Annotated in this window: 63 protein-coding genes and 1 tRNA gene (2 of these 64 cut by a window edge); 45 read left to right on the forward strand and 19 right to left on the reverse strand. The window is 42.7% G+C overall.

All coding sequences use genetic code 11. From position 1 onward, the window contains the following. The 8 genes from mrdA to C6Y39_RS10360 all read right to left on the reverse strand — a co-directional run. Positions 1-1,904 carry the 5' portion of a penicillin-binding protein 2 gene (gene mrdA / locus C6Y39_RS10325; protein ID WP_105931165.1) on the reverse strand. Its footprint begins 13 nt before the window's first position, so only the first 1,904 of its 1,917 coding nucleotides appear in the window; its start codon is at positions 1,902-1,904; its stop codon lies beyond the left edge, outside the window. A gap of 30 nt (positions 1,905-1,934) precedes the next feature. Next, positions 1,935-2,405 (reverse strand): 23S rRNA (pseudouridine(1915)-N(3))-methyltransferase RlmH, encoded by a 471-nt coding sequence (gene rlmH, locus C6Y39_RS10330; protein WP_105931166.1) that lies wholly within the window; start codon positions 2,403-2,405, stop codon positions 1,935-1,937. A 126-nt stretch (positions 2,406-2,531) separates the two neighbouring features. Further along, positions 2,532-2,849, reverse strand: coding sequence for a ribosome silencing factor (gene rsfS / locus C6Y39_RS10335; RefSeq protein ID WP_105931167.1), 318 nt, complete (start codon positions 2,847-2,849; stop codon positions 2,532-2,534). 17 nt (positions 2,850-2,866) lie between these two features. Beyond that, positions 2,867-3,559 (reverse strand): nicotinate (nicotinamide) nucleotide adenylyltransferase, encoded by a 693-nt coding sequence (gene nadD / locus C6Y39_RS10340; protein ID WP_240618863.1) that lies wholly within the window; start codon positions 3,557-3,559, stop codon positions 2,867-2,869. A 12-nt stretch (positions 3,560-3,571) separates the two neighbouring features. Next, on the reverse strand, positions 3,572-4,600 hold the full coding sequence (holA, locus tag C6Y39_RS10345) for a DNA polymerase III subunit delta (protein ID WP_105931169.1): 1,029 nt from the start codon (positions 4,598-4,600) through the stop codon (positions 3,572-3,574). Between the two features lie 2 nt (positions 4,601-4,602). After that, positions 4,603-5,136, reverse strand: a complete 534-nt coding sequence (locus C6Y39_RS10350) for an LPS-assembly lipoprotein LptE (RefSeq protein ID WP_105931170.1) — start codon at positions 5,134-5,136, stop codon at positions 4,603-4,605. 11 nt (positions 5,137-5,147) lie between these two features. Continuing rightward, a complete protein-coding gene (gene leuS, locus C6Y39_RS10355) occupies positions 5,148-7,751 on the reverse strand; it encodes a leucine--tRNA ligase (RefSeq protein WP_105931171.1) in 2,604 nt (867 codons plus the stop codon). Between the two features lie 279 nt (positions 7,752-8,030). Beyond that, positions 8,031-8,612, reverse strand: coding sequence for a hypothetical protein (locus C6Y39_RS10360; RefSeq protein ID WP_105931172.1), 582 nt, complete (start codon positions 8,610-8,612; stop codon positions 8,031-8,033). A 264-nt stretch (positions 8,613-8,876) separates the two neighbouring features. Here C6Y39_RS10360 and C6Y39_RS10365 point away from each other — a divergent pair, with 264 nt between their 5' ends. The 3 genes from C6Y39_RS10365 (at position 8,877) to C6Y39_RS10375 (ending at position 13,121) form a co-directional block, all read left to right on the forward strand. Then, positions 8,877-11,273, forward strand: coding sequence for a Lon protease family protein (locus tag C6Y39_RS10365; RefSeq protein WP_105931173.1), 2,397 nt, complete (start codon positions 8,877-8,879; stop codon positions 11,271-11,273). Between the two features lie 130 nt (positions 11,274-11,403). Then, positions 11,404-12,210 carry an alpha/beta fold hydrolase gene (locus C6Y39_RS10370; RefSeq protein ID WP_105931174.1) on the forward strand — a complete coding sequence of 269 codons (807 nt, stop codon included), beginning with the start codon at positions 11,404-11,406 and terminating at the stop codon, positions 12,208-12,210. Then, positions 12,207-13,121 carry a GGDEF domain-containing protein gene (locus C6Y39_RS10375; RefSeq protein ID WP_167390645.1) on the forward strand — a complete coding sequence of 305 codons (915 nt, stop codon included), beginning with the start codon at positions 12,207-12,209 and terminating at the stop codon, positions 13,119-13,121. The genes C6Y39_RS10370 and C6Y39_RS10375 overlap by 4 nt, the downstream gene beginning before the upstream one ends. 121 nt (positions 13,122-13,242) lie before the next feature. Here the strand turns inward: C6Y39_RS10375 and C6Y39_RS10380 are convergent, their stop codons facing one another. Then, entirely contained in the window at positions 13,243-14,019 is a 777-nt protein-coding gene (locus C6Y39_RS10380; protein WP_105931176.1) for a 3-hydroxyacyl-CoA dehydrogenase, read from the reverse strand. A gap of 112 nt (positions 14,020-14,131) precedes the next feature. Then, the gene (yhbY, locus tag C6Y39_RS10385) at positions 14,132-14,425 is read right to left on the reverse strand and encodes a ribosome assembly RNA-binding protein YhbY (RefSeq protein WP_105931177.1); all 294 of its coding nucleotides are present in this window, start codon (positions 14,423-14,425) and stop codon (positions 14,132-14,134) included. A gap of 95 nt (positions 14,426-14,520) precedes the next feature. On the opposite strand from yhbY, the gene rlmE reads away from it, so the two are divergent. The 9 genes from rlmE to C6Y39_RS10430 all read left to right on the forward strand — a co-directional run bounded on the left by rlmE (position 14,521) and on the right by C6Y39_RS10430 (position 23,800). After that, positions 14,521-15,150 carry a 23S rRNA (uridine(2552)-2'-O)-methyltransferase RlmE gene (gene rlmE, locus C6Y39_RS10390; RefSeq protein WP_105931178.1) on the forward strand — a complete coding sequence of 210 codons (630 nt, stop codon included), beginning with the start codon at positions 14,521-14,523 and terminating at the stop codon, positions 15,148-15,150. Positions 15,151-15,251: 101 nt separating this feature from the next. Next, positions 15,252-17,198 (forward strand): ATP-dependent zinc metalloprotease FtsH, encoded by a 1,947-nt coding sequence (gene ftsH / locus C6Y39_RS10395; RefSeq protein WP_105931179.1) that lies wholly within the window; start codon positions 15,252-15,254, stop codon positions 17,196-17,198. 187 nt (positions 17,199-17,385) lie between these two features. Further along, entirely contained in the window at positions 17,386-18,210 is an 825-nt protein-coding gene (gene folP / locus C6Y39_RS10400) for a dihydropteroate synthase (RefSeq protein WP_105931180.1), read from the forward strand. A gap of 9 nt (positions 18,211-18,219) precedes the next feature. After that, on the forward strand, positions 18,220-19,563 hold the full coding sequence (glmM, locus tag C6Y39_RS10405; protein WP_105931181.1) for a phosphoglucosamine mutase: 1,344 nt from the start codon (positions 18,220-18,222) through the stop codon (positions 19,561-19,563). A 95-nt stretch (positions 19,564-19,658) separates the two neighbouring features. After that, a complete protein-coding gene (gene tpiA, locus C6Y39_RS10410; RefSeq protein WP_105931182.1) occupies positions 19,659-20,402 on the forward strand; it encodes a triose-phosphate isomerase in 744 nt (247 codons plus the stop codon). Between the two features lie 10 nt (positions 20,403-20,412). Further along, positions 20,413-20,826 (forward strand): preprotein translocase subunit SecG, encoded by a 414-nt coding sequence (gene secG, locus C6Y39_RS10415; RefSeq protein WP_105931183.1) that lies wholly within the window; start codon positions 20,413-20,415, stop codon positions 20,824-20,826. Between the two features lie 11 nt (positions 20,827-20,837). After that, positions 20,838-20,923: transfer RNA gene (locus C6Y39_RS10420), tRNA-Leu, on the forward strand. Positions 20,924-21,151: 228 nt separating this feature from the next. Beyond that, a complete protein-coding gene (locus C6Y39_RS10425) occupies positions 21,152-23,446 on the forward strand; it encodes a GGDEF domain-containing protein (protein WP_105931184.1) in 2,295 nt (764 codons plus the stop codon). Between the two features lie 195 nt (positions 23,447-23,641). Then, positions 23,642-23,800 (forward strand): YqaE/Pmp3 family membrane protein, encoded by a 159-nt coding sequence (locus C6Y39_RS10430; protein ID WP_014949371.1) that lies wholly within the window; start codon positions 23,642-23,644, stop codon positions 23,798-23,800. 123 nt (positions 23,801-23,923) lie between these two features. On the opposite strand, the gene C6Y39_RS10435 is transcribed toward C6Y39_RS10430, so the two are convergent. The 3 genes from C6Y39_RS10435 to C6Y39_RS10445 form a co-directional block, all read right to left on the reverse strand. After that, positions 23,924-24,379, reverse strand: a complete 456-nt coding sequence (locus C6Y39_RS10435) for a hemerythrin domain-containing protein (protein WP_105931185.1) — start codon at positions 24,377-24,379, stop codon at positions 23,924-23,926. Between the two features lie 244 nt (positions 24,380-24,623). After that, positions 24,624-25,967: an NADP-specific glutamate dehydrogenase gene (gene gdhA / locus C6Y39_RS10440; protein WP_105931186.1), complete on the reverse strand. Its 1,344-nt coding sequence runs from the start codon at positions 25,965-25,967 to the stop codon at positions 24,624-24,626. A 7-nt stretch (positions 25,968-25,974) separates the two neighbouring features. Next, positions 25,975-27,603: a diacylglycerol kinase family protein gene (locus tag C6Y39_RS10445; protein ID WP_105931187.1), complete on the reverse strand. Its 1,629-nt coding sequence runs from the start codon at positions 27,601-27,603 to the stop codon at positions 25,975-25,977. Between the two features lie 149 nt (positions 27,604-27,752). Here C6Y39_RS10445 and C6Y39_RS10450 point away from each other — a divergent pair, with 149 nt between their 5' ends. Then, positions 27,753-28,283 (forward strand): DUF2878 domain-containing protein, encoded by a 531-nt coding sequence (locus C6Y39_RS10450; RefSeq protein WP_105931188.1) that lies wholly within the window; start codon positions 27,753-27,755, stop codon positions 28,281-28,283. 19 nt (positions 28,284-28,302) lie between these two features. Further along, on the forward strand, positions 28,303-29,007 hold the full coding sequence (locus tag C6Y39_RS10455) for an SDR family NAD(P)-dependent oxidoreductase (protein ID WP_105931189.1): 705 nt from the start codon (positions 28,303-28,305) through the stop codon (positions 29,005-29,007). A gap of 86 nt (positions 29,008-29,093) precedes the next feature. Here the strand turns inward: C6Y39_RS10455 and C6Y39_RS10460 are convergent, their stop codons facing one another. Beyond that, a complete protein-coding gene (locus C6Y39_RS10460) occupies positions 29,094-29,924 on the reverse strand; it encodes an HAD family hydrolase (protein ID WP_105931190.1) in 831 nt (276 codons plus the stop codon). A gap of 175 nt (positions 29,925-30,099) precedes the next feature. Beyond that, positions 30,100-30,690: a hypothetical protein gene (locus C6Y39_RS10465; RefSeq protein ID WP_105931191.1), complete on the reverse strand. Its 591-nt coding sequence runs from the start codon at positions 30,688-30,690 to the stop codon at positions 30,100-30,102. 520 nt (positions 30,691-31,210) lie between these two features. Between C6Y39_RS10465 and C6Y39_RS10470 the strand changes: the two genes are divergently transcribed. From C6Y39_RS10470 to C6Y39_RS10490, 5 genes are all read left to right on the forward strand, one after another. Further along, complete coding sequence (locus tag C6Y39_RS10470) at positions 31,211-32,263, forward strand: DNA topoisomerase IB (RefSeq protein ID WP_240618864.1); 1,053 nt, start codon at positions 31,211-31,213, stop codon at positions 32,261-32,263. 459 nt (positions 32,264-32,722) lie between these two features. Next, positions 32,723-34,237, forward strand: a complete 1,515-nt coding sequence (gene putP / locus C6Y39_RS10475) for a sodium/proline symporter PutP (protein WP_105931467.1) — start codon at positions 32,723-32,725, stop codon at positions 34,235-34,237. Positions 34,238-34,253: 16 nt separating this feature from the next. After that, positions 34,254-35,363, forward strand: coding sequence for a glutamate 5-kinase (proB, locus tag C6Y39_RS10480; RefSeq protein ID WP_105931193.1), 1,110 nt, complete (start codon positions 34,254-34,256; stop codon positions 35,361-35,363). Then, positions 35,360-36,607, forward strand: coding sequence for a glutamate-5-semialdehyde dehydrogenase (locus C6Y39_RS10485; protein WP_105931194.1), 1,248 nt, complete (start codon positions 35,360-35,362; stop codon positions 36,605-36,607). The genes proB and C6Y39_RS10485 overlap by 4 nt, the downstream gene beginning before the upstream one ends. A gap of 128 nt (positions 36,608-36,735) precedes the next feature. Beyond that, entirely contained in the window at positions 36,736-37,686 is a 951-nt protein-coding gene (locus C6Y39_RS10490) for a mechanosensitive ion channel family protein (protein ID WP_105931195.1), read from the forward strand. Positions 37,687-37,742: 56 nt separating this feature from the next. Here C6Y39_RS10490 and C6Y39_RS10495 read toward each other — a convergent pair whose 3' ends face one another. Further along, the gene (locus C6Y39_RS10495) at positions 37,743-38,297 is read right to left on the reverse strand and encodes an HNH endonuclease (protein ID WP_105931196.1); all 555 of its coding nucleotides are present in this window, start codon (positions 38,295-38,297) and stop codon (positions 37,743-37,745) included. A gap of 338 nt (positions 38,298-38,635) precedes the next feature. Between C6Y39_RS10495 and pnp the strand changes: the two genes are divergently transcribed. The 5 genes from pnp (at position 38,636) to C6Y39_RS10520 (ending at position 43,658) form a co-directional block, all read left to right on the forward strand. Further along, positions 38,636-40,747 (forward strand): polyribonucleotide nucleotidyltransferase, encoded by a 2,112-nt coding sequence (gene pnp, locus C6Y39_RS10500; RefSeq protein ID WP_105931197.1) that lies wholly within the window; start codon positions 38,636-38,638, stop codon positions 40,745-40,747. Positions 40,748-40,909: 162 nt separating this feature from the next. Next, positions 40,910-41,203, forward strand: a complete 294-nt coding sequence (locus C6Y39_RS10505; RefSeq protein ID WP_105931198.1) for a DUF1244 domain-containing protein — start codon at positions 40,910-40,912, stop codon at positions 41,201-41,203. 256 nt (positions 41,204-41,459) lie between these two features. After that, a complete protein-coding gene (locus C6Y39_RS10510) occupies positions 41,460-42,821 on the forward strand; it encodes a hypothetical protein (RefSeq protein ID WP_105931199.1) in 1,362 nt (453 codons plus the stop codon). A 78-nt stretch (positions 42,822-42,899) separates the two neighbouring features. Beyond that, positions 42,900-43,163 carry a hypothetical protein gene (locus C6Y39_RS10515; protein WP_205664188.1) on the forward strand — a complete coding sequence of 88 codons (264 nt, stop codon included), beginning with the start codon at positions 42,900-42,902 and terminating at the stop codon, positions 43,161-43,163. Positions 43,164-43,406: 243 nt separating this feature from the next. Then, the gene (locus C6Y39_RS10520) at positions 43,407-43,658 is read left to right on the forward strand and encodes a mechanosensitive ion channel family protein (RefSeq protein WP_105931200.1); all 252 of its coding nucleotides are present in this window, start codon (positions 43,407-43,409) and stop codon (positions 43,656-43,658) included. Positions 43,659-44,014: 356 nt separating this feature from the next. Here the strand turns inward: C6Y39_RS10520 and C6Y39_RS10525 are convergent, their stop codons facing one another. The 3 genes from C6Y39_RS10525 to C6Y39_RS10535 all read right to left on the reverse strand — a co-directional run bounded on the left by C6Y39_RS10525 (position 44,015) and on the right by C6Y39_RS10535 (position 45,708). Further along, entirely contained in the window at positions 44,015-44,323 is a 309-nt protein-coding gene (locus tag C6Y39_RS10525; protein ID WP_105931201.1) for a type II toxin-antitoxin system RelE/ParE family toxin, read from the reverse strand. 6 nt (positions 44,324-44,329) lie between these two features. Next, positions 44,330-44,572 (reverse strand): type II toxin-antitoxin system Phd/YefM family antitoxin, encoded by a 243-nt coding sequence (locus C6Y39_RS10530; protein WP_105931202.1) that lies wholly within the window; start codon positions 44,570-44,572, stop codon positions 44,330-44,332. Positions 44,573-44,730: 158 nt separating this feature from the next. Continuing rightward, the gene (locus C6Y39_RS10535; protein WP_105931203.1) at positions 44,731-45,708 is read right to left on the reverse strand and encodes a transposase; all 978 of its coding nucleotides are present in this window, start codon (positions 45,706-45,708) and stop codon (positions 44,731-44,733) included. Between the two features lie 266 nt (positions 45,709-45,974). On the opposite strand from C6Y39_RS10535, the gene C6Y39_RS10540 reads away from it, so the two are divergent. The 21 genes from C6Y39_RS10540 to C6Y39_RS10635 all read left to right on the forward strand — a co-directional run. Continuing rightward, positions 45,975-47,006, forward strand: coding sequence for a serine hydrolase domain-containing protein (locus C6Y39_RS10540; protein WP_105931204.1), 1,032 nt, complete (start codon positions 45,975-45,977; stop codon positions 47,004-47,006). 139 nt (positions 47,007-47,145) lie between these two features. After that, the gene (locus C6Y39_RS10545) at positions 47,146-47,505 is read left to right on the forward strand and encodes a hypothetical protein (RefSeq protein WP_105931205.1); all 360 of its coding nucleotides are present in this window, start codon (positions 47,146-47,148) and stop codon (positions 47,503-47,505) included. Between the two features lie 90 nt (positions 47,506-47,595). Further along, entirely contained in the window at positions 47,596-47,766 is a 171-nt protein-coding gene (locus C6Y39_RS18755; RefSeq protein WP_167390646.1) for a hypothetical protein, read from the forward strand. Between the two features lie 298 nt (positions 47,767-48,064). Continuing rightward, on the forward strand, positions 48,065-48,445 hold the full coding sequence (locus C6Y39_RS10550) for a VOC family protein (RefSeq protein ID WP_105931206.1): 381 nt from the start codon (positions 48,065-48,067) through the stop codon (positions 48,443-48,445). A gap of 108 nt (positions 48,446-48,553) precedes the next feature. Next, positions 48,554-48,991, forward strand: coding sequence for a GNAT family N-acetyltransferase (locus tag C6Y39_RS10555; protein ID WP_105931468.1), 438 nt, complete (start codon positions 48,554-48,556; stop codon positions 48,989-48,991). 147 nt (positions 48,992-49,138) lie between these two features. Continuing rightward, entirely contained in the window at positions 49,139-49,675 is a 537-nt protein-coding gene (locus tag C6Y39_RS10560; RefSeq protein WP_105931207.1) for a GNAT family N-acetyltransferase, read from the forward strand. An 8-nt stretch (positions 49,676-49,683) separates the two neighbouring features. After that, complete coding sequence (locus tag C6Y39_RS10565; RefSeq protein WP_105931208.1) at positions 49,684-50,133, forward strand: MBOAT family O-acyltransferase; 450 nt, start codon at positions 49,684-49,686, stop codon at positions 50,131-50,133. Positions 50,134-50,165: 32 nt separating this feature from the next. Next, a complete protein-coding gene (locus C6Y39_RS10570) occupies positions 50,166-50,756 on the forward strand; it encodes a GNAT family N-acetyltransferase (RefSeq protein ID WP_105931469.1) in 591 nt (196 codons plus the stop codon). A 60-nt stretch (positions 50,757-50,816) separates the two neighbouring features. Then, complete coding sequence (locus C6Y39_RS10575) at positions 50,817-51,053, forward strand: hypothetical protein (protein ID WP_105931209.1); 237 nt, start codon at positions 50,817-50,819, stop codon at positions 51,051-51,053. A 103-nt stretch (positions 51,054-51,156) separates the two neighbouring features. Then, positions 51,157-51,534 carry a hypothetical protein gene (locus C6Y39_RS10580; protein ID WP_105931210.1) on the forward strand — a complete coding sequence of 126 codons (378 nt, stop codon included), beginning with the start codon at positions 51,157-51,159 and terminating at the stop codon, positions 51,532-51,534. A gap of 54 nt (positions 51,535-51,588) precedes the next feature. After that, the gene (locus tag C6Y39_RS10585) at positions 51,589-51,780 is read left to right on the forward strand and encodes a YHS domain-containing protein (RefSeq protein ID WP_105931211.1); all 192 of its coding nucleotides are present in this window, start codon (positions 51,589-51,591) and stop codon (positions 51,778-51,780) included. Between the two features lie 182 nt (positions 51,781-51,962). After that, positions 51,963-52,817, forward strand: a complete 855-nt coding sequence (locus C6Y39_RS10590) for a DUF1444 family protein (protein ID WP_105931212.1) — start codon at positions 51,963-51,965, stop codon at positions 52,815-52,817. Between the two features lie 67 nt (positions 52,818-52,884). After that, positions 52,885-53,379 (forward strand): P-loop NTPase family protein, encoded by a 495-nt coding sequence (locus C6Y39_RS10595; RefSeq protein ID WP_105931213.1) that lies wholly within the window; start codon positions 52,885-52,887, stop codon positions 53,377-53,379. A 71-nt stretch (positions 53,380-53,450) separates the two neighbouring features. Beyond that, positions 53,451-54,050 (forward strand): DUF998 domain-containing protein, encoded by a 600-nt coding sequence (locus C6Y39_RS10600; RefSeq protein ID WP_105931214.1) that lies wholly within the window; start codon positions 53,451-53,453, stop codon positions 54,048-54,050. A 330-nt stretch (positions 54,051-54,380) separates the two neighbouring features. Beyond that, positions 54,381-54,839, forward strand: coding sequence for a hypothetical protein (locus C6Y39_RS10605; protein ID WP_105931215.1), 459 nt, complete (start codon positions 54,381-54,383; stop codon positions 54,837-54,839). Between the two features lie 22 nt (positions 54,840-54,861). Next, positions 54,862-55,179: a hypothetical protein gene (locus C6Y39_RS10610; RefSeq protein ID WP_105931216.1), complete on the forward strand. Its 318-nt coding sequence runs from the start codon at positions 54,862-54,864 to the stop codon at positions 55,177-55,179. A gap of 34 nt (positions 55,180-55,213) precedes the next feature. After that, complete coding sequence (locus tag C6Y39_RS10615) at positions 55,214-55,618, forward strand: MAPEG family protein (protein WP_105931217.1); 405 nt, start codon at positions 55,214-55,216, stop codon at positions 55,616-55,618. A gap of 101 nt (positions 55,619-55,719) precedes the next feature. Further along, positions 55,720-55,944 (forward strand): hypothetical protein, encoded by a 225-nt coding sequence (locus C6Y39_RS10620; RefSeq protein ID WP_105931218.1) that lies wholly within the window; start codon positions 55,720-55,722, stop codon positions 55,942-55,944. Positions 55,945-55,964: 20 nt separating this feature from the next. Next, complete coding sequence (locus C6Y39_RS10625; protein WP_105931219.1) at positions 55,965-56,222, forward strand: type III secretion system chaperone family protein; 258 nt, start codon at positions 55,965-55,967, stop codon at positions 56,220-56,222. 77 nt (positions 56,223-56,299) lie between these two features. Further along, positions 56,300-57,349 (forward strand): DUF2157 domain-containing protein, encoded by a 1,050-nt coding sequence (locus tag C6Y39_RS10630; protein WP_105931220.1) that lies wholly within the window; start codon positions 56,300-56,302, stop codon positions 57,347-57,349. A gap of 95 nt (positions 57,350-57,444) precedes the next feature. Continuing rightward, on the forward strand, positions 57,445-57,671 hold the 5' end (the start) of the coding sequence (locus C6Y39_RS10635) for a DUF4328 domain-containing protein (protein ID WP_240618865.1). It continues 487 nt past the right edge of the window; 227 of the gene's 714 nt are visible here — the first part of the coding sequence; the start codon lies at positions 57,445-57,447; its stop codon lies beyond the right edge, outside the window.

Genomic DNA, 57,671 nt, shown 5'->3' on the forward strand with positions numbered 1-57,671 from the left:
CCTAACATTAAATCATTTTGTGCGGTTTCTTCATTTTGAGTGTCGAAGATACGGTCTCGAAAATAAAAGTCCATTATTTGACGGGCTACCGGTGCCGCATTTTTACTTCCGCCACCTACATTTTCCAGTACCACAGTCACAGATATTTCAGGGTCTTCAAACGGCGCGAAACCAACGTACATTGCATTGTCTCTTAGTCGCTCGTCTATTTTAGACGCGTCGTATTTTTCGTTTTGTCCCACAGTAAATAGCTGGGCCGTCCCGGTTTTTCCCGCTGAGTCGTATGGTGTATCGGCAAAGGCATGTCTAGCGCCGCCTTCTTCACCACTTACCACGTCTCGCATTGCGTTTAATACCACATCCAGATTGTCGCGGTTTTTAATCTCGATAGGACGAAGCGATTTGAGGGGAATAAGGTCAACCGACGTATCGGAATTCATATATCCTCTTATTAATTGAGGAATATAACGTTCGCCAGCGTTTATCAATGCGTTGACGGACGTGTTTAGTTGGATCGGGGTGGTAGTCCAGTAGCTTTGTCCTATACCAACAGGAATGGTATCACCGATATACCATGGTTGGTTAAAGCGCGCTCGCTTCCATCCACGGCTGGGCATGTTAGCGTCTGACTCTTCGTACAAGTCAATTCCGGTGAAATCGCCGAAACCAAATTCATACATGGCCTCACTGATTTTATCGATACCAAGTTTGTAGGCCAGTTCGTAGTAATAGGTATCACACGACACTTCTATCGCTTTCGATACGTCAACTTTACCGTGCCCCCATCTGCGCCAGTCACGCCACACGTGTGATACGTTAGGTAGCTTGTAGCGACCTGTGTCAGTGATGGTGTAATCTTTTGTGATCACACCTTCTTCCAAGCCTACAAAGCCGAGATGTGGCTTTATCGTTGATGCTGGAGGGTATTGTCCTTGAGTGGCGCGATTTATAAGGGGGCGGTCGGGGGAATTTAAAAGCGCAGAATAGTTTTTACTGCTGATACCGTGGACGAATAAGTTCGGATCGTAACTGGGGTTCGAATAAAGGGCGAGTACACCGCCGGTTTTGATGTCAGTTACCACGACCGCGCCGCGCATGCCGTCGATAATACGCTGCGCTTCTAACTGAAGTTCTAAATCGAGATTCAGCACGATATCTTTGCCAGGTGTTGGCGGTTCTACACTTAGGACGCGAATAATGCGCCCCTGATTATTCACCTCTACCTGCTGATAACCCACCTCTCCATGCAGTAATTCTTCGTGATACTTTTCTATGCCCAGCTTGCCAATGTCATGCGTAGCCGCGTAGTTATCTTCTTGGCCAGCTTCAACCAATTTTTGTAAGTCTCGCTTGTTAATACGCGCAACGTAACCTAGTGCATGGGTGAGCGTTTCTTTATAAGGGTAGTGACGGGCCAAACGGGCTTCAATTTGTACACCGGGGAATTTGTGTTTGCTCGCCGAAAATAACGCAACTTCTTCTTCCGTAAGCTGTGTACGCAACGCCACAGGTTTGAATCGACGAGTACCTTTCAGCGTTGACTGAAAGCGCTCCAATTCATCGTTTGTTATTCCCATTAGAGCGGTTAAATCGGCAAGTGTTTTGTCGATATCTTCGACGTCTTCAGGGATAACTTCTAAACTAAAAACAGGGCGATTTTCTGCTAGAAGAACACCATTACGGTCGTAAATTAGCCCTCGGTTTGGCGCGATAGGCAGAACTTTTATCCTATTGCCGTTTGAGCGGGTTTGATAATCTTCGAACTGAGTAACTTGCAGGGAATATAAGTTATTTAGCACTATTCCTAACATTGCGACCACGATGATAAATGCTATGGTAGCGCGACGAGCGAATAAGTTTGCTTCAGCAGAGTGGTCGCGTATTGCCTGGCGTTTTCGTTGCATTGACTTCCTTTGCATTAGCGGAACAACACCTTATTCACGGTGATAAGGGTGGTTTTGCGTCACCGACCAAGCACGATATAAGCTCTCTGTTAGGATAATCCTGACAAGAGGGTGTGGAAGGGTTAAAGCCGACAACGACCATTTTTGTTCTGACGCGGAAATACACTCTGGAGCAAGCCCTTCAGGCCCACCGATAAGGAGACTAACGTCCCTCCCGTCCATTTTCCAGTTATCGAGTTGCTTAGCGAGTGTCGGTGTATCCCAAGGTTTACCTGTAACTTCTAACGTTACAATGCGGTTACCTTTTGGAATGGCGGCAAGCATAAGCTCGCCTTCTTTTTCTAAGATGCGTTTAATGTCGGCGTTTTTCCCCCGTTTGCCCGCAGGGATTTCGGTAAAAGAAACCGGCATATCACTAGGAAAACGGCGTATGAATTCATCAACACCCGTATTAACCCAGTTCGGCATCTTTGTTCCAACGGCGACAATCTGTATACGCACTTAACTTTACCTTACCTTACCTTACTTCAGGATTTACTGTTTCACTTACGCAATAAAGGCCATACACAACTAAGTATGGCCTTTACCGACCGTGCTACTGCTTGCGACAAGCGGCAGGTTAAACCGCTATGACCACAGTTTTTCTAACTGATAGAAATCACGAGTTTCGTCTTGCATAACGTGCAAAATAACATCGCCAAAGTCGACAAGTACCCATTCGCCAGTCTCTTTACCTTCCACACTTCCGGGAGCGTGGCCGGCATTTTTTGCTTCTACCATTACATTTTCTGCAATAGAAGAAACATGGCGCTTCGAATTACCAGAACAAATGATCATTGTGTCTGTAATGCTAGATTTGCCGCGAACGTCTAATTCAATAACATCACGGCCTTTCATATCGTCAATTTTGTCTTTAACAAACTGTTTGAGCTGTTGACTCTCCAAGAGTTTTCCTCACTTACTTAACTTTTATATAACTGATGTTCGTTGATGTACTTAAGTACATCCTCTTCTAGCCATCCGTTGATAGAGGAACGATTTAATACATCGGCCTTCGCAGGCTTTGCTATACCAGATAGCACATCTCGAATTTCAGTTGATGAAACACTATAAAGTGGTGTGTCGATTAATAACACGTGACCAGCAGGCTTTTCGTGTATAACACGTTTTTCGCGAGTCACATGACAATCTAACCACGTTTGTACTGCGGGGGGAGGCGAAAATATTTCATCGTCTCTACGCATTACCACTAAGTGACAATAATCGAGCAGGTGTTCCCACTCGTACCATTTATCTAGATTATACAGCGAATCTGCGCCAATGAAAAAACAGATTGTGTCAGCGCTTTTTTCCTTTAAGGCGCGCAGCGTTTTTACCGTGTAAGATGGCGATGGTAAAGACAACTCGATCAATTCTGGAATAAGTCTTTCATTGGTTTGAGCGCACAGTTCAATCATTTTAACCCGGTGAGTCTCTGACACACCAACGGACTTATGGGGCGCAAGCTTGCAGGGCATCAGATGTACATGCGTAATCCCAATTTCATCCGCAGCTTTTAAGGCAGCAAATATATGGCCTTTATGTGGAGGATTAAACGTTCCGCCAAGAATGGCTTTCACAGTGGACGTAACTCGGGGGTGTGTTGTCTCGCGCACTACATATTGCCTTTATGCTTGAAGCAGTGGAATGTTGCGTAAGTCCATCCCCATGAACATCATGCAAAGATGACACATTTCAACGTATGGGCGAGCAACCACATTTTGCTTAAACGCATGGTCTGATTTCGTGAGCGCTTTTTGAATATCTTCTAGCTGAGCAAGGCTAAGCCGATTTAAAGCACTTTGGTAAAAACCCTGTCTGTTACGCCATATACCAAACTTTTGCCATTGAATAGGTGTACCGCTTTGCTGCGCTAGCTTCAACTTCCACAGCTGTTCCCATTCTCTGATGAGCGCCCAGATAATAATGTTGGGCTCTAGACCTTCACTTTCTAACCGATAAAGCATCTTTACACAGCGCGTGCTATCACCGCTTAGCATTACGTCAACCAGCTGAAATACGCTAAAGCGTGACTGGTCTACCATGGCTTTTTCGATCTGCTCTTCAGTGATTGACTGCTGAGGATAGAGCAGGGCAAGTTTGTCAACTTCCTGTTTGGCAGCCAGCATATTTCCTTCGCAGAAATCGGCAATCATTTTAGCGCCAGACGCTGATACTGTGAGGTTGTGCGACTTTAGCTGCTGGTTTAGCCACGCATTAAGCTGATTGCCTTCAAGGGGATAGCATAAGACTGACGCACCCATATCGTCCAAAACTTTGAACCATTTGCCGCGCTGTACGTCTTTGCCAATTTTAGGGCCGTGTACCAGTAACAAGATATCCGGGTTTAGCGACCCAGCAACCTCTTGCAGCATTTTACTGCCCTCAGAGCCTGGCTTACCAGTAGGTAATTCTAATTCAATGAACTGCTGGCTTGAAAAAAGCGACATACTTTGTGTCGCTTCTATAAGTTGGTTCCAGTTAAAGCCGGTTTCTGCGACCAGCACTGTGCGTTCTTCAAAACCATTGGCTTTGGCTTTAGCACGAATTTGCTCAATAACTTCAAATTTTTGCTGGGGTTCATCGCCGAACACTAAATAGGTTGGACGAAGTGTTTTTGCTATATCTTGGCTAAATTGATTTGGATAGATTTGCATGCTTATGGCTGATTCGTTGATAAAGCCGGCGCTGCAGTGGCTTGGCTCGAGAGACGTCTAATCATGATGTCTGCTGCCTCGTCGCGCATTTCACTTAACATCAAATCAAGCTCTCGTGATTTCGCAAGTACTTGGTCAGGATCGTCCTGGTAATCTCTTACCACCTCAAATTGGGCCAAAACGGCTTCTTTTCCGGGAAACTGAACGCGATAGCGAACAACGTAGATAAGCTCGTATTCTGCCACTTGCCCAGAAGGGTAGACAGAAAGAAGTTGCCGTTCTAGCTTTTCAGGAAGGAGGTATATGTTGATATTTTGACTTGATGATGCAGAGTCGCTCACATCGACACGATTTAACCCGTAAACATTTAAACGTTTGTTGAGAGCACGCGCCAACGGCGCGTGTGCTCTAGCACTTTCAATGACAACTGTGTTGACGTCATCTGGCAGGCTAGGGCTACTTCTTAAGTGAAAGCCACAGCCTGTTACCAGTACCATACTCATTACAACTGCTGCGAATTGTAAGTGCTTTTTCATAGTATGCAGACCTAGTTAGCTACAATATTCACAAGCTTGCCAGGAACAACAATTACCTTGCGAATGGTTTTACCTTCGATGAATTGTTGAACGTTTGGCTGCACTTTAGCAGAAGCTTCAATGGTCTCTTTGGTTGCATCAGCGGCTATCGTCATTTTAGCGCGAACCTTGCCATTAACCTGAACAATGATAAGTTTTTCATCTTCAACCAGCGCATCTTTGTCAGCTTTCGGCCATGGAGCTAAATCGATATCTTCGCTATGACCCAATACCTTCCATAGCTCGTGAGCAATGTGTGGCGTAATTGGGTTAAGAAGCAACAAGATTGATTCACAAGCTTCGCGCATAATAGCGATGTCCTGTGCGTTTTCTTGTGGCGCTTTTTGAAGGTGATTTAGCAATTCCATTACGGCTGCAACCGCAGTATTAAAGGTTTGACGACGACCTAAGTCATCAGACACTTTCTCAATGGTCTTGTGCACTTCGCGGCGAAGGGCCTGCTGATCTTTCGACAGTGCCTTAACGTCAATAGCTTCAGGCGTTCCTTTTTCAACGTGTTCGGTTACCAGTTTCCATACACGACGCAAGAAACGATTGGCACCTTCAACTCCAGAGTCTACCCATTCAAGCGTTTGTTCAGGTGGCGCGGCAAACATGGTAAACAAACGCACAGTATCGGCACCATACTGGTCGATAACTTCTTGTGGGTCGATACCGTTGTTCTTCGATTTAGACATTTTAGTCATGCCGCCGTGAATAACTTCTTCACCGTCAGCGGTAAGCCATGCTTTAACAATACGGCCTTTGTCGTCTTTTTCTGTGCTTACTTCGGTAGGCGAGAACCAGGTTTTCTTACCGGACGCGTCTTCACGGTAGTAAGAGTCGGCTAGCACCATGCCTTGACATAATAAGCGCTTGAACGGTTCGTCAGAATTCACGAGACCTTCATCACGAAGAAGCTTGTGGAAGAAGCGAGAGTAAAGCAAATGTAAAATAGCGTGCTCGATACCGCCAATATACTGGTCTACTGGTAGCCAGTAGTTAGCAGAAGTGGGGTCCAGCATAGCGTCATTGCTTGTAGCACTCGAATAGCGTGCGTAATACCACGACGACTCCATAAAGGTATCGAAGGTATCGGTTTCACGCAACGCAGGTTCGCCGTTATAAGTGGTTTTCGCCCACTCAGGATCTGCTTTAATTGGCGACGTCACGCCGTTCATTTCCACATCTTCTGGCAGAACGACAGGCAATTGGTCTTCAGGTACAGGAACTGACTCGCCATTTTCCAAATTGAGCATTGGAATAGGTGCGCCCCAGTAACGTTGACGGCTTACGCCCCAATCTCTAAGACGATAATTTACCTTACGCTTACCACAGCCCTTGCTCTCTAACTCGTCAGCAATGCCGTTAAATGCAGCGTCGAATTCAAGACCGTTGAACCTATCTGAGTTGATCAAACAGCCTTTTTCGGTATAGGCAGACGCCGATAAATCGCACTTATCTTCATCACCTGCATTTGGCGCAATAACTTGTTGAATTGGAAGGCCGTATTTAGTCGCAAATTCCCAATCGCGCTGGTCGTGACCTGGAACTGCCATAACGGCACCAGAACCGTAGTCCATCAATACAAAGTTAGCTACCCAAATTGGAAGCTTCTCGCCCGTTAATGGGTGTACTACTTCAAACCCTGTGGGGAAGCCTTTCTTCTCCATTGTTGCTAATTCAGCTTCAGCAACTTTTGTGTTTTTGCATTCGTCGATGAAGGCCGCTAAATCTGGGTTAGATTTTGCTGCGAACTCGGCAAGTGGATGCTGCGCTGCTACCGCAACGTAGGTCACACCGTAGAAAGTGTCTGGCCGTGTAGTGTATACCGTTAAATCGGCAATATCGTTAACCGCTGACGCTAAATCGAAGGTAATTTCAACACCTTCAGAGCGACCAATCCAGTTAGCTTGCATTGCACGAACTTGGTCTGGCCATTCTTCAAGCTGTTCCAAGTCTTGTAACAGCTCTTCAGCGTAATCAGTAATCTTGATAAACCACTGTGGAATTTCTTTTTGCTCAACAAGCGCACCTGAACGCCATCCGCGGCCATCGATTACCTGCTCATTAGCCAAAACAGTTTGGTCAACAGGGTCCCAGTTCACAGTAGAGTTTTTCTTGTACACAAGACCTTTTTCATAAAGGCGCGTGAAGAACCACTGTTCCCAACGGTAGTAATCTGATTTACATGTCGTTACTTCGCGGTCCCAGTCGTAGCCAAAACCTAACGAGCGAAGCTGGTTTTTCATGTAATCAATATTTGAGTAGGTCCATTTAGCCGGTGCGGTATTGTTATTAATCGCAGCGTTTTCAGCCGGAAGACCGAAAGCGTCCCAACCCATAGGCTGCAATACATTTTTACCCTGCATGCGCTGAAAACGGCTAATTACATCACCGATGGTGTAGTTGCGCACGTGACCCATATGAAGTCGGCCACTTGGATATGGGAACATAGACAAACAGTAGAACTTTTCTTTTTCTACGTCGTCATTTGCTTTAAAAGATTGGTTATCTTCCCAGTATTGCTGAACGCGTTGTTCAATGTCTTTCGGGTTGTACTGATTATCGGCCATGAAACTTAGGCTTCCGCATTAAAAGTTAAAACGTTTATGGGTCGGTGTGAGGCGAACTTGTTGCAAATACTCTGATGGGTAATTTCGCAATATTGCCGGCTAACCGAGCGTGGGATATTCCCACATTACACATATATAGCCCAATAGAATAACCCAGCGCTAAGCTATGCCTCAATAGCTTAACACCGAACTAGGCGAATTTTATTGTCGCTTGCTTGAAAAGTGAGCATTAATTAATAAGTTAGTATGTAACCGGCGAAGTAAACTGCTATTTTTTCACTAATTCGTATCACTAAATGTAGTCAATGCATTAAGTTGCTGCGCCTGCACCTTATCAACTAAATTAACCAAATTAGCTGCATCCTCATTTGACGCCTTTTTTCCGTCAAAATGGATGTTACCCGACGCGTGATAGGTAAGGGTAACTTTTGTTTTGGGCGTGTTTCCCTCTATGGTGCTAAATTCCCACGTCAACGCACCTGTTACCCCCATTTCTTGAAGCGGTCCGAAACCACCGGTCATTATTACTTTTTTTTGAGGCTCAACGTAGCTTATGAGCATATGCACAGCGCTTGCATTATCGTTGGTCTCGCAGAAACAACCGCCAGCTTGCTCATCAATTCTCAGGGAGCCTTTCCACCACGTATGATCTTTAGGCCACCACATATCAACATGTTCAATAAAGTTAGAATAAACCACTTCGATAGGGGCATGGCTTTCACTGACGTTGGTAATTGAAAAACCCGAGTTGTCCGCGTAATTGACGTTTGCGATGCTCTTAGGCGAAAAAGCGGCACCAATGAGCAGTGTTAAAAGAGGAGCAAAGCGAACCTGCGATGTTAAAGTTGTTATTTTTGTCATTCTGAATACTCTGATTATCTGTTGCTTGTTTTCGCTTTTGTGTTGCTACTGCAGCACATTAATATTACCCGATAAGAGTAAAGCGACTCTTAGCAGAGCATGCGTGGTAAGTGGCATACCACCAAAAACAAAATATACCATATCTACATAAAGCTGGTTGTTTGTTGTGCAATTGGCGGTGCAAAGGTGCTTTATTACGGATAAGCGTTTGACACTAATGTTAATTAGGGTTTCACTTAAGTAAAGTAACGAATATAGAACAAGATGTCTGTAGACAGTAAACCATTTGCGTTAGATGTAGACGCGTTATCACCTACCATTAACCGCCGCGCGATTAATAGTGCCCTAAAAGATGAGGAAGCGCTTAATGCCACCTTTATTGGACAAGAGCGTGCCCGTGAAGCGCTAACTTTTGGGTTAGGCATTAATACAAAGGGCTATAACCTTTATGTTATGGGTGAGCCTGCGACCGGGCGTTTTACCCTAGTAAAAGACTACATAGAGCGCCAAGTATCTCAACTTTCTGCACCTGATGACTGGTGCTATATCAATAATTTTGAGGAAGAGCGTGAACCTGTAGCGCTAAAATTTCCTCCTGGTGGCGGCAAAGCGTTTCACAAAGACATGGCTGCACTTATCGATGATGTCTTAGACTCATTGCCCATTGCATTTGACAACCCGGGTTATCAACGTCGTCGCGCGTCGATATCAAGAGAGTTTGAACAAAAATATGATGCTGCGATTGACGCCGTAGAGCGTTACGCACAAGCAAACGACGTTGCGCTTTATGAAGAAGGCGGTTCAATCACCTTTTCACCTATCGTAAACGGTAAGCCTATAAGCGATACCGAGTTTGCCACGTTAACAGATGAGCAAAGAGAAGGCTTTTACACGCTTATCGACGAGCTAGAAAACAGATTAAGTGAAAGCTTATTGAGCTTGCCAACGTGGAAGCGCGAAAACTCGGAGCGTTTGCGTGAGCTCGATAAAAAGACTGCAGAGCAGGGCATTAAGCCGCTACTAAAAGTGCTTGAACATAAATACGCGTCTGAACTCGGGGTGATGAAGTACCTCAAACAGCTCAAAGCGGCCCTGGTCAACGCCGTTTTAGTCATTCACAGTGAAGAGCAGAAGGACGAGAAAAGCGACGATTTTGACAAAAAGATCTTTTTAGAAGAGCAGTTTCTACCCAACGTTTTGGTGTCGAATAAACTTGACGATGCGGCCCCTGTTATTTATGAGCCAAACCCCACGTACCAAAACCTGTTTGGTAAAATCGAGTACACCAATATTCATGGCAGTGTATTTACTAACTATCGAATGATTCAGCCTGGTGCTATGCACCGAGCAAACGGCGGCTATCTATTACTAGATGTAGACCAGCTCATTGAACAGCCTTTCGTATGGGATACTTTGAAGCTCGCCATCAAATCTCAACGTTTACGCATGGATTTACCTCAGCAAGACGTGGGTATGGTGAATAATATTACGCTCAACCCACAGCCCATCGACCTAAATGTGAAAATCGTTTTGTTAGGCTCCCGCGATTTATATTACACGCTGCAAGATTATGATGACGAGTTTGATGAACTGTTCAGAGTGTTGGTAGATTTTGACTTGGAGATTCCGGTCACAAGGCAAGCGCTTTTCGATTTCGTGGGTAAAGTACGTGCCCATCTCATACACCTTGGGCTTAAAGGTATCACAGCTAACGCCATGTGTAGGCTTGTAGAATACTCGCTAAGAATGGCAGAGCACAAAGAAAAGCTTTCAGCCCATTTCGCGGAAGTGATCGAACTGGTTAACGAAGCATACTATTTTTGCCAGAAATCTAATGCGGATACGCTAGAGCTTGATCACCTAAAGACAGCGCTGAGTGCGAAAAAGCGTCGTACTGGCCGCGTAAGTCAAACCCTTCTAAACGATATTAAAGAAGGGCACGTGCTCATTGCCACTGAAGGTAAAGCGGTAGGTAAGGTTAATGGCCTGACGGTGTTAGACATTGGCGATACAGCATTTGGTACACCTGCTCGCATTACGTCTACTGTTTTTGCGGGGGCTAGTGGTGTGGTTGATATTGAGCGGGAAGTAGAGCTTGGACAACCTATACATTCCAAAGGCGTTATGTTGCTCAACGGTTATTTAGGCAACAAGTATGCGCAGCATTTCCCGCTAACGCTCTCAGCGAATATCGCGCTGGAGCAGTCATACGGACACATTGACGGCGACAGCGCATCTCTCGGTGAGCTGGTTGCCCTTATCTCAGCGCTTACCGAAATACCATGCCTACAAACCTTGGCCATTACAGGTTCGATTAACCAATATGGCGAAGTGCAAGCGGTTGGCGGTGTAAACGAAAAAATAGAAGGCTTTTTTGACTTGTGCCAACACCGAGGTTTAACCGGTACTCAGGGCGTAATCATCCCTAAATCAAATGCGATTAATCTGGTGTTAGATGCCACGGTTATCGATGCGGTGAAAAAGGGGCTATTTCATATTTATACAGTTGAAACCGTGGACGATGCGCTTACTATTTTGATGGAGCAGGAAGCGGGTAAAATCAGCAGCAAAGGACGCTACCCGAAAAACTCTATCAACTATCACGCTGTGAACCGTTTATACAATATCGCGCTTATCGTGAACGGTGGTGATGGAGAATAAATGAAATATTAACCTTTCCTTTCAGGTAATCGTGCTACGTTTACAACAACTAGAAGTATAACGGCGACCATAGTTGTCGCCTTGTTCGCGATACTTATTTCGCAAACGTAAAAGATTTTGAGGCGATACTATGCAACCTTCTCATAATGTAGAGGCGAGAAATAATGTCACGATTCATGGTTCTGGCGATAAGGTAATTATGCTGGCTCATGGTTTTGGCTGTGATCAGAAAATGTGGCGTCACCTGCTGCCGTATCTCGATAAGCAATATAAAGTCATTCTATTCGATTATGTGGGGTGCGGTTCTTCTGACTATTCAGCTTATAACAAACAGCGTTATTCAACGCTGAAAGGTTACGCGCAAGACGTGCTAGATATCTGCGAGGAACTTAGCTTAGAAGATGTAATCTTTGTTGGTCACTCTGTAAGCAGCATGATTGGCATGCATGCGGCCATTCAGTCTCCTCATATTTTTTCAAAGCTTGCTATGATATGCCCCTCTCCCTGTTTTCTTAATTTTCCTCCTGAATATGAAGGTGGTTTCGACAAGGAAGATTTAGAAGAATTAATTAATTTAATGGACAAAAACTATGTAGGGTGGGCGAACTACTTGGCACCTCTCGTGATGGGGCAAGACAACGATGCAGCACTAACGCAAGAGCTTGAAACCAGTTTCTGCTCCACTGATCCAAAGTATGCAAAACCCTTTGCTAAAGCTACGTTTTTTGCTGACGACAGGGCTATGCTTTCTAAGCTTTCCCTTCCCACACTCATCGTACAAAGCAAACACGACAATTTAGCTTCCACCGCTGTGGGAGAGTATATGAATCAAATAATTCCAAACTCTCAGCTAAAAATTGTTGATGCACACGGACATTGTTTGCATATGACGAATCCCGCCATTGTATCTTCAATCGTAAGGGAGTTTGTCAGTTGAATGAGTGGGTAGGGGAAGATTTTCCCTGTTTATTAATAAAGTCAGATATTGAAACTACTAATATTATCTGGTTGAACCCATTTGCGTACGATTACCTTGGTTTGAAAAAGCCCGTTGAGGCGAAAATTGCCAATATTGTGTCTAAAGCCAGCTTAATTTTTTATGAAAGCTATATAAAACCCATCATTCTCGCTAACGGAAAGTACTTAGAAGTTCAAATTACATTGATTTCTGAAGGGGGAAGGCGTGTTCCCGCAGTGGCGAATTTAACGTTGTCAGACAACATTGTGTACTGGGCCATTTATGTAGCCAAAGAGCGAGATAAACTATACCAGGAATTACTAGAAGCAAGAGATCTGCTTGAAAAAAAGACGGAAGAACTCACAGCGGTCAGTCGCAAAGACTCGCTTACGCCACTGCTGAATCGACGAGCAGCGAAAGACGACATAAACGTATTAATAACCCAATCATCCCGCGCTTTTTTCCCCTTATCATTTTTGCTCCTAGATATCGATTTTTTTAAAGATATTAATGACACCTTCGGGCACGATGAGGGAGATAAGGTTTTGGTAGCGCTTTCCAACCTGCTCCTTAAACAAGTGCGTGAAACGGATGTGGTCGCTAGATGGGGTGGAGAAGAGTTTTTGATTGTTCTATATAACGCGAATATTGAATCCATCAAGTCTTTCAGCGACAGGCTACACAATGCAATCGAGACCATTGTACTTCCAAATGGTAATCCATTAACTGTAAGCATTGGTGGTGCGGTACTAGAGCAAGATGAACTGAAAGAGTCAGACGTTATTGCCGCGCAACTATTAAAAGCCGATAAAGCACTATATTCAGCAAAAGACAATCAAAGAGCGCACACGCGGATATTTGATAAAGAAAAAGGTTTTATAAGGCTCTAAACGTCTTTTAGCGCGTCGAAAAATGGCACGACCTTAAAACGTCTTTAATTTTTTGTTCTCTTTCTGGCAGTGAAATGAAAAAAGGGAGCAACGCGCTCCCTAATTGATATTGAGCTTACATTTATTTAGGCGGCATACGCAAACCGCCATCCAAGCGGATTGTTTCACCATTTAAATAGCTGTTATTTGCCATATGTATAACCAACTTAGCAAACTCTTCGGGCAGTCCTAATCGCTTAGGGAATTGCACGTTGGCAGATAGCGCATCTTGCACTTTTTCAGGCATGGCAAGCAGCATAGGTGTGCCCATTACGCCGGGCGCTATTGTGTTTACTCTTATACCTAATGGCGCTAAATCTCGGGCCATTGGGAGCGTTAACCCGATAATGCCGCCTTTACTGGCAGCATAAGCCGTTTGACCTATTTGACCTTCGTAGCCAGCAACTGATGCTGTATTTACAATAAGACCGCGTTCACCTTCATCATTAATCGGTGGTTGTTTTGCCATGGTAGCGGCGACCAAGCGCGAAACGTTGAAGCTTCCCACTAAATTGATGTCTATTGTTTTTTGAAAATCACCAAGGGGAGCAGGATTGCCTTCTTTATCAAGTAAACGTTTAGCGGGGGCAATACCAGCGCAATTGACGACGAGCGAGATAGCGCCGAACGTTTCCGTTGTAGCGTCGATAGCTGATTGAACCGATGCTTCATCGCGTACGTCTACTTTGTTGAAAATGGTGTTGTCTTTACCTAATTCTTCAACGCGTTGTGCGCCAACTTCGTCATTAAGATCGAAAAGGCTAACATTCGCACCAGCGTCTCGAAGGGCGATAGCGGTGGCGTGGCCAAGTCCGGAGCAACCGCCGGTAACAATGGCAGTGAGATTATTTAGCGTCATAATTTTCCCTTAATCCGTATTTTCACTATTATTAATGCGATGTTAACGGGAAGTAAGAGAAAAGACTATGGTGCCGATGTGGATCGGCACCTTTAATTCAGCTATTTTGCAGCTACCTTGGCAACTGAATTTTACAGTCTTCACTTTGACGGTAGATAATTAGCGTGTGGCCGATTACTTGAAGCTTAACTGAGTTGGTTTCACGAACAATGGCGTCCATGATAAGCGCTTTTTCTTCGCGGTCATCGGTAGGCACCTTAACTTTAATTAATTCGTGGTGATTAAGGGCGTTGTCAATTTCTGCAACCACCCCTTCGGTAAGGCCGTTTGCGCCTAGCTGCACAACAGGTTTTAGCGGGTGTGCAAGGCCTTTAAGAAATTGTTTCTGTTTGTTTGAAAGTTTCATGTATTAATAATTCTTACAATTAATCTGTTAGTTTATGCTTGAAATAACGTATTCTAACGCCATCTTCTCTACAATCCTAATGACATTGTATTGGAATGACAAAAAAGAAACACTCCGCCAGCAGTAAACGCTGGCTCACAGAACACGTTAACGACCATTATGTGCAAAAAGCGCAGAAGGAAGGTTGGCGATCGCGAGCTATCTACAAATTGGAAGAAATCCATAAAAAAGATAAGCTTATCAAACCAGGAATGACGCTTGTAGATCTCGGCGCAGCCCCAGGTGGCTGGTCGCAGTTGGCAGCTCAGCTTGTTGGCGACAATGGTCAAGTTATCGCATGCGATATTTTGCCCATGGACCCCATCGTTGGCGTCGACTTTTTACAAGGAGATTTCAGAGAGGACGCTGTTCTCGACGCACTATTGAACAGAATCGGTGGGAAGACCGTAGATATAGTGTTGTCTGATATGGCACCGAATCTGGCAGGAAATGCGTCTGTTGATCAATCGCGCTCTATGTACCTTTGCGAACTAGCGCTCGATATGTGTCATCAGGTTTTAAAGCCCGGCGGTTCGTTTGTCATAAAGGTGTTCCAAGGGGAAGGGTTTGTTGAGTTCATGAACGCGCTCAAACAATCTTTCACCACCATTAAGACACGTAAGCCAGACTCGTCCAGATCACGGTCTCGTGAGGTGTATTTGGTGGCTTGTGGGTATAAAGTGTAGTACGCTTTGGGTTAAGCGGTTTTCGTTGCGAGTTGTGTCGTTTATTCAATAAACAACTTGTTGGATATACAAGCAATTCGGGTTTATAGAGGTTATTAGCATTGAGCGATATGGCAAAAAATTTAATCTTATGGTTAGTCATCGCCGTTGTTTTGATGTCGGTTTTCCAGAGCTTTTCACCGAGTGAATCGTCTCGTTCGCAAACTGACTATACAACGTTTTTGAGAGAAGCAGAGCAGGGAAATATTCGTGAAGTTCGCATTAATAATAGTGGCGAAATTCGCGGTACTAAGCGTTCAGGCGAAACTTTCCAAACTTTCGTACCTTACTTCGATGACAAGTTGGTCTCTGACTTAGTCAAGAATGACGTAAGGGTTTATGGCGAGCCACCAGAAGAGCAGTCTCTTCTTACATCAATTTTTATTTCATGGTTCCCCATGCTTTTGCTTATCGGTGTGTGGATATTCTTCATGCGTCAGATGCAAGGTGGCGGCGGCCGTGGTGCCATGTCTTTTGGGAAAAGCAAAGCCCGCTTACTTGGTGAAGACCAAATTAAGACAACGTTTGCTGACGTAGCTGGCTGTGACGAAGCGAAAGAAGATGTATCTGAACTGGTAGATTTCTTACGTGACCCGTCTAAGTTCCAAAAACTAGGTGGTAAAATTCCGAAGGGCGTATTAATGGTAGGTCCTCCGGGTACGGGTAAAACTTTGCTTGCCAAAGCTATTGCAGGCGAGGCAAAAGTACCGTTCTTTACTATCTCTGGTTCTGATTTCGTCGAAATGTTTGTAGGTGTTGGTGCTTCACGTGTTCGCGACATGTTTGAGCAAGCGAAAAAAGCGGCGCCATGTATCATCTTTATCGATGAAATTGACGCGGTAGGTCGCCAGCGTGGTGCCGGTTTAGGTGGTGGTCACGACGAGCGTGAACAAACGCTTAACCAAATGCTTGTTGAAATGGATGGCTTTGAAGGTCACGAAGGTATCATTGTTATCGCTGCGACAAACCGTCCTGACGTACTAGACCCTGCGCTTCTTCGTCCGGGTCGTTTCGACCGTCAAGTAGTGGTAGGTCTTCCAGATATTCGTGGTCGTGAGCAAATCCTTAAAGTTCACATCCGCAAAGTGCCAGTGGCTGACAACGTAGAACCATCAGTTATTGCTCGTGGTACGCCAGGTTTCTCAGGTGCTGATCTTGCTAACCTAGTAAATGAGGCTGCGCTGTTTGCTGCACGCGGTAACAAGCGCCTTGTTTCAATGGAAGAGTTTGAAAAAGCGAAAGACAAAATCATGATGGGCTCTGAGCGTAAATCGATGGTGATGTCTGAGTCTGAAAAAGAAATGACAGCTTATCATGAAGCAGGTCACGCCATTGTTGGTCGTTTAGTGCCAGAGCATGATCCGGTTTACAAAGTGTCTATCATTCCACGTGGTCGTGCATTAGGTGTGACTATGTACTTGCCTGAACAAGACCGCGTAAGCCACTCTAAACAGCATCTAGAGAGCATGATTTCTAGTCTGTTTGGAGGAAGGATTGCGGAAGCAGTTATTTATGGCGACGACAAGGTTACAACCGGGGCATCTAACGACATCGAGCGCGCTACTGAAATTGCTCGTAAGATGGTAACCCAGTGGGGTCTATCAAGTAAGATGGGTCCAATGCTTTACGCTGAAGATGAAGGTGAAGTATTCTTGGGTAAATCTATGTCGAAGGCAACGAATATGTCTGACGACACGGCGCGTGCTATCGATGCGGAAATTAAGTCATTGATTGACCGCAACTATGAGCGTGCTCAGAAGATCCTTGAAGACAACATCGATATCTTGCATTCAATGAAAGACGCACTAATGAAGTACGAAACCATTGATGCGAAGCAAATTGATGACCTAATGAACCGTACCGACGTTCGTCCTCCAGCAGATTGGGACGACAGCAAGCCATCTGGCGGTGATAAGCCAAGTGGCGGTGCACCGGTACGCGAAGGTGAAATTAAAAACGACGGCGTAGACAAACCGTCAGTGGGCAAGCCGGGCGATATCCCAAGCTAAGTCCTTATTAATATTGAAATAAAAACGCCAGTATATCTGGCGTTTTTTATTGGCGCGGGCCTATCATCGCCTAGATGTTTTATAGTTATAACTTTCACTTGAGTCGTATTAGTAGGCTATAAAGGCATTTATGTCAGTTTGCTCTAATACTTCTGGTAAAGTAAAAAAATAATATCGCAGGTAATCCATGCAGTTTGGAAACAAATTTATCGATCTCTCAAAGCCCCAAGTAATGGGTATTTTAAATGTCACGCCCGATTCATTTTCTGATGGCGGAAAACATGCAGATGTTAATCAGGCCCTGGAATACGCACTTCAAATGGTCGATGAAGGCGCGAGCTTCATTGATATAGGTGGCGAGTCTACGCGGCCCGGTGCGCCAGAGGTATCTTTACAGGAAGAGTTAGATCGCACTATTCCCGTCATTGAAGCGGTAGCGAAAAATGCAAATTGTGTAATTTCTATCGATACGAGTAAGGCCGAGGTGATGCGAGAGGCCGTCAGTGTCGGAGCTGGATTAATTAATGACGTTAGGGCCCTACAAGAGCCAGGTGCATTAGAGGCTGCATCACAAGCTGGCGTACCAGTTTGTCTTATGCATATGCAAGGTCAACCTCGCACCATGCAAAACAACCCTTCATATGATGATGTGGTTGAAGACGTTGCCCAGTTTTTATTAGAACGAGCGAAAGCGTGTAAAGCATCAGGAATCGCGCAAGAAAAAATATTATTCGACCCCGGCTATGGGTTTGGAAAGTCGCTAGAACACAATTATTCGTTGGTGAAGCATTTGCCCAAGTTGATGAACCTTGGTTATCCAGTGCTTGTGGGTATGTCTAGAAAGTCAATGATTGGTAATTTACTCAATAGAAAAGTGGATGAGCGCTTGGCGGGAAGCATAAGCCTCGCTACAATTGTCGCACAAATGGGCGCACAGATTATTCGGGTTCACGACGTTAAAGAAACAGCGGATGCTGTCAATATTGTGAAAATGCTGAATACCATAAAATAAGGAATAATAATGACGCAGCGCAAATATTTTGGAACAGATGGCATTCGCGGAAAGGTTGGCGAGAGCAACATTAATCCTGAATTTGTAATCAAGTTAGGCTGGGCAGCCGGAAAGGTTTTGGCAGGTCGCGGTACAAACAAGGTTCTTATCGGTAAAGATACGCGTATCTCGGGATACATGCTTGAGTCTTCATTAGAAGCTGGCTTGTCAGCAGCGGGTATTGATATCGGTTTGCTCGGGCCCATGCCAACACCAGCTATTGCGTATCTAACCAAAACATTTCGTTCTGAAGCCGGTATTGTGATTAGTGCGTCGCACAATCCATTCTATGATAACGGTATTAAGTTCTTCTCTGCACAGGGCTTCAAACTTGACGATGACATAGAACTGGCTATTGAGCACATGCTTGAGCAACCCATGACCTGTGTTGCGTCAGATAAACTTGGTAAAGCAACAAGAATTAACGACGCCGCGGGTCGTTATATTGAGTTTTGCAAGGGGACATTCCCATCTGAGCTTTCTCTTACTGGTCTAAAAATTGTGGTTGATTGTGCTCATGGCGCTACCTATCACATTGCACCTAATGTGCTACGGGAACTAGGTGCTACGGTTATTGAGCTAGGTACTGCGCCAAATGGTTTGAATATTAATGACGGCGTTGGTGCAACATCAATGAACGCTATCGTTGAAAAGGTTAAAGAAACCGGAGCAGACCTAGGCTTTGCGCTAGACGGTGATGGTGATCGATTAATGATGGTCGACCATTTAGGGAATGTCCTGGATGGCGATCAGATTGTTTATATTATTGCTCGTGACGCGCTTAAAAACGGCAAAATGCAGGGCGGCGTTGTTGGCACGCTAATGAGTAACCTTGGCCTTGAAAACGCGTTGTCTAAGCTAGGTGTTCCTTTCGCGCGAAGTAATGTAGGCGATCGATACGTAATGGAGCTTTTACAGCAAAAAGGCTGGTCTATTGGCGGTGAAAACTCAGGGCACGTATTGAACCTTAATATGAGTTCTACAGGCGATGGTATCGTAGCGGGTTTACAAGTCCTTGCGGCGATGCTTCGTTCTCACATGGACCTGCACGATTTGGCAAGTGGCTTCGACATGTACCCCCAGACTCTCATTAACGTTCGCTATGTTAATCAAGACGTGGATTACCTCGCGCACAATGAAGTACAAAATGCTAAACAAGAAGCTGAATCGGCATTGGGTAAAACGGGCAGGGTACTGTTACGAAAAAGCGGCACTGAGCCTCTTATTCGTGTAATGGTAGAGTCTAACGACGAATCCCAATCACAAAAATGGGCAGAGCATATTGCCGAAACTGTTCGTAAACTCGCCAATTAGTTGGCGTAGCTGGAAATTTTGCTTTTTGTGCTTGTATCTTTTTAATTAAATAGTTAATATCACGCCCGCTTTAAGACAGGGCTAAGGTCTACGTTGTGAGTGATAATGTAAGAAAGCCGTTCGTGGCTGGCAATTGGAAAATGAATGGGAATTTGGCGCTGGTCGCTGAGTTCAATCAGAAATTAGCGGGTTTAAAAGCAAAAGCTGAAGTGGTTGTATGTGCACCTTCACTGCTTTTACATGCGTTTGAGACGGATTCATTTTCAATTGGTACTCAGAATGTTAGTCACCTTGATAATGGTGCTCATACTGGTGAGCTTTCGGTAGACCTTCTCAAGGAAGCTGGCTGTAGTTATGCTATAGTTGGGCACTCAGAAAGGCGCGAAGACCAAGGTGAGTCAAGCGAACTTGTTGCTCTTAAGGCTAAAAAATGTGTCGCTGCTGGTATTGTCCCTATTATTTGTGTGGGCGAGCCTCTTGATGTAAGAGAAGCCGGTGAGGTTGAAGCATTTGTAGGCGAGCAGCTTGACGCTCTGGTAGACAAAATGTCTATAGAGGAGCTAAGCAAAACCGTTATCGCTTATGAGCCAATTTGGGCTATCGGAACGGGTAAAACGGCAAGCCCAGAACAAGCACAAGAAGTACATGAATTTATTCGCACTTACTTCTCGAAAGTAGATGCGACTCTGGCTCAGAGCCTTCGTATTTTATACGGTGGTAGTGTGAAGCCAGATAACGCTGAGACATTATTTGCTCAAAAAGATGTAGATGGTGGCTTAATCGGCGGGGCCAGTTTAAAAGCTGAAGATTTTATTTCAATTTGCCAAGCGGCAAACTGACGAGGTATTTATGATTTACGAAGTGCTTTTAGTAGCATACCTAATTGTTGCTCTTTTATTGATTGGATTCGTTTTAATCCAGCAGGGTAAAGGTGCGGACATGGGCGCTTCATTCGGTTCAGGTGGCTCGAATACAGTATTTGGTTCGTCAGGTTCTGGTAACTTCATGACACGTACTACTGGTATTTTGGCAGGTTTGTTTTTCTTTATCAGCTTAACGCTAGGTGCAATTACTGCAAATCGCGAAAGTGCTGATGATGAGTGGAACAACCTTGAAGTTCCTGCTGCTGTAGAGCAGGAAGTTGAGCGTCCGGCTGACCAAGACGTTCCTGTTATTGAAGACGCGGTGCAAAATGACGTACCTGCTATCGAGACTGACGGAACTGACGTACCAGCGGCTGACGACAGCGAAGGTTCAAACTAAGTAAAGTTTTTGCGGAAGTGGTGGAATTGGTAGACACGCCATCTTGAGGGGGTGGTGAGCATAGCTCGTGCGGGTTCAAGTCCCGCTTTCCGCACCAAATATAAGAAAGCCAGCAGATTGCTGGCTTTTTTTATTTCAAAAATTGACGTTGATTTAAGATTTTGCGAATCTTTTAAAGCGTTCAATAGTGCAATTGTAACAAAGCGTTAAATTCCAAAATATACAGCGTGTTACCCCTGTTACTCGTTCTATTCTTCAGCTATTCTCTTAGCTTATGGTCGCGTTTATTGCCACCTAATTACCGTTGCAACCATGGGGCACTCTAGTGCAAAAAACACTTAGTCAGAGTTTATTTCAAACCTTATTCATAGGAATTGTTATAGCATCGCTTCTGATTGTTGGCGCCGTTTGGCGTTCTGCCAGTACACTTGTTGTGGAAAATATTGACCACGATGTCTCCCTAGCAGAAAAAGTCTTCGACAAGGTTGTTGCAGACAGGCAAGCTGTTATCTTAAGTGTTTCCAAAGTGCTGTCACGCTCATTTGATTTTAGGCGTGCGGTGGGCACCGAAAATATTCCCTCTATCGAGGCCGCGTTTAGAAGTTACGCTGAAAGACTTAATACCGACATTATTGCCCTGGTAAGCTTAGACCATAAGGTTGTGGCTTCACATACCCCTCTCTTTGAGGTCGGTCAAAGTCTTGAGAGCAGTGTAGCTCTTGTGGTAAACCAGAAAGAAAGTGGTTTGTTTGTTGTAAATGACTATTTAGTTCAACTCAGTCTTATACGTGTTGAAATACCTACACTTAGGTACTACATGCTGATAGGCGTTGAATTTGACGATGCGCTTTTACAAGAGCTTAAGCAACTTGTAGATGCCGAAATTATTATTTCAAAAACCGAATCAAACGAAATTCTCACCACTACTTTAAGTACGAGTGAAGCGCAGAGAGTTTTAGCTCAAAAACGCGATCCATCATGGGTAGATGTAACGTTTAATGACGAGCTTACTTATTTTACTCGCCGTGTAAACATTGGTGCTACCGATAGACTTCCTGTTAACATTACTCTTGCGGTTGATACCACCTCAGCATTCAATGCGTTTTCCAGAATTCAGATTACTATTTTAGTGTTTTGCTTGGCAGCAATGGTTATTGCATTGGCGTTTTCTCTCGTACTGGCGAAAAACGTGACCAAGCCAGTGTCTAATCTAGTGAAAGCGGTCAACAGAGTAGCGTCTGGCTCTTATGGCTCGACACTTGATGAGCCATCGAAATTAAGAGAAATCACCGAGCTTGCCAACGCTGTTGATAGCATGCAAGCAAACATAAAAAATCGTGAGTTAGATATCCGTTACCAAGCTGAGCATGATGTGCTCACTGGTCTTTTTAACCGAAATTACGTTGAGAACTACTTCGAGTCTGAAATTAAAGAGAAGCGTGCCTTACAAGTTGTCGCCATTACCGTCATCGGTTTTCGTACTATCAACGATCTGTACGGCTATTCTAACGGCGACAATACATTAAAAGCATTAGCGCAGAGATTACAGCGTTGGCCTGGTATATCAGCCCGCTTAGCGGGCGGAGAAGTGCTATACATCTCGCATGAATCGCTTAATGATGAACAGCTCGAGACACTTAAGCACATTCTAGAGCAACCGGTTGAAAGTAACTTGATAGCGATTCCTTTAAAAGTGGCAATGGCAGTTTTAGAGTGCCCGCAAGACGCATTCACGTCAGAAGAGTTGTTCAGGAAAATGAATATCGTTACGGACGAAGCGATTCATAGCGATAAGTGGTGCGTTCGTTATCGTGCTGAATTAGAGGATAAATATAATCGTAGGTTAGCCATTACCACAGAGCTCAAGCGTGCGCTGGCAAGTCAGCAGAACGAGCTGTCTATGGTATATCAGCCTAAAATTGATTTAGTAACGATGAAAGTGTGCAGCATGGAAGCGCTCATTCGCTGGAATAGCAGTGCGTTGGGCTTCGTTCCTCCGGATGAGTTTATTACTATCGCTGAACAGGCAGGCCTAATCGAGCAAGTTACCTCGTGGGTAATGAAGCAAACTATTTCAGATTTGGCCTATTTTCGGGAAAAAGGGTACGACTTTACTGTGGCAATGAACTTGTCTACCCAAGATATTCAAAATAAGGTGCTGCTAAGCAACTTGGTATCCCTGCTCACTGAAAAAGGCCTTTCACCAGATGCCCTCGAACTTGAAATTACGGAAAGCGATTTGGTGGCAGATGCATCGTTAGCGATAGAGAATTTGAATGAGTTGACGGCGCGAGGGTTTCACTTCGCTATAGATGATTTCGGTACTGGTTATTCTTCACTCGCGTATTTGAAGAACCTGCCTGTAAAGACTATCAAAATAGATAAGAGCTTTATTCTTTCTCTTGCCAGCGACGAAAATGATCAGCAAATTGTTCATACGGTGCTTAGCTTAGCCGCTGTCTTTAATTTGAAAGTCGTTGCAGAAGGCGTGGAAGATCTCGCCTCTCTCACAATTCTTAAGGATTGGGGGTGCGACGTTGCCCAAGGATATTATATAAGTAGACCGCTTAAGCTAGCTGATTTAGAAGAGTGGCTTCAAAATACACCTTTCGGCGAATAGCTATTTTATTAAATAAAATTTATTGTTTTTGTTGAAATTATAAAAGCTATGGCGCTTTCGCATTCGAGATGGCATTGTAAATGCAATGAAACATAGCGAAGCGTGTAAAACCCTCTTTGGGAGCTAATTCCACGGCAAGACGTGAGCTTTTTACCCATTGAGTTGTGAAATTACTTCAATAACAAGGAATTTATTATGGATATCATTCGTATACTACTGTCGATTTTGTTACCACCGCTAGGCGTGTTTTTACAAGTGGGTATTGGCGCACATTTTTGGATAAATATTCTTTTAACGATTTTAGGTTACTTCCCAGGCGTGATCCACGCTGTTTACATCATTGCTAAGAAGTAACTTCAAAGACATCGTTTCGAACGACGAACCTTATCTTTGAAACAAAAAAAGCCAGCTTATATAAGCTGGCTTTTTAATAGAAAACACGTAACTGAAACCGCTTGTTTCCGTTCTCCATTGTGGTTAGACCGTAAGTTTTTCGGCATCCAGCTCTTTATTCATCTCTTCTCTGTATTCTTTTGCCAACTTTGTTTTTTGGCTGTCGTTTAGCACTTTTCCTGCAACTTGGAAAAACTCTTGCTCTTCATCAGCTAAATGATGCTCAACTTTTTCCTGCAAGTTTTTTAAATGGCGTAACCATGCTGGTGAACTCATATCTGTTTCATCAAGTTTCTCTAGAAGCTCATCGATTTCGTGGTGTTCTGCAATACCATGGCGAGTCAAATCAACTGTGGCATCTTTTTCTAGAAGGTGGGTGTAGAAATGACGCTCTTCTGCAATGGCGTGACTTTCCAACTGCGTTTTAAGCTCTAAATAATATTCTCTGCGTGCAGCTGTGTTACCACTTGTTTCTGCAAGAATTTTCAATAATAAACGCTGTTTTTCATGATCTTGACGCAATGCTTCAAAAATTTTCATGGATATATCCCCAAATAGTTAATTACTACTTTCAGTAATGCTATTTCTATTCCATGTGTTCAAGCTTCGTTAGATTATGATTTTTAATAGATTTTTTGTTCGACAGAAACAATGTCACGACGTTTAGCTATTTAGAGCGCAATTTTTACAAAAACTTTTCCGATAAATTCACGTTGTACACGCCCATACATGGCCGCTAAAACTGCGTAATGAGTAGCGTAATTCCAGCGACCTAAGTATTGAGTTAGACGCCTTGCGCGACCATTGCGTCTGCGAGTCGGCGAAAGGCGGCAATATTTGCACCTTTCATGTAGTTAATGAAGTCACCTTCCGTTTTGCCTTCAGAAACACATCGTTCGTGAATGCTAGTCATAATGGAGTAGAGCTGCTCGTCGAGTACGTCAGCCTCACGTTGGTTAAACATGGCATTTTGCCCCATTTCCAAGCCAGACAAGGCAACGCCACCGGCATTAGAGGCTTTACCAGGGACATACGTTATTTTTTCTTCAATAAAAAGGGCCTGAGCTTTATTCGTACACGGCATATTTGCACCCTCTAGCACCATGCTGCAGCCATTGTCTAGCAATGCTCTAGCATCGTCTTCGGTAAGCTCATTTTGCGTAGCGCAGGGTAGGGCAACATCACACGCAATGTGCCATGGTTTTTTATTATCTATCCAATCTCCCATGTCATTTTCAGCCATGTCTTTAAGTATATTATTACGAGATGCGTGGTTCTCAATTGCCCACTTAATGGCTGTATGGTTCAATCCCTTTTCGTTGTGCAATAAACCACGACTATTAGAAAGCGTGACTACTTTTCCGCCTTTCTCCGTGGCTTTTAACGCAGCGTGCAGCGCAACGTTGCCTGCGCCGGAAACAGCAATTGTTTTACCGTCAATGTACGTATCTTGATGTTTGCAAACGGCCTCTAGAAAATAGATAAGACCAAAGCCTGTAGCTTCGGTGCGAACGTAGCTTCCACCAAACTCTAAGCCCTTTCCAGTTAATACGCCTTCAAACCTGTTATTGAGTCTTCGGTACTCGCCATATAAATAACCAATCTCTCGCGCACCTACGTTGATGTCGCCAGCAGGTACGTCAGTGTTAGCACCAATATGCCTTTGTAGCTCACGCATAAAAGATTGACAGAAAAGCATAATGTCTCTGTCCGTCCGCCCTTTAGGGTTAAAGTCAGAACCACCTTTACCTCCACCCATCGGAAGGCCTGTGAGTGCGTTCTTAAAACACTGCTCAAACGCTAAGAATTTTAGTACGGAGAGATTTACGGTTGGGTGGAAACGCAAGCCACCTTTATACGGGCCCATTGCTGAATTGTGCTGCACTCGCCATCCTTGATTAACCTCAATCTCGCCCTTGCTGTTCATCCAAGAAACCGTGAAATAAATAACGCGCTCGGGTAAGCATATTCGCCTAACGATATCGAATGCTTTGTAGTCATCATGAGCATTTGAAATAGGAACTATGTCTTCAAGTACTTCATGTACCGCTTGAAGATATTCACTTTCACCCTCGAATTTTTCTTTAAGAAATGAATATATTTCGTCGAAGTTGCTTTGATGTGCCATTAACTATTTAATCCTTTTGTTCACGGTTTACTAATACAGTAAGGCTATGAGGGAGTGTTTTTATGACGAGAGATTGGTCTTCATAAATTTCACCATCTACTGCGTAAGCGGTGGGTTTATCGAACGTCAATGTGAGACTGGACGCTTGTTTGTGACGTATAGAGTCTGACTGTTTTTTTGATTCTACCGGGCTAAAAACCAATTCCGCTAACGATTGAAATTGTTTGTCAGAAGAGGTTTGTGGCAACAGCCAAGTTATATCTAATTTACCGTCCGTTATATCGGGTTGTTCTGCACCTTGGGCTAACGCTGTTGTCATTGGGGCTGCATTGGCGATAACGAAACTTGGAGTTTGAAAGCGCTCAGCCTCGTCGTCTTCAAATGCCACGTCAAACGTCATGCTTTCATTATTTGAAATCGCATTCCATAGCCCTTTTAAATAAGCAAACTGTCCGCCCACATTCTTTTCTTCTCTATCTGCTGCGGAAATCATCTTCTCTTCAAATCCCACAGCCGCGACTAAGAGCATGACTTTGTCGTTACACGTGGCGGTGTCTATTTTTAACGTAGCCCCATCAATAATGATATCGCAGGCTGTACTGATGGGCATGACTTTGCTGATATAACCATGAAGAACTTGGCTCAGCGCATTTGCTGTTCCAAAAGGGATTATTCCCATGGTCACGTTAGTATTGATTAAGGCTGAAGCCACCTCTGTAAGAGTACCGTCTCCGCCGCAAGCAACAATGATGTCTGTGCCTTCATCTCTCGCTTCTTTAGCCAGCATTTTTCCGTCAACTTCGGGCGTTGTTTCTTTAACAGTTACTTTAAACTTTTCATTCAGACGAGATAGCACGTCTTCTTTATATTGCGACCACTTTCCGCCACCTGCGACAGGATTAACAATCAGCGTTAGCGTTTTTTCTAAAGAGAGTAAACCACCATCTCTTACTTGCTGAAGTGAGGCGAGTTGGCGCTTATTAAGGCGTGCGGTTTGGCGTATTTTGTTTATTTGTTTAAGCGCATCATCAACACTAAGATTAGGATCTTTCGCTAACAAATAGGCTGCAACAACCAATACTGAACGACCTCGACCAAGAGCACAGTGAACCACCACGTTTTTATCTTCAGAAATTTGTTGGTTGAGCCAATTAATGGCAAGCACCAATTGTTCTGAGGTTGGGCTGGTATGGTCGAGTACCGGTATATTCAGATATCGATAATCTTCTTGATACGCGGTCCAATCAAGACCGTCGAATTCAGCCGTAACGTCAAGAATAGCGTCAATTTTATTTTCATTTAGCAGTGCTACATGCTTATTGGACATGCGACACCCTAAAAAGAGGTGTGGCTCAATTTTTTGAAGCGGGGGGACTTTATCGTTTCTGCGTGCATACTCGTTGTAAAGCCATGACCCCAAAAGAAAAGGTACAAAAATCCACCGTATATAAAATGGAATAGAGCCATCTTCACGCTTTCTAAACAGACTTGGATAGTTAAGCAAATAAGCACTGCTCACTGCGATAAGTGAAAATGCAGTCCATCCAAACAATAATTTCAAAAGAACACTGGGAACAAATACCGTTAAAACTAACGATAAAATTGCGCCTAGCACGTAATACTTTACCATTTTCACAATTAACACATCCTTTGTTGTTAAAAAAAGCGAACAGTGTATGCATCTATACTTTCACTCTTATGTTTTCGTTTACTTTTACTGTTGCTAGATGAACTTAGAATTAAATGACTACGTATGCTTTTGTAGTGAATCTATGAGCGTTAGTAATGAAAAATAGTGCAGTATTTAAAGTAATAAACTTTGCGTGGTTTCAGGGAATTTGGTGGCTAGTGATTCTATTTCAGAACCAAGCCGTCATACCCGTGCTTGCTCTAATTGTTTTGTGGTTCTTTCTTTCTCCCAAGCGCTTAGAAGATGCAAAACTTATGGGAGCCATATTCTTGTTGGGCACTTTTGTTGATGCAGCGCTGACGCAGAGCGGGCTGTTTATTTTTGACGAGTCTGAAGCATTGATAGCGTTTTGGCCCATTCCGATTTGGTTAAGTCTGCTCTGGGCGGCTTTTGCAGGGACCATCTATCACAGCATGATGGTTTTTAAGGGGCGATTATTACTGGCATCAATTGGTGGCGCTGTTTTTGCACCACTTAGCTACATAGCTGGCGCAAAGTTTGGAGCGGTAGAGCTTGGCGTTGATCTTCTACTTGCTTACATTTTCATAGCACTAGTATGGAGTGTGGTATTCCCTCTGTGCTTCTATTTATCCAACCGTTTCGAGGCAACCCAAGTCGAAACGTAAATGCAAGGAGTGTATTGGTATGACGAAAAATGTATTGGTAACTGGTGGTAATCGTGGCATCGGTTTTGAAATAGTAAAAGGAATGTTGTCGAAAGGTTACAAAGTGCTAATGGGGTGCCGTGATGAGGAATCAGGGCTTGAAGCGAAGAAGCAACTTGTGGGTGGAGATTTGCACGTTATCGAAATGCCGCTAGATAATGAAACAGCCATCGTCGATGCTTTTGTGCGCGCCGAGGCAGTGTTTGGACCAATAGATATTCTAATAAATAATGCAGGCGTATTAGATGATACTCCATGGCAAGAGGTAACCGCAGAGTCGCTAGCAAAATCAATGCAAGTCAATGTTTATGCTCCGCTAACGCTCATTCAACAAACCCTACCTCAAATGATTGAACGCGGTTTCGGACGGATCATTAACGTAAGCTCTAGCTATGGAAGCTTTGCAGAGGAACTAAAAGGGCCTTTTAGCTATGCCATTTCGAAAGCAGCCGTTAACGCACTAACGGTAAAGATGGCAGCGGCGGTTGACGAGGCAGCAAACGGCGAGCCTTTAGACGTCACCGTAAACAGTATGACGCCAGGCTGGGTCCACACCAGAATGGGAGGGAGTGATGCGCCTAAAACACCTGAAGAGGGGGCTGACACGGCAATTTGGTTAGCTACAATGGAAAAGGGTGGCCCTCACGGTCAGTTCTTAAAAGACAGAAAACCCATAGATTGGTAAAACGTTTATTTACGTGAATGCGGTATAACTAACCATTAAGGCTACGTAACGTAGCCTTTGCTAATGAGGTGCTAGAGAGTGCTGTGCTAGAGCGAAAAACGCTCTCGAAGGAAACGAGCAATTCCATCTTCATCGTGATGACCGATAACAGACGTTGCAGCTTCTTTAATATAAGGTTTCGCATTAGCGGGCGCGTAAGCCTCGTCAGCCAATTCAAACATGCTTAAATCATTGTCACTATCGCCGAAACAAATCACATTACTTGCACCCAACTGCTTTCGCAAAAGTTCGACTGCACTTCCTTTGCTTGCCAACTTATGATGAACGTCCATCCAGCGGTATTCGTCGCCTTCGATGGCAGGTCCGGAGTATGCAATTAGCTCATCGTGATTATTTAACTGCTGATAAATATCGTAAACGAGTGTCGCATCGCCAATCATACTGATATTTGTGATGTGCGCCGCTGGGGGGAGCTCTTCGATAGGCGCCAGTCTGGCTTTCGTTCTGGAGAAGTACTTGTCTATCAAGTTTCGCTCAATCAGATGTTTTGGCGTTGAATAATAAATAATATGTTCGTGCTCAGGGCTTTCCAAATTTACCGTATTGATAAACGGTGTGATGTTGTTTTTAACCGCATATTCGACGATAAGGTTTACTTCGCTTGGCGCAAGAAGGTTCTCTAAAGTTAACGCGTTACCGGTTGGATCCCAAATTGCGACCCCGTTATTGTAAATATGAGGTAGTACGAACGACTGGCCTTCCAGTACAAATTGCGCTGAATGCATAGTACGTCCAGTAGCGACGGTAAACGCAATGTCCTTTTCGCTAAGTAAACCCAGCGTTTCTCTGGTAAATGTCGAGATTTGGGAAGACTTATTTAAAAGAGTCCCGTCCAAGTCAAAAAAAATTAAGTCCATACAATCAGTACTCGGTGTCTTTAAACGATAAGGAATACAAAATGCGAAAGGGCAATACACTTGTCACTATGTGCATTGCCTCTCAGAATTGTTTGCTGAACACGTTCGCTTTTGCGTTGTGTACACTATCATACTCTAACTATCTGCCCCTGCTTATTACAGGTATTTTAACTTTTTATCGAATAGACTCGACGACTTTGTCTGAATGTTGACGAAGCAACGAAGACAATTTAGAAGCAGACTGAGATTTCTTTAAGTTGATAACAAGTGCTACTTTACCATATCGCACAGCATGCCTAACGGTTTGAATTACCTCGTTTCTATCTGGTCTTAGACCCATTAGTCCTGCGATAAATAAGCCGATGAATAAGCCTGGGCTAATTAACGCAATATAGGTAAATAAAGGATTTTGCTTCGTGAGAGCAGGGCCGAATTGCGTGAGTAGAAACGCAGCAATTAGGCCCACCGCTAGCCCAACAAAACCCAGCAGTAAGTGTGACGACCACATTCTTTTCCCAATTGATTCACTGTTGCGTTCCAGTTTTTCGCTCATGCGCGGATCTTTTGCCTCAACAATTTCTATCTGAGCGCTTTCTATTGATGTTTGACCTTTAACCACATCAATCGCTTCCCTCGCTTTTTCTTTTGAAGGAAAAATAGCGGCAACCTGAAGCTCTTTATCAGAGACGATCTTGGCCCTTAAATTTTCGGTTCCGTTATCGTCATTCTTCTTTATATTCGTGTTCTTTGAGTTTTCGATAGTCATCTTAATTCCTCTCAGTCAGTTTTAGAGCTCACCAAACTTAAGTTAGTGACGCTCAACATCTTAACTTCTACATTCAATTTTGTGCCCGGTAATCCATTCAAGCACATGAATTCATACGATTATTGAGGATAAGTATTCAAGTAGTATTCCGGGTGGTGTTTAAATATGCTTTCCATCAAGGTTAAAACCTAGAATGCTGAAGCTATCACTATGAATTAACGAAGGTTTTCATGAATATTACAAGGTTGTTAGACAAGCTTGAGGCATATCTTTTTAGTACATATTTCAATTTAGACTATTGTCATCAAGGGGGCGCGCACTATAAATATTGCGGTAGTGTGACAATCTTACACGGCGCTGAAAAAGGTTACACAGCCAAGAATCTTTGGATAACGGTGAAGTAACCTGACAACGCTAGGTGATCATTTCTTTCTTTTTAACTGTAATTTTATTCAGTCAGAAAAATAACACGCATGTTTGAAGGGTGTTGTAAATCTCAACAAAGAATATGGAGAATGCTTTGACAGCACGGACGAAGGGCTACTGCAATGTTTATTCGGATGATTGCCACTTATCCATCAAGCGAATTGCCTGTGGGAATAAACGTTTCTACTACCGTTACGCGAGTGGACGAAAAGTGTCGAGCGAACGGGTAATAAAGAGAATTAAAAAGCTCGTAATTCCACCTAACTGGCGAGATACCTTTATTAGTCGCGACAGTAAAGCCAGCGTGCAGGCGACAGGCTATGACGAGAAAGGACGAAAGCAATACATCTACCATGAGAAATGGCACGAGCAACAACAGGTAGAGAAATTTAAAAGGTTAGTTGCTTTTGGGAATGCTCTACCTAAGTTTCGCAAATATTGCCAAACTTTGGTTGAAAAACCCTCATGGACGCTAGAGAGAGCATGTGCACTAGTGTGTTTGCTACTTGACTATACAGGAGCGAGAGTGGGAAATGCTCAGTACAGCAAAGAGAACAACACATACGGTTTAACCACACTGAGGCGAAAACACATTCAGGCCCAATGCGATGACAGTGTAGAGTTGGCTTATGTAGGGAAACATGGCAAACCGCGTACGTTAAAAGTGAACGATCCAGAACTGGCTTCACTTATTTGTGATTGCGCTCAACAGCAGGGTTACTGTTTGTTCCGCTACCAGGGGCCAAATAATCAATGGAGCGATGTATCCAGCGAAGATGTAAATGCTTTTATTCATCGTGAATTGGGTGAGCAATTTAGTTGTAAAGACTTCAGAACCTGGGCATCCAGTCGCTTTGCGCTTACAGTTATGCCTGACGTTCACGAGCAGGTGGCAAATTCTCGAACTAAAAAATGGGAAAGTACTTTAAGTAAAACCGTTTCTGCAGAGCTTGGAAATACCCCCGCTGTTTGCAGAAAATATTATATTCATCCGAAGCTATTTAGTGTGTATTCCGCCCCAGAATCCTTCAACAAACTTATCGAAAAGCTAAATGCGCTTAACAATGAAGATTGTGTGCAGCTTGATCACTTACTGCCTGTAGAAAAGCTTCTTTTGCATGTTATTTCTACTGATAACGTTCAGTAATGGGTTTTAAGTGAAAATGTTTCAGTAAGAAGTAAAGTGGGCCAAATTAGGTCATATCGCTGCAAAGTTATATTGTTTCATGATTGATTTGGATTTTGTATATATCTGAAAAATAGGGAATATATAAATAAATTGAATGCGGTTTTATTGTGAAACATTATTTGCCTCCTAAACGAGCTAAGAGCGTGTTAAATCTATTTGTTTAAAAATCAAACTTGAAATTTTTTTTCAAATCCTTATATTATTAGAACTCTAATGATTATTGTTCGATTTAATTTTGCTTCTAAATTGCAGAGGCTAGTTAATCTTTAAGGGCGAGCAGCATTGTGCAAGTCTCGCCTTTTGTATTTATGAGGCTGCGAGAGAGTGCTGACGAATAAGCACCTCTTTATTGCTTTAGCAGCAGGACAAAAAATCATTCTAGAATTTTTGATAGTAATAGAGGAAACATTAGACGTTATGCCAATGGAAAGTTACCTATCGCTGGCTGTGTATTTTTTAGCGATGTTGGGAATAGGATTGTTTGCCTATCGCCAGTCAACCAGTGATATTTCTGGCTATATTCTAGGAGGCCGGCAAGTAAGCCCTCAAGTAACTGCACTTTCAGCTGGTGCGTCTGACATGTCGGGTTGGATGTTAATGGGTTTGCCAGGGGCAATGTACCTAACAGGGTTCGACGCTGTTTATATAGCGATTGGGCTAGTTGCAGGTGCTTTGGCAAATTATTTATTAGTCGCGCCAAAGCTTCGCGTATATACAGAAGTGGCAGACGATTCGTTGACTGTCCCCGAGTTTTTCGCAAAGCGATTTAATACGCCTAATTCAAGCTTGCGTATTGTATCTGCAGTCATCATTGTTTTGTTTTTCACGCTGTACACATCAGCCGGGTTGGTCGCAGGGGGCAAGCTTTTTGAAAGCGCGTTTTCTGTAGATTATCAGTTAGGCTTATTTATAACACTGGGTGTAGTGGTTTCTTACACCTTATTGGGCGGCTTTTTAGCAGTAAGTCTGACTGACTTTGTTCAAGGCTGCATTATGTTTGTCGCATTGGTGCTAGTACCTATTGTGGCGTTTAGCGAATTCGATAGCGTTTCGCAGATGACAGGCGCGGCTTATCAATCTGTACCTAATTTTTCCGAGTCATTGGAAACGCTGACCTTTGTGGGTTTATTGTCGAGCTTAGGCTGGGGGTTGGGCTACTTTGGTCAGCCACATATTATCGTACGTTTTATGGCTATTCGCTCGGTAAACGCGATCAGCACGGCGAGAAACATCGGTATGTCATGGATGACGGTGACGATTATTGGTGCGTTAGCGACAGGATTCGTGGGCATTGCTTACGCGAATCAATTTGGGTTAGCGGTTGATGATCCAGAAACCATATTTATTATTTTTTCACAGTTACTGTTTCACCCACTCATTAGCGGTTTTTTAATGGCAGCTATTTTAGCAGCGATTATGAGTACGATTTCTTCGCAGCTTCTAGTAAGTGCGAGTTCGTTAACGGAAGACATTTACCGCGTGATGATGAGTAAGAAATCGTCGCAGCAAGCGCTAAGTGAGAAGCAAACGGTAACAATAGGGCGTTATGGTGTAGCAGGCGTTGCAGTTGCAGCATTGCTATTGGCTATGGACGCATCGAATACAATTTTATCTTTGGTAAGTAACGCTTGGGCAGGTTTTGGTGCCGCGTTTGGTCCGTTAGTGCTGTTTTGTCTGTATAAAAAGGACCTAACAGCAAGAGCGGCGATGGCAGGCATGATCAGTGGCGCAGTCACTGTACTGTTTTGGATTTATGCCCCGGTTCTGGCTGACGGTAAAACGTTAAGCAGCGTTATTTATGAAATTATTCCAGGGTTTGCGGTAAGTACGTTAACGCTTTATTTGGTAAGTCGCTTCGGTGAAAACCCATCTAAAAACGTACAGGCAACGTTTGCGCAAGCCGGTGAAGAATTAGCAAATCAACAATCTTAAGGTTAAAAAGTTCATTATGAGTCATCCTAATTGGAAACGCGTAGTCATCAAAGTAGGTAGTGCACTAATATCGCCCAACCAGCAAGGTTGTAGCAGTCACTATTTACTGAGCATTGCACAGTTTATTGTGCGATGCCGAGCTAACGGTACACAAGTTGTTCTTGTGTCTTCTGGTTCGGTTGCAGCGGGAGCGCACCTGTTTCCAGAACAAGAGAAAACCAACATTGCAGTTAAAAAGGCGATGGCGGCAGCAGGGCAAACAGAAATGATTGCCACATGGGATAGGTTGTTTGACTTTCCTTCTGCCCAAATGCTTTTAACGCACGCTGACTTACGTGATAGAGAGCGTTACGTCAGTATTCGTGAAACGATTTTTAGTTTGTTAGATAACAACATTCTGCCAATCGTGAACGAGAACGATACTGTTACCACCGACAAGCTAAAAGTGGGTGATAATGACAATTTATCGGCAATGGTGGCGTCTGCTGCTGAAGCAGATGCATTAATAATCTGTTCGGACATCGACGGGTTATATGATAAAAATCCACATGAATTTGACGATGCTAAAATGCTTAAGTCTGTGGAAACTATCGATCAAAGTATTTATGACATGGCCGGTGGCGCTGTTAAAGGCGGGGTAGGAACTGGCGGCATGCGCACTAAAATTGAAGCAGCCGAAAAAGCGGTTTCGCATGGTATAGATACATATATTATTAATGGCTTTACTGAGTTGTCGTTTAATATGCTTCTTGCAGGTGAAAACCCTGGCACGCATTTCAAACCACACGCTAAACCAATGCAAGAAAACGTGCATTGGATGCGCCATACGTCAAATGCGCAAGGTGAAGTGATTGTGGAAGGGGATTTCGATGCCTCTTTAGCTGGCGACGCCGAACAACTTACGAGTAGTGAAATCATCGACGTTAAAGGTGAGTTTTCGGTAGGCGACACAATTTTAGTGCGTAAAGAAGACGGCACTAAATTGGTAAAAGCAAAATCGAATTACAGTAGTTGTTTATTGAATTTTATTGCTAATCAGGAAAATGATGACTTCGCCCACGAGTTCGAAGAAAAAACAGGGCCAATCATTTCTGATCAGCACATAGCAAATTTGGAGAAAGAATGAGTATTATTACAGAGTTAGCACAACAAGCAAAAAAAGCTGCACGTACACTGGCAATTTTAAGTGAGAGCCAGAAAAACGCGGTACTCACCGACATGGCAGCGGCAATTCGTGCAAACAAAAGTAAGATTATTGAAGTAAATGAAAAAGAAGTAGCTCGAGCAAAAGAAAATAATTTAGATGCAGCAATGATCGACCGCTTAATCCTGAATGATGAGCGTATCGAAGGCATGGCTGAAGGCATTGAAGTTATCGTAGAACTTGATGATCCTGTAGGTAAAGAGCGTGTTATCGGTACCCGTCCAAATGGTATCGAAATTAAGAAAATGCGCATTCCTTTAGGTGTTGTGTGCATGATATATGAAGCACGACCTAATGTTACTGCCGATGCTGGCGCGCTGTGCTTTAAATCGGGCAATGCAGTAATATTACGTGGTGGTAAAGAAGCACTTGATACGAGTTTGGCGATTGCACAATTAATGCAGGATGTGCTTGAAAAGCACAATCTACCGAAGGCCCTTGTTACTGTTGTGCCGAACCCAGACCGCGCACTTATGCAAGAGTTAATGGAACAGCGTGATTACATCGACGTGATAATTCCGCGTGGTGGTGAAGGCCTTATTAATTACGTGACGGACAACGCTAAAGTGCCGGTTATTCAGCACTTTAAAGGTGTGTGTCACCTATATGTCGATAAAGACGCGGATTTAGACAAAGCATTAGCGATACTGCTAAACGGTAAGACGCAGCGCACAGGTGTATGTAATGCATTAGAAGGCTTAGTTGTGCACCAAGCAGTGGCGGGTGACTTTTTACCGAAAGTGGCAGATGCCTTTAAAGAAAAAGGCGTAATGGTTCACGTAAATGAAAAAGGCAGTCAGTACTTTGAAGGTGCCGATGTTATCGCTGAGGATGCCTACGGCGAAGAGTACCTTGGTTTAGAGATCGCAATTCGTGTGGTTGATGATTTCGACGCAGCGGTTGAGCATATTGCGCAATTCGGCAGTAACCACACCGAAGTCATCATTACTGAAGACGCCGAGAAAGGTAAGCTTTTCCAGCGTGCAGTAGATGCAAGTGTTGTGATGGTTAACGCTTCATCACGCTTCTCTGATGGCAGTCAGTTGGGCTTAGGTGCAGAAATTGGCATTGCAACGACTAAGCTTCACGCTTATGGTCCAATGGGCTTAGAGTCGCTAACTTCAGAGAAGTACTTAGTAAATGGTGAAGGCCAAATTCGTGAATAATAAAGTTAAGCGATAACTGGTCGGCATTGTGCCGTGAGTTTACATGCTTCATAATGATAAGCGCTGACATTCGTCGGCGCTTTTTTTCGCCTATTCAAAGATTTACCCCAAGCACAAACGGAGCTTACATGGAGATAGTGATAGACCCCGCGCAGTTATGGCAACAGCTTATCGTTTTTGCGAGCGAGTACAAGCTGCTGACGTCGTTAGTGCTTTTGATCGTACTGCATTTCACTAAAAAAGGGGTATTGCTACTTATAAGGCGCATTAGTTCGCAACGCGGAGAAGACCGTCGAAATCAAATAAACATATTAGAGCAGTTGGGTAATGCTTTCATTATCATAGTGTTAATGATGGTGTGGAGCTCTGAAATACAAACACTGGCTATTTCCATTGCGGCATTTATGGTTGCCATAGTGCTTGCTACCCGCGAATTTATTCAATGTTTTATGGGGTTCATTTACTACCTGGGCGCAAGGCCCTTTAGGGTAGGAGACTGGATCCAAATGAATAATATTATTGGTGAAGTGGTAGAAATGGATTGGGCAAAAACCGCGTTACTTGAAGTAGACCCAGAAAGCTTTAACTACACGGGTAAGCACGTGTATGTGCCAAACAGCCAACTTGTTACCCAAACCGTTCGCAACCTAAACTTTATGCGCCGTTACCGCTTACACTCCTTTGAAATTGTTAATGAGCCGACGGTAAATGCTTACAGCTTACTGCCTGCTTTTCATGCTAGAGCACAGGCCCACTGCGAATATTTTCGCGACGTAGCAGAGCGTTATAAAGGCTTAATTGAGCGACATCTCGACCAAGAGTTTATTCGCATTGACCCAGAGGTTGAGATTAAAACCAATGAACTCGCCAAAGTGGTAGTGAAGGTGAGCTTGTTTTGCCCGACAGCCGAAGCGCATGAACTAGAGCATAAAATGTGTTCAGATTGGTTGAGTTTGTGGTTTAGAGCACAAAAAGAAGAGCAAGCATCGCTTATGCAACAGCAAAGCGATTTAAATGCGAACAATATGCAACAAGCAGCGACCACAGAGCAACAAACGACTACAAGTACTGGACTATAGTAGAACATAGCGCTGGCGCAGTACGCACACTGTATGAATAAGATGTGTTTACTGCGCTAGTCTTGACACGTCCAGTTCCGTTTATGAGAAAAATGCCCTTCTAAAAAAGCCATCTGATCGGCCAATATCCGTCTGTTCATCAAATAAAAACGTTCGTAAACATTTGGCCTAAAGGGCACAGCCAGAAGAGGCATATTGGCTTCTTCTGGCGTTTTATCAGCTTTGGCGTGATTGCATCGCTGACACGCAGAGGCGACATTTGTCCAAGTGTCTTTTCCGCCGCGAGAGCGGGGGATAATGTGGTCTCGGGTAAGCTGCTTTGGCGTAAATTTATTGCCGCAATAAAGACATAAATAACTATCGCGCCTGAACAAATAGCGATTAGTTAGGGCAACTTTACCTGACAAATCGGTTACCTTTCCATCACATGCGATAATACTAGACAGCGTTAGCTGGCTTTGCAGCCCTTCATGATTCCAGCCTCCTCTGAGCGTGATAGCGTCGCTACCTAGCTCAAATAGCACCTTGTCCTGACTGTAAAGCTTGGCGGCTTGTTCAACATCTATCCACTCTTGTGGCATGCCTGCTTTGTTAAGTCGAAGTACCAACATGGTTATCTCCTTTAGCACACTAATATTAGACGTTCTTGTTGTGGTTAATCTTGTCTGATTGTATGTAGCTCTGTAGGTGTTTTTATATTTCTGTTTTGTTTGCTTTTTGTTCTAGCATACGCCGTTTTGTGTCAATATGATGAAAATATAGCCAAATATTGAAATTTCACAGATATTTCATATAGTCATGTTGCAATGAACGTGGATAAATACATAACGAATAACGCAACAAATTCTTCGCAGCGCTAAATTTGGGAATGGTATTAATGCCACTTCAAAGCTATACTATGCGCCGCGTTTAAAAGCGATAAATAAAGATTGAAATTAAAGGACAAATAGTGACTCCTATTACTAAATCATTTCAGTATGGACAGCATACTGTAACTCTAGAGACGGGTGTAATTGCTCGTCAGGCAACAGCTGCGGTTCTTGCGAGCATGGACGATACGTCTGTACTGGTAACAGTAGTTGGTAAAAAAGAAGCCAAGCCAGATCAAGACTTCTTCCCTCTAACAGTTAACTACCAAGAAAAAGCATACGCTGCGGGTAAAATCCCAGGTGGTTTCTTCAAGCGTGAAGGCCGTCCATCTGAAGGCGAAACATTGACTGCGCGTCTTATCGACCGTCCAATTCGCCCATTATTCCCAGAAGGTTTCAAAAACGAAGTACAGGTTGTTGTTACTGTAATGTCTGCTAACCCAGATATCCCTACAGACATCATCTCTATGATTGGTACTTCAGCAGCTCTTGCTATCTCTGGTATTCCTTTCAACGGCCCAATTGGTGCGGCTCGTGTAGGTTATACCAACGGTGAATACATTCTAAATACACGCGCAGAAGAGCAAGCTGAAAGCCAGCTTGACCTTGTTGTTGCGGGTACTGAAGGTGCAGTACTTATGGTTGAATCAGAAGCTGACGTGCTTTCTGAAGATACTATGCTTGGTGCGGTAATGTTCGGTCACGAGCAACTTCAAACGGTTGTTAAAGCAGTGAACGAGTTTGCTGCTGAAGTTGGCACTGAGAAGTGGGACTGGGCACCAGAAGCAGAAAACACTGCGCTTAAAGACAAAGTTAAAGCACTAGCTGAAGCTGAAATGACAGCGGCTTACCAGATTTCTGACAAGCTAGAGCGTAAAGACGCGGTAACTGCAGCCACTGAAAAAGCATTAGAAGCTATCCTTGCTGAAGACGAAGAACAAGACAAAAAAGAAGTACTAGATCTTCTTCACGAACTTGAGTCTGACGTTGTACGTTCACGCATCCTTTCTGGCGCGCCACGTATCGACGGTCGTGAGCCTGCAATGATTCGTGCACTAGACGTAGCAACTGGCATTCTTCCTCGTACTCACGGTTCTGCACTATTTACCCGTGGTGAAACACAGGCAATTGTTGCTGCTACTTTAGGTACAGAGCGTGACGCACAGATGATTGACGAGCTTCAAGGTAAGCGCGACAGCCGTTTCATGCTTCACTACAACTTCCCTCCATACTGTGTTGGTGAAACCGGTATGATTGGTTCGCCTAAGCGTCGTGAAATTGGTCACGGTCGTCTAGCGAAGCGTGGTATTCAAGCAGTAATGCCAAGTGAAGAAGAATTCCCGTACGTAGTACGTGTGGTTTCTGAAATCACAGAATCAAACGGTTCATCTTCAATGGCGTCGGTATGTGGTACATCACTAGCGCTTATGGATGCGGGTGTTCCAATTAAAGCGTCTGTTGCGGGTATCGCAATGGGCCTAGTTAAGAGTGACGACAACTTTGTTGTACTTTCAGACATCCTTGGTGACGAAGATCACCTTGGCGACATGGACTTTAAAGTAGCGGGTACTACCGACGGTATTACTGCACTTCAAATGGACATTAAGATTGAAGGTATTACTAAAGAAATCATGCAAATTGCGCTTAAACAAGCAAAAGAAGCACGTTTGCACATTCTTAAAGTAATGGACGAAGCGATTGGCGGTCACCGTGAAGAGCTAAGTGAATTTGCTCCACGCATTTACACAATGAAGATTGATCAAGACAAGATTCGTGACGTTATCGGTAAAGGCGGCGCAATGATCCGTCAAATTACTGAAGAGTCTGACACTAACATCGAGATTGAAGACGACGGTACTATCAAAATCTTCGCGACAGAGCGTGCGAAAGCAGACATCGCTATTAGCAAGATTGAGCAAGTAACGGCTGAAATTGAAGTTGGTAAGACTTACAACGGTAAGATTACACGTATTGTAGACTTCGGTGCGTTTGTAGAAGTTCTTCCAGGTAAAGAAGGTCTTGTTCACATTTCACAAATCGCTCACGAGCGTGTGAATAAGGTAACTGACTACCTTAAAGAAGGTGAAATGGTTGACGTTAAGGTTATGGAAATCGACCGCCAGAACCGTGTACGTTTAAGCATTAAAGAGCTTCTAGAAAAGCCTGCGCCTAAGTCTGACGACGCAGAGTAATAGCAATTAGGTTTTAAACCTAGTTAGTTATGTTTAAGTAAAAAGGGAGCTTGGCTCCCTTTTTTCGTTATAGGTTTTAAAAGAGATAACGGGTTGGGTTTTTACTTGTTAATCCACACATTTAAACCATAACGAAAAGCGCTATTTTAGAGGTATTAAACTATGGATAAGCAAACGCAAACCGAAGTAGAAGCAGCGGTATTCCGCCGCCTAGTAGAACACCTAGACGCAAATAAAGACGTTCAGAACATCGACCTGATGATTTTGGCGGATTTCTGCCGTAACTGCTTGGCGAAATGGTATTCAGCTGCTGCAAGCGAGCAGGGCGCTGATATCGACTATGAAGCCGCACGCGAAGTGGTATACAAAATGCCGTATTCAGAGTGGAAAGAGAAGCACCAGCTTCCTGCTACTGATGAGCAGCTTGAAAGGCTAGCTGCTAGGCAGAAGAAGTAACAATTGATATGTATTTAAGAAGCCAGCGAAAGCTGGCTTTTTTGTGCTTGGCAGCGTGAAAAACACCAAAATCACCTGCACGCTGATGTGTTATATTTAAAATATTAGCAACAAATGATTTTACGATCTTTTCTTTATTTTACTGGTGGTTATGGTTTAAAGTAGTGAGCAATAAAATGAACAAATACCCGAAAGTGGTGTGGATTAGCATGACGGTTTGGGGACGAGTAAGCTGTTATACGCAAATGGAATTAATATGCATATCAATAAAGTAATAAGTTACAACTCTGCTTGGCAGATTCTTAAGGAAAAGGATGATGCATACAATGAAATATTTGAAGCAGTAAGCAGGATTAATAAAGAATTATTACAAAATCCCAACTACTCTAGACCACCTTACAGAACAGATAATGAGAATGTAGTTGAAATAACACCTTTTTCATTTCATCGGTGCTGGGAAACACTCATGGAAGAGCTAGGCTGGGGTAGCTATCGTATGATATCGGATACTCCTGGCGGTATAAATATTTATGTTAGAAACCTCAAGCACCGTGTGGCGACAAAAATGATGGCATCTGACCGCATGATGATGTTTCCTAATTGGTTGTTAGTCGAAACACCTAAAGTTGTAAACACGGAATATTGCGATCTTTATATTCTTATTGTCCCAATGGATTCTGAAAAAGATATCTATGAAGATCCTAGAAGAATGAGGCCTCACTTTTACTTTGAAAAATGCCTTGCTCAATTAACAGATTTACTACCCTTAAACCAGAGTGAACCTTTTCTTGTGCTAGGTATATCTAGCCAAGCAACTCCTTTAGATATTATAGAGTTTGAACCAAATGATTCCCCTAATGTAATCGAGCGTGTTTTAGAATTTCCAAAAGAACACTACCAAGCTGGTATTGGAATACTTTCATATTTCGGTGAAATAATTAAACAGAAATATCCGGATATAGATGTAAAGGTCCGTATTGAACAAGATGGTAGCATTGTTAGGTTAATAATCGATACACCTGATGGAGCAAGAGATATAATAGAGAAAACATTAGAAGACTATGCATTAGTTGTTACGAATCAATCTCCACCTGAAACTCTATTAGAAGACAAACTACAAATTCATGCATTGTCGAACAAGTTATCGCTAGCGGAGCTTGAGGTAAGGCAAACTAGAGATCTTATGCAAATATCTGAAAGCCACTATCATAGTAGAATACATACGCTTGAGGACGAAGTAAGATTTCTCAAAGAGCAAGTTGGTCGACAAATGCATCATATGAATAGATCACAAGACCTATTGTTTCGCCAAACAGAAAAAGAAGAAAAAGTCATGCTAGCTCAAATAGAAAGTTCTAGTAGAACTGTTGAAGAACTAATTCAAGACGCGTGGAATAGTGCAGAATTGAGGAATGCTTTAACTCAAATAAACCGGGTCCTTACAGACGGCGCGACAGACAATGATGAACCTGCCACAAAAGAAGCGCTCATTACTGTTAGAGATGTATCTTCGGATGTTTTTGAAGATTTGTCAGAAGCGCTTAAGAATACAATGTATGGTGTCAGTGGAAATATTGTTTTTCAATGGCTTCAGCAAATTGCAAACTTAATCGCTTAATCGTATAACAAATTCGTCAATTAGGACGCTCGCAGGCTCGCGCCTATTACGAAAACGTTATGAATCAAGGACGAAATTATGTACATCTTTGAAATAATAAAACCCGGTACATGGTTAGACTATGAAGATCGTGATTGGTTGTGGGAAATCGAAGGTATTTTACGTAGTTTGGAAAGTCAGTTTTATGAGGCTAACCTTGCGCTAAACATGTTTCTTCACTCCATACAGAGAGATCGTAATTCTCATTCACAAGAAAAGTGGGAAGCGGAATCCAACCGCCGCTCTGAGATTCGACGTGAAGTTGAGGCGAAGTATGACAATCCTCACAATCACGAGGACTAAAAGAGACAGGCATGTTTCTGTAAAAGCCTAATTAAGACAGGCATGTTTCAGTTATGAGTTTGTTCGGGAGAAAGTTATTTTTGACCAGTATTACTTCATTAATAGTGTAAACAGGCGTGTTAATTATCAGGGCTTGATTAAGAGTATCTATTAAATACACTAACAAGGCGCTGCTACGGAAAATTTACTCGCTGTCGCTCCCAAATTTTCGCAAAGCGCGGCGTTAGTTTTCTTGGAGGACCTATGGATTACTATGATTTATTCATTCAAGAATTAGTCAAATATTCACCGAAATTCATAGGTTCAGCCTTATTGCTAGGACTTGGATGGGTAATAGGTAAAAGAATCACTCATTACTGGAATTACCGAAAATCCAAACAAGAGCTAGATTTAGAGGCATCTAAGAACTTCCAGTCACTTTATGGCGAGTTTTTTGAAATTTGGAAACTATGGAATTATTACAGTCGTGATGTTGGTAAGGAAAATACTAAATAAGACAGGCATCTTTCTTTTCTAGAAAAACAAGACAGGCTCATTTGTGCACTTCTCTAGGCACATTAAGTCGCCATGCCCACCTGTCTGAGTCTTTTATAGAAATAGACTAATAAGACAATCATCCTTTTTAGTATGTTTCCGAACCTAAGCAGGACATTATGTTCCTGCCCTCGGCTAAACAAGACAGGCATCTTTGTGTAGCGTTAAATACACCGGACTAAACAAGACAGGCATGGTTCTGCATTGGACTAAACAAGACAGTCATCTTTTTACAACGGCATACATGTGAGACTAAAAGAGACAGGCATGTTTCTGTATAAAGTTATTAATTTTTTGCTTCTTATGCGTTGGAGAACTTATAAATAAAATGACAAATGGTTTTCAGGTAGTTGTGATTGACCGAGTATAGCTACGACCAAAATAAAGCCGTCTTCTATTGTAAAGTAAGCCGTGTGTTTGCCTACAGGAAAGTAAAACCCGTTTGGGTAAATTTCATCACAACTTCGACCTACGGCAGGGTTATCCGCAAGCATCTGAAATCCACTTAGTAATGTATCTTTGTTGTTGCGCCACTGCACTTCAGAGAAATTGCTAACGGAATAGCTTTTGATTTTTCGCAAATGAGCCTGAGCTAGTTTACTTATTTTGTATTTATTCTTCTGCATAACTGTTTATAAGGCGTTCAGAAAATCTTCGCCATCAACGGCATTACCTTGTGCTAGGCCTTGTTTGGCTGCTTCGAAGCAATGTTTGAGGTAGTCAGCTTTCATTGCTTCTAGCTCTTCATAATCTCTAATAGACATTACAACTACGGCATCTTTGTTGTTTTTGCTAATCTTGACTGGCTCGCGCTGGGCACTAAGAAGTAACTCACCAAAATTACGTTTGGCGTCATTTGCCGTTAATGTGTGCATGATTAATCTCCAAATCCGAAGTAAGACTGAGATTATAGTTAATCGTACGAAATGGTCAATTTAATCAAATCGTGCGATTTGTGCGAAAGGTAAACTTACTGATAAAAAAGACAGGCATCTTTCTGTATGTAAGTTTCGCTCGCTATTTAACTGCAAAGCTAACCAAGTAATCGCATCGCACTTTGTCGGCCTTGAACCCGTTGCTGATGTTGATTCTGCGCGTATTGCTCTAAATGAGTCACCTTGCCAGCGGCGTGCTTAAAGCAGGTTTCAAACTGCGTCGTTAAAGTTATCCAATGTTCGTGTTCAATATTGAGACGGTCTAAAATAGGGGCTAGGTTATGCTGAACCTTGCCGCGTTTATTTGGATGAAAATATCGGCTGGTTATATCTACAAGCTGTAAGTAGTCTGGAAGAGAAAAAGGTAAACCGTGCGGCATCTCTTGCCTTGGATTGCCTGCAAAAGGCATAAGTCTTTTCGGTGTTTTGCCTACCTTGGCTGCGTTAATTCGGTATTTAATACTGGTATGGTCCGATGTTTCAGGATTTTTGGCCATCTTTGCTCGTACTGGGTTTAAATCAACATAAGCCATACAGGCGGCAAGGGCCGACTCATCCAATAGCGCTTGTGATTTAAACCGTCCTTCCCAAAAATGCCCTGTGCAGTTGTCTTCTTTATTCGCGGCCCTGGCAATGTATTCATTCAGTGCACGCATAAGCCAGCTGATATCAAATAGCCTTTTACGCCATACTTCAGCCGTCAACTCCACTGTTTTAATTTGGGTTTCACGTAATTCTTTACGTGAATCTGCTGACATGTAGCGCTGCGAGAGTAATGTGCCTTTGTACAGTCTGTGCCAACGTTGAATCACGTCCTCTGTACTTAGTGCGTCTGCTTTCTCTTTGTTTACGTGTAATACTAGGTGCGTATGATTACTCATTACCGCATAAGCACATACATCAATGGCGAACACTTCACTTAGAACATGAATACGGTCTTCTACCCATTGGCGACGATGTTCAAAGCTTCTACCGTTTTCCTCACCACATAAATAGGCACGACGAACACAGCGGGAAATACAGTGATAATAGGGCGTGTCCGATAAACTAATTTGTGACTTTCGGGCTTTAGGCATTGCATCTGTCTTACTCTGATTAACTTGTTCAGCAGTTTGAATAGGGATTTAGATTAAGGAAAGTGTACGAGGGGACAGTTTGACTGTTTTCAAATTATGCCTGTCTTGATTAACTAACTGTTGAAAAATCGTTAGAGACACCATGTTACAAATTGGTTAAAGCTCTAAGCTTAGAATTTGATTAAACTAGATTTAACATGACAGGCATATTTGTGTCTTTCCTTTTATTGATATTTTAACAAGATGCGCTTTAAGGCCTGGGTTAAATGACGAAGAACCGAAGAACAACAATCATCAGGCTTTTTCTGCTAGTCAGTACTATTATTTCTCTGTTTTTCGTTCCTTGGATATTGGTTAAAGCTTGGATTTTACCTTTACCTCAAACGGTGCAAGAGCAAGTCGATGAAGCTATTAGTCATGGCTTCGACGGTATGATTGTTTATGTGGACCAGGCGGGAAAACCCCCAGCTTTTTACACTGCAGGCTGGAAAAACAGAGATAGCAAAATACCAGCTGAACCCGACTCCTTATTTAAAATTGCCAGTATAAGTAAGTTGTATACTGCTGTGGCTATCACCAAAATGGCGAAAGAACAGCTTCTATCTCTAGACGATTCGCTCATCCGTTATTTACCCGAGCTTGAGGGCAGAATTGAGAACTCAGAAAACATAACGCTAAAAATGATGGTGCAACATAAGTCAGGAATTCCTAACTTTACTGATAATGCTGCCTACTGGGAAAACGAACCGGAAAACGGCAAACGAGCACTCGACTTTGCGCTAGACCTTCCCGCCAGTTTTGAGCCGGGTGAGGGTTATGAGTATTCCAATACCAACTACCTGTTACTTCGCACTATCATGAATAAGGTGTTGGGGTACAGTCACCATGAGTATATTAAGCAAAATATTTTGCTCCCGCTTCAATTGAATAATACCTATTTTTCATTGAGCGAGGTCAATATGGACGACGTGATGAGCGGCTATTACGTTGGTTTCGAGGAAGATGTTAAGGCGCGAGACTACGGTATGCTAGCAACGGCAGAGGATGTAGGAAAGTTCTTACGAGCGCTAAATAATGGCTCTATTTTCAATGCAGGCGAAGCGAAAATTTACCCTTATGTTTTCGAGCATGGAGGATTAGTTATTGGCTATCAGAGCCTTGCAGAATATGACAGAGATCTCGATGCCGTAGTCGTTCAATTTATCAATACTACTGACTTTAACGGTTATGAATGGAACTTGTCTGAAATCACAATAAACCGAATTTTCAAAATACTTCGAAAAGCAGAAAATAAATAGAAGGTGAGCTTGATAAGGTGTCGCTATAATTTGGGGGCGTTTCAGGCTAGATTGCAGATTAAACAAGACAGTCTTTTTTGTTTATCGAGATATACATTTTGTGCGTGTCCAATTTCTATGTTCTTGAGGTTTTAAAAAAGTGAATAATCCAGACGAAGTTTTTCATCATCTCAAAGATATACTGACTCCATATTCCAATGGCATGGTCGTGGTCACTGATAATCCTGATGATTTTTATTTGAACACGCATCACGTTATGAAAAACAAGACGCCAATGTATTTTGGCTCAGTCAAAATCAATAAGAATTATGTCAGCTTTCATCTGATGCCCGTTTATGTATTTCCAGAATTATTAGAAAGTATATCGCCAGAGCTTCAAAAACGAATGCAAGGCAAATCGTGCTTTAATTTCAAAGCAACAGATGCCAAACTCTTTGAAGAGCTCAAGGAATTGACTCGGGCAGGGTATGGAAAGTACCAAAAAGCAGGTTACTTGTAGTATCGGCCGGCGCTTAACGCGTGAGCCACTAAATGCCGCAACATCACTGCCATTCAGCTTAGCGTTTGGCATTTAAAAAGGAGAGTTTAAATGAAAGCTATTTATCGAATTCTTATTGCGTTAGTTCTTCTAGCAGCAGCTATTGCATCATACAGCAAAGGAATTCAGTCAGGTGTGTTTTTATTCATTATATTGGGCCTTGTTCTTGAGGGCGCCTTTTGGTTTGGCTTGTTTCCAATCAAAAGGCGAAAAGAGACTTAACCTATTGGCGCTCAATATTGGCAAGGTTTAGTTTCTGTAGTAACCCAAGTTTGTATGTTGTTTTTTTCGCCACATAACATGTGATTTCAGCAGGGCGGAAACAGTTGTTCCTTCGCGTTATAGCCGCGCACGTGTACCTCAAAACGTGCGTTATGGAGCAAGAATGCGTAATTTTTTGAAGCGCCATAATAAGAAAATAAATATGGGCACATAGCAGCTAGGTATGTATCACTTTATTTCGCATTCGGGTCAGTCATTACTTAGTCTGTTTTTTAGTTGTTATACGTTAGGAGTTTAAATGGAACTTAATCAGGTAACATTGCCAGTAAAAGATATGGATATTGCCGCTAACTTTTATCTAAAGCTCGGCTTTACTCAAATTGTCGATACTCCTCATTACGCAAGGTTTTCTTGCCCAGACGGGAACTCTACTTTCTCCTTATCACTCGAATCTGGTGAGTTTGAAAATAATTCTGTGATTTACTTCGAGCATGAAAAGCTTGATGAACTGTGTGCTGAGTTAACGAAGAAAGGTGTTCAGTTCGAACAGCAACCGACAGAGCAACGTTACTTATGGAAAGAAGCAATACTAAAAGATCCATCCGGTAACAAAATCAAACTTTACTGGGCGGGTGAGAACCGCTTAAATCCTCCTTGGAAAGTAGAAAAGCGTATATAGCATACTGCTGTATTGGCATGCGTTTTCGCAAAGGACATACACGTGAACCTAACGGATAAGTCCTCCGTGTTACTGCGCTTTTAACGAGAAGAAAAATTCAGGATGAATATGCAAATTTCATTGGAAGAAATAAACAAGAATAATTATGAGGCTGTCTGCGATTTAGAGGTGACTGAAGCCCAGGAAGATTTCGTGGCGTGCAACATGTGGTCTTTAGTTGAGTCGTTTTATAACGAAGATCACACTTGTCGGGCTATATATCTCGGTGATGAGCCCGTTGGCTTTCTTATGTGGGTTAGAGAATCGGTTTCAAAAGTCTCTATTTGGCGTTTTATGGTCGATAAAAAGTATCAGAACCAAGGAATAGGTAGGTCAGCTTTAACGCTGGCAATAAGGTCAATAAAACAAACTCCTGGCGTTAAAGAAATCGAAATCTGCTACAACCCTAAAAATCCTGTCGCCAAGAATTTTTATTCAAGTTTCGGTTTTAATGAAGTCGGCTTAGACGAAGATGGTGAAGATATGCTTTCGCTTATTAGGCTATAGTGTTTACCAGTCTAGAAATGTTCATCTAGGCCTCTCTGATACTGAGACATATACACACCGTTACGTCGTTGCCGAGTGTAGCTCGTGTATCACTGAGACTTTGCGGCATTGCGCTCCCTTGTGTTAAAAAATAAAGAATAAGGCAGTATGAAATTTTCACTATTTGATGAATCAAAATCTCTAGAGGTTATCGAACTTTTCAGGAAAGTATTCTCTGAATCTGAGGGGCAAGCAGAAGGTCAAGTTATTGCAGATTTTGTCACCAACCTTATTGCTACTACTGCACCAGAAGATTTAAAAGGGTGCACTGCAGAAATAAACCAGACTGTTGTCGGATGTATATTTTTCAGTCGTCTAACGGTGCCAAGCGGGCAGATCGCTTTCATTTTGTCGCCGGTCGCCATCTCATCAGATATGCAAAGGACTGGTATAGGCCAGAAGCTAATCACTTATGGCCTAGATCATTTAAGGTCCTTAAACGTAAATTTGGCTTTTACCTATGGCGACCCAAGTTATTATTCTAAAACTGGTTTCGAGCAAATTAGTGAACATATTGTGAAAGCGCCTTGCCCATTGAGTCAGCCTATTGGTTGGCTTGCCCAATCGCTAGATGGGCAGGTAATTGAGCCTATGGCCGGCCCTACTAAATGTGTCGAAGCATTAAATGACCCCGCTCTTTGGTAACATTAAATATGAAAAGCAAACTCTCACTTGCGCAATATGTAAAGAAACGAAATGGCGTACCATTGGGCGCGAGTGATTCCATGAAAAACATGCTTTCACGCTCTTTTGGAGCCTCTTCTTTTCCGGTTTTTTGGCACTATTGGAATCCTATCTGGGGTTACTATTTATCACGCAATGTTATGCGCCCAGTTGCGAATTTCTTACCCATTTCTTTAGCTACTTTTATTACATTTCTAGTTAGCGGCGCTCTTCACGATATCGCCGTATCAATCATTAAGTGGAAAACCATTTTTTTCTTTACGCCATGGTTTGGGTTAATGGGTTTGATGGTTATCGGTTCAAAAGGGGCAGGGATATCATACGGTCACGTTAGTTGGCCTGTTCGCGCACTAATCAATGCATCGTTTATTTTTATTTCGCTAGGTATAACGTACTTTTTGGAAACCTTGTATGCTTGATAACATATGACTAATCAGACATGGAAAGTGATATGTGGTTTAAAGACGTAGAATTAGAATCTGAAAATATAACGCTTACTCCCTTAACCATGGAACATGCAGACGCTTTAGTGAACGCAGCGACGGACGGCGAATTATGGAAGTTATGGTTCACATCAGTACCAAACGCTGAAACTATCAGTGACTATATTGCGACAGCACTAGAGCAGAAAGGCAAAGGGATATCTTTACCCTTTGTAGTGACAGACAAAGCGAGTGGGCAAGTTATCGGCTCAACGCGCTTTTGCAATGCTGACCCTGTAAATCAGAGGGTGGAAATTGGCTACACGTGGTACAGCAAGACATATCAAAAGACGTCATGTAACACGGAATGTAAGTTACTTTTGCTCACTCACGCCTTTGAAACGCTCGAAGCAATTGCTGTAGAATTTAGAACAAACTGGCACAACCAAGCTTCACGTACCGCTATTGCTCGATTAGGAGCAAAGCAAGACGGTGTGCTTAGGAACCATCAGAAAATGGCTAATGGCGGCTATAGGGATACGGTTGTGTTTTCCATTATTAATACAGAATGGCTCGCTGTTAAAGAGAACTTAACTTTTAAACTCTCAATAAATAGCTAATAAGCACGTTATTTTTAATAGATGACAAGCGTAGCGTGGAAGATATAAAAAGGAACTTACATGCCAATCAAAAAATGGATTTTTCAATACAGCATTGCTCTGCCCGTGTTATTTGCCTTGTTTTCTAGCGTTCAATATATTAAAGGTCAAACCGTTTCTTACTCTGTAACATTTGGACTAACTTGGGCCTTTATTTCCATAGCCATATTTGCCACTCGTCGTGCATACAATTTTAAAAAGAACATCGACTGCCAGTTGTGTAAAGACTTAGACCAAAGAGACGCGCAGCAAAAATAGGGCTTTTTGTTGCGAAACGGGGAGCCACGGGTTAAGCATTAAAAAAGTGTATGCTTCCCGTCGAATTTTTGCTCTGCAAGTTTAAAAGGATTTAGGTTTACGTATGAACAGAAGAATCGCTTTGTTAGCGTTTAATACTCTAGGTGGTGCCATACTTTCATTAACTGCTTTCGTAGCTGGGAGCGGGTCCACGTCATCTCTTAATTTATTATATTGGGGCATACTGCCCGGTTTGCCATTTATAGTACTTGCTGTTTTAGGGGCCTTTAACAAAAAGCTGAGTCAGCGAAGCCTTCTCCTTATGACTTTAGCTGCATTGCTAGTGACATCTGCTAGTTATGGGCAGGTTTTTATGTCTGCTGGTGGTAGCACGAATATTGGTGGCGGTCTTATGATATTGTACAGCCCAATCGCTTATATAACTGCTATGTTAATTGGATGGGCAATCGGCGAACTTTTCAGTTTTAATCATGGAAAATAGTGAACCGCTCGTTCATTTGGAATTAATGTGGTAAGTACCTTTTAAGGAAAAGCAATGGAGCCCATCAACAAGTTCTGCCCTAGATCTGGCAAACCAGTAAAACCAGATTCGCTGACCGAATATCGTGGCTATACGGTAGGCTTTTGTAATCCTGGATGTAGCAGCGATTTTGCTAAAAACAGCCAAGCAAGCCCGAATGATACTCAGTACTTTGATGTGCTAATAAAAGAAAACTTTGGGAAGTGAAATGTCAGGATTTTTTTAACGCGTACTACCAGACGTGAATGTAAATGATAACTCCTAAACCAGCGTAGATTAGAGTATCTAGAGTAAGCAAACGCATCATTTGAAAAGCTCATCAATGCGAGATTAGCTCAAAAAAGGAAGTCGTAAGATTTCCAATTAATAAGGAAATAAGTGAGTAAAAAATGAAAATATTCATATTAGCCTTTGTGTGTTTTTTTATAAGCAGTGCGTTTGCTCAAAGTATTTTAAATGAAAGTGCATTTACTCAAAGGTATGCGAACGCAGCTATCACCAAAACTGAGGTTGTAAGCGCCGATATAAAAGGTCGTCTAGAGATTGAGATGACTTATAGTGATGGAGGAACGTCAACCGCTTATCTCGATAACGCTTACATGAATTATCTTTCAGAGCCAGCAGAGCTCGACGTAATTATTGAGTTGTATATTAGTGCGTTAACGAAGAACAGTAGCGACGCTAAGGCCAACATGGAGAAAGCTCATATCGTCCCCGTTATTAAAGATACAGGTTATATTAACCATATAACGGAATTAATGAGCAAAAATAATGAGGGTGAATTTCCTTTCTTTTATGAAAAGTTAAATGACGTTCTTTATATTCTTTACGCCATTGATACGCCTTCTTCTATTAAGTTCATGCCAAAAGAAGACATTACTAAGTTAGGAGTAGAACAAAAAGAACTCAGAGACCTTTCAATGTCTAATTTGATGAATGCTATTGAGTCACTACAAATTAAAGGTGACCCTTCGACCATCTCGATGGTTGTGGCCGATGGCACTTACGAAGCGTCTTTTTTAATTTATGACGCGCTATGGTCAAAAGAAAACTTTCCTGTAAAAGGCGATATAGTAGTTTATGTGCCCTCAAGAGACGTTGTAATTGTAACGGGCTCAGAGGATGCGGAAAGTTTAGAGACGGTGAGAGAGATCGTGCATAACCCAGAAAATCATTGGCCTCATCCCGTGTCTAATATTGGGTTTATTCGCAAAGAAGATAAATGGGTTAAGTTTTACGAGTAGCAGGCTATACGCGCAAGAATAATCAGCGTTTCTTGACGCCTTTTGCTGACGAATTAAGGAAAACACCGTGGCTAAAATTTTAATATTTGGTAATTCCGGTTCTGGAAAATCTACGTTGGCGAAGCGATTGTGTGATACACACGGTTTAGCGCATTTAGATCTCGATACGCTTGCGTGGCTGCCTACCAGCCCGCCTAGAAGAAAGCCGATTAAAGAGTCGGAACAAGAGATACAGGCGTTTATCGGTTCTAATAAAACTTGGGTTATTGAAGGCTGCTACACAGACTTACTGCAACTTGTAGAAGCGCAGTCTACTGAGATTATATTTATGAATTTACCCGTAGAGTTGTGTATAGCTAACGCGAAATCAAGACCTTGGGAACCCCACAAGTACAAGACCAAACAAGCCCAAGATGATAATTTACCTATGTTGATAGATTGGATAGGGCAATATACGGAAAGAGACGATACGTTTTCTTATACTGCACACCAGCAGTTTTATGAAAACTATAGCGGTGGTAAAAAAATGATAACGCAAAATATCCCTCACCAATTCAATTAAAACTTATCGGGCTTAGAAATAGGGCTTCGCTTAATTATTGTGGGCACCATACAATCAAGGAGGACATCAGTTTGGATAGCTTTATATCTTTTACAGGGATAGCAGCGTCAATTTGGATAGTTTTAGGCATTTACATTGCCTCTCGGTTTTATCCGAATTATAGCCATACAAAGCAATTTTGTAGTGAACTTGGTGCGTTTGGTAGCCCGACAAAGAAGCTCTCGCCCGCAATAAATAATTATCCGTTGGGCTTATTGTTTGCTCTGTTTGGGTATTACCTTATCAACTCATATTCAGGTCATTTGCCAACTATGGTTATCGGTGCAATGGTAGTAATACATGGCATCTGTACTTGGGTATGTGGCTACTTTCCAATGGATGCGGACCCATACACAACAACGCCTTCGAAAAGTTGCAAAATCCATACTTGGTCAGGGCTAATAATGTTAGTTTCGTTTATCGTAGCGCCGCTGATTGTTACCTTCTCTAGTTACTATTCTTGGCCTCTGAGGCTTCTGTCTGTATTGAGCGTTGTAGGCTGTGTTTATTTTTCTTATAAACTAGCCAAATCCCTTGAACAAAAAACTGTACCAGGGCTTTATCAACGTCTAAGTTACGGATGCCAAATTCTTTGGTTGCTTATCTTTTCTGTTTTCATCGTTATAAAGTGAAAGCACAGTGAGCATACGTTTTAAAAGCTTCACTCCCTATTCCAGCACACAATGCGATAGCTATTTCATACACTACAACAAGTAAGGGCATTCATCCGCAAACCAAAGAGCTAGTTGAACTCCATTATCAAACACTAGAAGTGTTAGAAATTGAAGACGGTAAGGTAGCGGTAATTAGAAAATATGAGGAGTAGTGGTAAGACGTTAAGCTTAATGTTACTTTTTTATTTCAACGAGATTTTGGCTTAATAATCATTCAATAAGAGGCTCCGCTTCGCGCGAATCTATCGATGTTTAGGCCATCCAACATAGTGCTTTACATGGAAAATTATGTTTAAAAAAATATTAAAGGGATTTGGAATTGCAGTACTCACCCTTGTTCTTCTATTTGTTCTAGTTGCTGTGTGGTCAGGCTATAAATCCTCTCAGTATGAAGAAACTGCTATTCCCTATATGGACACTGCGATAGCAGATATTTCTATGTGGGAACTAGAGACGTTTAAAAAATACCTTACTGCGTCTGAACTTGAAAATATCAATGAGAGTGATTTAGAAAAACTCATAAGGGCTTTGTCAAAAATGGGTAAGTTAGTTGAAATTGGTGAGTATCAATTTAACACGGTGACATCTCGAGCACTCGCAGGAGGAGGCTCTGGTACTTTTGTGACTTATACAGTCCCTGCAACTTACGAAAATGGAAACGCCACCCTAATTATTACGCTAAAGGAAGAAGCTGATAGCTTTTCTGTTTATCATTTTAAATTAAATTCGTTAGCTCTGTTTGATTGACCACACCCTTGAAAGGATATCTATGAAAAGTTGGACTTCTCTTCTCTTAATTTGCTTTCTAGTTGCTGGTTGTGCTTCTACAAGTAAGAAATCAGCGGGTCTTGGTAAAGGCTTATTAATTATGTCTACAGATACCAGCTATATCGTTGCTGGTACACAGATTGATAAAGATAACGGCGAGGCGTTTATGTCGGCCCTTGATAATACCGGGCATAAAAAGCTAATAGTAATTGAAAAAGATATAGAGCATCTTTTAACGCTGCGAGAACAGTTCAAAACAAAGGGGTATTCACTTTTCTACATAGACAGCGAACGCCGAGTTAAAGCCGTTTCTTTATAGGCTAAATTTATAATACGGATATCACGTAGCAGTTATGAGCACACTTCTCACCCCCGTTTTCCTTCATATCGTTTGGTGTGCCTTGCTTTATGCTTTGTTAACCGTAGCTCGCGCACCCGTTGTATGGGGAGTAGGTCGAAGCAAAAACGGCTCAAACCCTTTTCACTCTATTCAGCCTAAAATCAGCGCAAACTTAAGCAACCAATTTGAATGGCCAATGTTCTTTCATATCGCTTGCGTATTGCTAATCGCAATGGATGAGCCAATAGCCGGTGTGCAAATCTATCTGGCTTGGACATTTGTGATTGGCAGAGTGCTGCACAGCATTGTTCAGATATTTACAGACAATATCAGATTGCGCGGTGTGGTATTTACTATCAATTTTATTGCGGTTTTGGCAATGTGGACTTTGATTTTTATTCGTAATTTTAGCTGGTAGTTCAAGGTCAAAGGAACCTGATTATCGAGCAAAGGACGTTATCAGCGCCATAGTTAAAAGGCGACCGCTAATAAAAAATAATAGTAAAAGGTATTAAAGTTATGGAAGACGTATTGGAGCCGCTGGGCCGTTTTATACTTCGAATAATAAAGTGGATACTAGTAGAATTTATCGTCGAGTTGGTTTTAAAAGGTATAGGCCATGTGGTGCTTAAACTCCTAACCTTCGGCAAATATCCAAGAGCGGGAAAAGATGAAGGAAATACTTTCGCGGTTGGTTTTATTACCGTAGTCGCTGTCTTCGTCGGTATAGTAATGATTGCTTGATTTTTAAAAAGGATATCTTAATGAACATGGATAAGTGGGTAAAAATACGAGAGAAAGGCAAACAGCGCTTCGTTATAGTTAACGGTGTTTTAGGGTGGGGCGTCACAACGGCTATCCTCTGGTCCGTGTTAATGGAGCTTATCGAGCCATCAGAGAATATTTGGGTACGGCCAATCATTGCATTAATCATCTTTCCCATTGCAGGCGTCGTTTTTGGCCACTTAATGTGGGACAAGTCTGAAAAAGCATACGAGAAAGAGACTGGAAAAGCCCTGTAACTTTTCTTGGCTGGCTTTTTTGACATAACCGCGTAAAGTAAAAGTTCTAAGTATTACGAGCTATTTCAGGGAAGTACATGGAAGTATCGAAAGCAAGTATTCAAAAAGCTGTGGCCAACAACATTATCTCTGAACAGCAGGGCGTAGACCTTTATAATTTTTTTCAGGCAGAAAGCCAGCATACTCCTGCATTCACCTTAACCCATATTCTTTATTATTTAGGTGGTCTAATCGCGATAGGCGCTATGACCTTATTTATGAATTTGGGGTGGGAGCAGTTTGGCGGCTTAGGAATCCTCTTTATATCGCTGCTTTATGCCGGTGTAGGCCTCAAGCTTGCGAATTCTTTGGCACATAAGAATCTAACCATTCCTGCAGGTATTTGCGCTACCTTTGTGGTGTGTTTAACGCCGCTTGCTATATACGGCTTCCAGCAGTGGCTTGGCCTCTGGCCCGATAACGATACGGTCTACCGTCAGTTCCATACGCGTATTAAATGGCTGTGGTTGTACATGGAACTAGGTACATTGGTAACTGGCTTAATCATAGCATGGCGTTATAAGTTCCCGTTTTTAATCATGCCAATTGCTGTAACGCTTTGGTACATCAGCATGGATGTCGTGATGCTTATCATTGACCAAGACGATATATGGAATTCTCATACGTGGGAATTTCGCGCAAAAGTATCTATGTACTTCGGCATACTCATGACCCTATTGGCTTTTTGGGTCGATATACGTTCAAGGCACACTGCTGATTACGCATTTTGGTTGTATTTATTTGGCGTTATTGCGTTTTGGGGCGGGCTTTCAAGCCAGAACTCAGACAGTGAACTTTCTAAGTTTTTTTATTTTTGTATAAACCTCGCCATGGTGGGGCTAGGTGCATTGCTGGTTCGAAAAGTCTTTGTAATATTCGGTGCGTTAGGATCTTGCTTTTATCTTGGGCACTTAGCATCCAACGTGTTTAAGGACAGTTGGCTTTTTCCCATTGCGTTAACGGCAATTGGTTTGGGTGTAGTGTATGCAGGCATATTGTGGCAAAAGAATGAAGTTAAAATTACGCGCAAAGCACGTCATGTTTTACCAAAGCCGCTTCAGGAACTGCTAGATAAAAAACTTGGGTAACGAAGGACGCTCAGTAAATGCGCGAAAAGACAATCGGTAAAATACATTTTTATAACAGCCATTAAAGTGGCGAAAACTGAAGGTAGTAAATAGATATGTCAGAGAAACAAGTAGCGTTTAAAGACCCTAGTCGCCTTATTGTGTGGATTAAATACTTACTTGTTTTGCAAGTTGTTCTGGCATTCGTCGCTATCGGCTCAAATCTAATGGAATATCAGCTTCTAACCGACTTTCAAAATGGTGTCTACTTTAGCCAAGAAATGGCGGTAGCCGATGCGGAAGCCAATGACAAAAGACAGCAGGCCATTGCATTTCTGTATCT

Origin of the sequence: Alteromonas gracilis (assembly GCF_002993325.1) — a bacterium.
Classification (GTDB): domain Bacteria; phylum Pseudomonadota; class Gammaproteobacteria; order Enterobacterales; family Alteromonadaceae; genus Alteromonas; species Alteromonas gracilis.

Coding starts and splice junctions, on each gene's coding strand:
- holA (WP_105931169.1), bottom strand. CDS start 4,600: ATGCAAATCTATCCAAATCAATTTAGCCAAGATATAGCAAAAACACTT.
- C6Y39_RS10350 (WP_105931170.1), bottom strand. CDS start 5,136: ATGAAAAAGCACTTACAATTCGCAGCAGTTGTAATGAGTATGGTACTG.
- leuS (WP_105931171.1), bottom strand. CDS start 7,751: ATGGCCGATAATCAGTACAACCCGAAAGACATTGAACAACGCGTTCAG.
- C6Y39_RS10360 (WP_105931172.1), bottom strand. CDS start 8,612: ATGACAAAAATAACAACTTTAACATCGCAGGTTCGCTTTGCTCCTCTT.
- C6Y39_RS10365 (WP_105931173.1), top strand. CDS start 8,877: ATGTCTGTAGACAGTAAACCATTTGCGTTAGATGTAGACGCGTTATCA.
- C6Y39_RS10370 (WP_105931174.1), top strand. CDS start 11,404: ATGCAACCTTCTCATAATGTAGAGGCGAGAAATAATGTCACGATTCAT.
- C6Y39_RS10380 (WP_105931176.1), bottom strand. CDS start 14,019: ATGACGCTAAATAATCTCACTGCCATTGTTACCGGCGGTTGCTCCGGA.
- yhbY (WP_105931177.1), bottom strand. CDS start 14,425: ATGAAACTTTCAAACAAACAGAAACAATTTCTTAAAGGCCTTGCACAC.
- rlmE (WP_105931178.1), top strand. CDS start 14,521: ATGACAAAAAAGAAACACTCCGCCAGCAGTAAACGCTGGCTCACAGAA.
- folP (WP_105931180.1), top strand. CDS start 17,386: ATGCAGTTTGGAAACAAATTTATCGATCTCTCAAAGCCCCAAGTAATG.
- glmM (WP_105931181.1), top strand. CDS start 18,220: ATGACGCAGCGCAAATATTTTGGAACAGATGGCATTCGCGGAAAGGTT.
- secG (WP_105931183.1), top strand. CDS start 20,413: ATGATTTACGAAGTGCTTTTAGTAGCATACCTAATTGTTGCTCTTTTA.
- C6Y39_RS10430 (WP_014949371.1), top strand. CDS start 23,642: ATGGATATCATTCGTATACTACTGTCGATTTTGTTACCACCGCTAGGC.
- C6Y39_RS10435 (WP_105931185.1), bottom strand. CDS start 24,379: ATGAAAATTTTTGAAGCATTGCGTCAAGATCATGAAAAACAGCGTTTA.
- gdhA (WP_105931186.1), bottom strand. CDS start 25,967: ATGGCACATCAAAGCAACTTCGACGAAATATATTCATTTCTTAAAGAA.
- C6Y39_RS10450 (WP_105931188.1), top strand. CDS start 27,753: ATGAAAAATAGTGCAGTATTTAAAGTAATAAACTTTGCGTGGTTTCAG.
- C6Y39_RS10455 (WP_105931189.1), top strand. CDS start 28,303: ATGACGAAAAATGTATTGGTAACTGGTGGTAATCGTGGCATCGGTTTT.
- C6Y39_RS10460 (WP_105931190.1), bottom strand. CDS start 29,924: ATGGACTTAATTTTTTTTGACTTGGACGGGACTCTTTTAAATAAGTCT.
- C6Y39_RS10465 (WP_105931191.1), bottom strand. CDS start 30,690: ATGACTATCGAAAACTCAAAGAACACGAATATAAAGAAGAATGACGAT.
- putP (WP_105931467.1), top strand. CDS start 32,723: ATGCCAATGGAAAGTTACCTATCGCTGGCTGTGTATTTTTTAGCGATG.
- proB (WP_105931193.1), top strand. CDS start 34,254: ATGAGTCATCCTAATTGGAAACGCGTAGTCATCAAAGTAGGTAGTGCA.
- C6Y39_RS10485 (WP_105931194.1), top strand. CDS start 35,360: ATGAGTATTATTACAGAGTTAGCACAACAAGCAAAAAAAGCTGCACGT.
- C6Y39_RS10490 (WP_105931195.1), top strand. CDS start 36,736: ATGGAGATAGTGATAGACCCCGCGCAGTTATGGCAACAGCTTATCGTT.
- C6Y39_RS10495 (WP_105931196.1), bottom strand. CDS start 38,297: ATGTTGGTACTTCGACTTAACAAAGCAGGCATGCCACAAGAGTGGATA.
- C6Y39_RS10505 (WP_105931198.1), top strand. CDS start 40,910: ATGGATAAGCAAACGCAAACCGAAGTAGAAGCAGCGGTATTCCGCCGC.
- C6Y39_RS10510 (WP_105931199.1), top strand. CDS start 41,460: ATGCATATCAATAAAGTAATAAGTTACAACTCTGCTTGGCAGATTCTT.
- C6Y39_RS10515 (WP_205664188.1), top strand. CDS start 42,900: ATGTACATCTTTGAAATAATAAAACCCGGTACATGGTTAGACTATGAA.
- C6Y39_RS10520 (WP_105931200.1), top strand. CDS start 43,407: ATGGATTACTATGATTTATTCATTCAAGAATTAGTCAAATATTCACCG.
- C6Y39_RS10525 (WP_105931201.1), bottom strand. CDS start 44,323: ATGCAGAAGAATAAATACAAAATAAGTAAACTAGCTCAGGCTCATTTG.
- C6Y39_RS10530 (WP_105931202.1), bottom strand. CDS start 44,572: ATGCACACATTAACGGCAAATGACGCCAAACGTAATTTTGGTGAGTTA.
- C6Y39_RS10535 (WP_105931203.1), bottom strand. CDS start 45,708: ATGCCTAAAGCCCGAAAGTCACAAATTAGTTTATCGGACACGCCCTAT.
- C6Y39_RS10540 (WP_105931204.1), top strand. CDS start 45,975: ATGACGAAGAACCGAAGAACAACAATCATCAGGCTTTTTCTGCTAGTC.
- C6Y39_RS18755 (WP_167390646.1), top strand. CDS start 47,596: ATGAAAGCTATTTATCGAATTCTTATTGCGTTAGTTCTTCTAGCAGCA.
- C6Y39_RS10550 (WP_105931206.1), top strand. CDS start 48,065: ATGGAACTTAATCAGGTAACATTGCCAGTAAAAGATATGGATATTGCC.
- C6Y39_RS10555 (WP_105931468.1), top strand. CDS start 48,554: ATGCAAATTTCATTGGAAGAAATAAACAAGAATAATTATGAGGCTGTC.
- C6Y39_RS10560 (WP_105931207.1), top strand. CDS start 49,139: ATGAAATTTTCACTATTTGATGAATCAAAATCTCTAGAGGTTATCGAA.
- C6Y39_RS10565 (WP_105931208.1), top strand. CDS start 49,684: ATGAAAAGCAAACTCTCACTTGCGCAATATGTAAAGAAACGAAATGGC.
- C6Y39_RS10570 (WP_105931469.1), top strand. CDS start 50,166: ATGTGGTTTAAAGACGTAGAATTAGAATCTGAAAATATAACGCTTACT.
- C6Y39_RS10575 (WP_105931209.1), top strand. CDS start 50,817: ATGCCAATCAAAAAATGGATTTTTCAATACAGCATTGCTCTGCCCGTG.
- C6Y39_RS10580 (WP_105931210.1), top strand. CDS start 51,157: ATGAACAGAAGAATCGCTTTGTTAGCGTTTAATACTCTAGGTGGTGCC.
- C6Y39_RS10585 (WP_105931211.1), top strand. CDS start 51,589: ATGGAGCCCATCAACAAGTTCTGCCCTAGATCTGGCAAACCAGTAAAA.
- C6Y39_RS10590 (WP_105931212.1), top strand. CDS start 51,963: ATGAAAATATTCATATTAGCCTTTGTGTGTTTTTTTATAAGCAGTGCG.
- C6Y39_RS10605 (WP_105931215.1), top strand. CDS start 54,381: ATGTTTAAAAAAATATTAAAGGGATTTGGAATTGCAGTACTCACCCTT.
- C6Y39_RS10610 (WP_105931216.1), top strand. CDS start 54,862: ATGAAAAGTTGGACTTCTCTTCTCTTAATTTGCTTTCTAGTTGCTGGT.
- C6Y39_RS10615 (WP_105931217.1), top strand. CDS start 55,214: ATGAGCACACTTCTCACCCCCGTTTTCCTTCATATCGTTTGGTGTGCC.
- C6Y39_RS10620 (WP_105931218.1), top strand. CDS start 55,720: ATGGAAGACGTATTGGAGCCGCTGGGCCGTTTTATACTTCGAATAATA.
- C6Y39_RS10625 (WP_105931219.1), top strand. CDS start 55,965: ATGAACATGGATAAGTGGGTAAAAATACGAGAGAAAGGCAAACAGCGC.
- C6Y39_RS10630 (WP_105931220.1), top strand. CDS start 56,300: ATGGAAGTATCGAAAGCAAGTATTCAAAAAGCTGTGGCCAACAACATT.